Origin of the sequence: Amnibacterium soli, from assembly GCF_039544415.1 — a bacterium.
Lineage (GTDB): Bacteria > Actinomycetota > Actinomycetes > Actinomycetales > Microbacteriaceae > Amnibacterium > Amnibacterium soli.
Window position 1 is genome coordinate 54,151 of the sequence record NZ_BAABLP010000005.1, and the last position, 55,104, is coordinate 109,254.

General features: G+C 73.3%; 54 protein-coding genes and 1 pseudogene (2 of these 55 cut by a window edge). 17 read left to right on the forward strand and 38 right to left on the reverse strand.

The window, feature by feature from the left end:
* Positions 1–397: the final stretch of a nucleoside hydrolase gene (locus ABEA53_RS12505; RefSeq protein WP_345481552.1), read on the forward strand. 551 nt of this gene lie to the left of the window's left edge; 397 of the gene's 948 nt are visible here — the last part of the coding sequence; its start codon lies beyond the left edge, outside the window; the stop codon is at positions 395–397.
* Positions 398–422: 25 nt separating this feature from the next.
* Here ABEA53_RS12505 and ABEA53_RS12510 read toward each other — a convergent pair whose 3' ends face one another.
* On the reverse strand, positions 423–1,445 hold the full coding sequence (locus ABEA53_RS12510; RefSeq protein WP_345481553.1) for a hypothetical protein: 1,023 nt from the start codon (positions 1,443–1,445) through the stop codon (positions 423–425).
* A 161-nt stretch (positions 1,446–1,606) separates the two neighbouring features.
* Positions 1,607–2,479 (reverse strand): LLM class flavin-dependent oxidoreductase, encoded by an 873-nt coding sequence (locus ABEA53_RS12515; RefSeq protein WP_345481554.1) that lies wholly within the window; start codon positions 2,477–2,479, stop codon positions 1,607–1,609.
* Between the two features lie 53 nt (positions 2,480–2,532).
* Between ABEA53_RS12515 and ABEA53_RS12520 the strand changes: the two genes are divergently transcribed.
* Positions 2,533–2,760: a hypothetical protein gene (locus ABEA53_RS12520; protein ID WP_345481555.1), complete on the forward strand. Its 228-nt coding sequence runs from the start codon at positions 2,533–2,535 to the stop codon at positions 2,758–2,760.
* 7 nt (positions 2,761–2,767) lie between these two features.
* Here ABEA53_RS12520 and ABEA53_RS12525 read toward each other — a convergent pair whose 3' ends face one another.
* Positions 2,768–3,598: a helix-turn-helix domain-containing protein gene (locus ABEA53_RS12525; protein WP_345481556.1), complete on the reverse strand. Its 831-nt coding sequence runs from the start codon at positions 3,596–3,598 to the stop codon at positions 2,768–2,770.
* An 86-nt stretch (positions 3,599–3,684) separates the two neighbouring features.
* On the opposite strand from ABEA53_RS12525, the gene ABEA53_RS12530 reads away from it, so the two are divergent.
* Positions 3,685–4,365, forward strand: a complete 681-nt coding sequence (locus tag ABEA53_RS12530) for an SDR family NAD(P)-dependent oxidoreductase (protein WP_345481557.1) — start codon at positions 3,685–3,687, stop codon at positions 4,363–4,365.
* A 126-nt stretch (positions 4,366–4,491) separates the two neighbouring features.
* On the opposite strand, the gene ABEA53_RS12535 is transcribed toward ABEA53_RS12530, so the two are convergent.
* Positions 4,492–4,896 (reverse strand): arsenate reductase ArsC, encoded by a 405-nt coding sequence (locus tag ABEA53_RS12535; RefSeq protein WP_345481558.1) that lies wholly within the window; start codon positions 4,894–4,896, stop codon positions 4,492–4,494.
* A 71-nt stretch (positions 4,897–4,967) separates the two neighbouring features.
* Here ABEA53_RS12535 and ABEA53_RS12540 point away from each other — a divergent pair, with 71 nt between their 5' ends.
* The 3 genes from ABEA53_RS12540 (at position 4,968) to ABEA53_RS12550 (ending at position 6,119) form a co-directional block, all read left to right on the forward strand.
* A complete protein-coding gene (locus ABEA53_RS12540) occupies positions 4,968–5,333 on the forward strand; it encodes an ArsR/SmtB family transcription factor (protein ID WP_425550631.1) in 366 nt (121 codons plus the stop codon).
* Positions 5,330–5,782, forward strand: a complete 453-nt coding sequence (locus ABEA53_RS12545; RefSeq protein ID WP_345481559.1) for a GNAT family N-acetyltransferase — start codon at positions 5,330–5,332, stop codon at positions 5,780–5,782. Before ABEA53_RS12540 ends, ABEA53_RS12545 begins: the two co-directional genes overlap by 4 nt.
* Positions 5,783–5,891: 109 nt before the next feature.
* The gene (locus tag ABEA53_RS12550; protein ID WP_345481560.1) at positions 5,892–6,119 is read left to right on the forward strand and encodes a hypothetical protein; all 228 of its coding nucleotides are present in this window, start codon (positions 5,892–5,894) and stop codon (positions 6,117–6,119) included.
* Positions 6,120–6,125: 6 nt separating this feature from the next.
* On the opposite strand, the gene ABEA53_RS12555 is transcribed toward ABEA53_RS12550, so the two are convergent.
* The 6 genes from ABEA53_RS12555 to ABEA53_RS12580 all read right to left on the reverse strand — a co-directional run bounded on the left by ABEA53_RS12555 (position 6,126) and on the right by ABEA53_RS12580 (position 10,899).
* Positions 6,126–7,253: a GAF domain-containing protein gene (locus ABEA53_RS12555; RefSeq protein ID WP_345481561.1), complete on the reverse strand. Its 1,128-nt coding sequence runs from the start codon at positions 7,251–7,253 to the stop codon at positions 6,126–6,128.
* A gap of 198 nt (positions 7,254–7,451) precedes the next feature.
* A complete protein-coding gene (locus ABEA53_RS12560) occupies positions 7,452–7,664 on the reverse strand; it encodes a hypothetical protein (RefSeq protein ID WP_345481562.1) in 213 nt (70 codons plus the stop codon).
* 90 nt (positions 7,665–7,754) lie between these two features.
* Positions 7,755–8,927: a zinc-dependent alcohol dehydrogenase gene (locus ABEA53_RS12565; protein WP_345481563.1), complete on the reverse strand. Its 1,173-nt coding sequence runs from the start codon at positions 8,925–8,927 to the stop codon at positions 7,755–7,757.
* 41 nt (positions 8,928–8,968) lie between these two features.
* A complete protein-coding gene (locus tag ABEA53_RS12570; RefSeq protein WP_345481564.1) occupies positions 8,969–9,328 on the reverse strand; it encodes a hypothetical protein in 360 nt (119 codons plus the stop codon).
* Between the two features lie 3 nt (positions 9,329–9,331).
* The gene (locus tag ABEA53_RS12575; protein WP_345481565.1) at positions 9,332–9,733 is read right to left on the reverse strand and encodes a hypothetical protein; all 402 of its coding nucleotides are present in this window, start codon (positions 9,731–9,733) and stop codon (positions 9,332–9,334) included.
* 155 nt (positions 9,734–9,888) lie between these two features.
* Positions 9,889–10,899 carry a helix-turn-helix transcriptional regulator gene (locus ABEA53_RS12580; RefSeq protein ID WP_345481566.1) on the reverse strand — a complete coding sequence of 337 codons (1,011 nt, stop codon included), beginning with the start codon at positions 10,897–10,899 and terminating at the stop codon, positions 9,889–9,891.
* A 247-nt stretch (positions 10,900–11,146) separates the two neighbouring features.
* On the opposite strand from ABEA53_RS12580, the gene ABEA53_RS12585 reads away from it, so the two are divergent.
* The 5 genes from ABEA53_RS12585 (at position 11,147) to ABEA53_RS12605 (ending at position 15,615) form a co-directional block, all read left to right on the forward strand.
* A complete protein-coding gene (locus ABEA53_RS12585; RefSeq protein ID WP_345481567.1) occupies positions 11,147–12,298 on the forward strand; it encodes a glutathione-independent formaldehyde dehydrogenase in 1,152 nt (383 codons plus the stop codon).
* A gap of 52 nt (positions 12,299–12,350) precedes the next feature.
* The gene (locus ABEA53_RS12590) at positions 12,351–13,637 is read left to right on the forward strand and encodes a DUF2254 family protein (protein ID WP_345481569.1); all 1,287 of its coding nucleotides are present in this window, start codon (positions 12,351–12,353) and stop codon (positions 13,635–13,637) included.
* 147 nt (positions 13,638–13,784) lie between these two features.
* Entirely contained in the window at positions 13,785–13,946 is a 162-nt protein-coding gene (locus tag ABEA53_RS12595) for a hypothetical protein (RefSeq protein WP_345481570.1), read from the forward strand.
* Positions 13,943–14,425, forward strand: a complete 483-nt coding sequence (locus tag ABEA53_RS12600) for a hypothetical protein (protein WP_345481571.1) — start codon at positions 13,943–13,945, stop codon at positions 14,423–14,425. The genes ABEA53_RS12595 and ABEA53_RS12600 overlap by 4 nt, the downstream gene beginning before the upstream one ends.
* A gap of 20 nt (positions 14,426–14,445) precedes the next feature.
* Positions 14,446–15,615 (forward strand): zinc-dependent alcohol dehydrogenase, encoded by a 1,170-nt coding sequence (locus ABEA53_RS12605; protein WP_345481572.1) that lies wholly within the window; start codon positions 14,446–14,448, stop codon positions 15,613–15,615.
* Between the two features lie 204 nt (positions 15,616–15,819).
* Here the strand turns inward: ABEA53_RS12605 and ABEA53_RS12610 are convergent, their stop codons facing one another.
* The 3 genes from ABEA53_RS12610 to ABEA53_RS12620 form a co-directional block, all read right to left on the reverse strand.
* A complete protein-coding gene (locus ABEA53_RS12610; RefSeq protein ID WP_345481573.1) occupies positions 15,820–18,417 on the reverse strand; it encodes an MMPL family transporter in 2,598 nt (865 codons plus the stop codon).
* An 88-nt stretch (positions 18,418–18,505) separates the two neighbouring features.
* On the reverse strand, positions 18,506–19,144 hold the full coding sequence (locus tag ABEA53_RS12615; protein ID WP_345481574.1) for a TetR/AcrR family transcriptional regulator: 639 nt from the start codon (positions 19,142–19,144) through the stop codon (positions 18,506–18,508).
* 55 nt (positions 19,145–19,199) lie between these two features.
* Positions 19,200–19,511 (reverse strand): hypothetical protein, encoded by a 312-nt coding sequence (locus ABEA53_RS12620; RefSeq protein WP_345481575.1) that lies wholly within the window; start codon positions 19,509–19,511, stop codon positions 19,200–19,202.
* On the opposite strand from ABEA53_RS12620, the gene ABEA53_RS12625 reads away from it, so the two are divergent.
* Positions 19,510–20,202 (forward strand): M23 family metallopeptidase, encoded by a 693-nt coding sequence (locus ABEA53_RS12625; protein ID WP_345481576.1) that lies wholly within the window; start codon positions 19,510–19,512, stop codon positions 20,200–20,202. The two genes, ABEA53_RS12620 and ABEA53_RS12625, sit on opposite strands and share 2 nt — an antisense overlap.
* 203 nt (positions 20,203–20,405) lie before the next feature.
* Here ABEA53_RS12625 and ABEA53_RS12630 read toward each other — a convergent pair whose 3' ends face one another.
* The 12 genes from ABEA53_RS12630 to ABEA53_RS12685 form a co-directional block, all read right to left on the reverse strand.
* Positions 20,406–21,083, reverse strand: coding sequence for an ABC transporter ATP-binding protein (locus ABEA53_RS12630; protein WP_345481577.1), 678 nt, complete (start codon positions 21,081–21,083; stop codon positions 20,406–20,408).
* Complete coding sequence (locus ABEA53_RS12635; protein ID WP_345481578.1) at positions 21,080–21,958, reverse strand: ABC transporter ATP-binding protein; 879 nt, start codon at positions 21,956–21,958, stop codon at positions 21,080–21,082. Before ABEA53_RS12635 ends, ABEA53_RS12630 begins: the two co-directional genes overlap by 4 nt.
* Positions 21,955–24,624: an FtsX-like permease family protein gene (locus ABEA53_RS12640; RefSeq protein WP_345481579.1), complete on the reverse strand. Its 2,670-nt coding sequence runs from the start codon at positions 24,622–24,624 to the stop codon at positions 21,955–21,957. The genes ABEA53_RS12635 and ABEA53_RS12640 overlap by 4 nt, the downstream gene beginning before the upstream one ends.
* Positions 24,621–27,776 carry an FtsX-like permease family protein gene (locus ABEA53_RS12645; protein WP_345481580.1) on the reverse strand — a complete coding sequence of 1,052 codons (3,156 nt, stop codon included), beginning with the start codon at positions 27,774–27,776 and terminating at the stop codon, positions 24,621–24,623. Before ABEA53_RS12645 ends, ABEA53_RS12640 begins: the two co-directional genes overlap by 4 nt.
* A gap of 370 nt (positions 27,777–28,146) precedes the next feature.
* Positions 28,147–28,326, reverse strand: coding sequence for a hypothetical protein (locus tag ABEA53_RS12650; protein WP_345481581.1), 180 nt, complete (start codon positions 28,324–28,326; stop codon positions 28,147–28,149).
* A gap of 195 nt (positions 28,327–28,521) precedes the next feature.
* A complete protein-coding gene (locus ABEA53_RS12655) occupies positions 28,522–30,126 on the reverse strand; it encodes a phospholipase D family protein (protein ID WP_345481582.1) in 1,605 nt (534 codons plus the stop codon).
* A 309-nt stretch (positions 30,127–30,435) separates the two neighbouring features.
* Positions 30,436–31,341, reverse strand: a complete 906-nt coding sequence (locus ABEA53_RS12660; RefSeq protein ID WP_345481583.1) for a glycoside hydrolase family 43 protein — start codon at positions 31,339–31,341, stop codon at positions 30,436–30,438.
* Positions 31,331–32,632 carry a glycoside hydrolase family protein gene (locus tag ABEA53_RS12665; RefSeq protein ID WP_345481584.1) on the reverse strand — a complete coding sequence of 434 codons (1,302 nt, stop codon included), beginning with the start codon at positions 32,630–32,632 and terminating at the stop codon, positions 31,331–31,333. The genes ABEA53_RS12660 and ABEA53_RS12665 overlap by 11 nt, the downstream gene beginning before the upstream one ends.
* A 30-nt stretch (positions 32,633–32,662) precedes the next feature.
* On the reverse strand, positions 32,663–33,520 hold the full coding sequence (locus ABEA53_RS12670) for a carbohydrate ABC transporter permease (RefSeq protein WP_345481585.1): 858 nt from the start codon (positions 33,518–33,520) through the stop codon (positions 32,663–32,665).
* A complete protein-coding gene (locus tag ABEA53_RS12675; protein ID WP_345481586.1) occupies positions 33,510–34,460 on the reverse strand; it encodes a carbohydrate ABC transporter permease in 951 nt (316 codons plus the stop codon). Before ABEA53_RS12675 ends, ABEA53_RS12670 begins: the two co-directional genes overlap by 11 nt.
* A complete protein-coding gene (locus tag ABEA53_RS12680) occupies positions 34,460–35,725 on the reverse strand; it encodes an ABC transporter substrate-binding protein (RefSeq protein ID WP_345481588.1) in 1,266 nt (421 codons plus the stop codon). The genes ABEA53_RS12675 and ABEA53_RS12680 overlap by 1 nt, the downstream gene beginning before the upstream one ends.
* A gap of 50 nt (positions 35,726–35,775) precedes the next feature.
* Entirely contained in the window at positions 35,776–36,837 is a 1,062-nt protein-coding gene (locus tag ABEA53_RS12685) for a LacI family DNA-binding transcriptional regulator (RefSeq protein ID WP_345481589.1), read from the reverse strand.
* 62 nt (positions 36,838–36,899) lie between these two features.
* On the opposite strand from ABEA53_RS12685, the gene ABEA53_RS12690 reads away from it, so the two are divergent.
* Entirely contained in the window at positions 36,900–37,301 is a 402-nt protein-coding gene (locus ABEA53_RS12690) for a hypothetical protein (protein ID WP_345481590.1), read from the forward strand.
* 398 nt (positions 37,302–37,699) lie between these two features.
* Here the strand turns inward: ABEA53_RS12690 and ABEA53_RS12695 are convergent, their stop codons facing one another.
* The 6 genes from ABEA53_RS12695 to ABEA53_RS12720 form a co-directional block, all read right to left on the reverse strand.
* A complete protein-coding gene (locus ABEA53_RS12695) occupies positions 37,700–39,103 on the reverse strand; it encodes an ABC transporter permease (RefSeq protein ID WP_345481591.1) in 1,404 nt (467 codons plus the stop codon).
* A gap of 11 nt (positions 39,104–39,114) precedes the next feature.
* Positions 39,115–39,861 (reverse strand): ABC transporter ATP-binding protein, encoded by a 747-nt coding sequence (locus ABEA53_RS12700; RefSeq protein WP_345481593.1) that lies wholly within the window; start codon positions 39,859–39,861, stop codon positions 39,115–39,117.
* A gap of 148 nt (positions 39,862–40,009) precedes the next feature.
* A complete protein-coding gene (locus ABEA53_RS12705; protein ID WP_345481594.1) occupies positions 40,010–41,503 on the reverse strand; it encodes a hypothetical protein in 1,494 nt (497 codons plus the stop codon).
* Entirely contained in the window at positions 41,490–42,314 is an 825-nt protein-coding gene (locus ABEA53_RS12710; protein ID WP_345481595.1) for a polyprenol monophosphomannose synthase, read from the reverse strand. Before ABEA53_RS12710 ends, ABEA53_RS12705 begins: the two co-directional genes overlap by 14 nt.
* Positions 42,311–42,829: a GtrA family protein gene (locus ABEA53_RS12715; RefSeq protein WP_345481596.1), complete on the reverse strand. Its 519-nt coding sequence runs from the start codon at positions 42,827–42,829 to the stop codon at positions 42,311–42,313. The genes ABEA53_RS12710 and ABEA53_RS12715 overlap by 4 nt, the downstream gene beginning before the upstream one ends.
* A 95-nt stretch (positions 42,830–42,924) precedes the next feature.
* Positions 42,925–44,577 (reverse strand): endonuclease/exonuclease/phosphatase family protein, encoded by a 1,653-nt coding sequence (locus ABEA53_RS12720; RefSeq protein WP_345481597.1) that lies wholly within the window; start codon positions 44,575–44,577, stop codon positions 42,925–42,927.
* Between the two features lie 171 nt (positions 44,578–44,748).
* Here ABEA53_RS12720 and ABEA53_RS12725 point away from each other — a divergent pair, with 171 nt between their 5' ends.
* Both ABEA53_RS12725 and ABEA53_RS12730 read left to right on the forward strand, forming a co-directional pair.
* Positions 44,749–45,306: a DUF2127 domain-containing protein gene (locus ABEA53_RS12725; protein ID WP_345481598.1), complete on the forward strand. Its 558-nt coding sequence runs from the start codon at positions 44,749–44,751 to the stop codon at positions 45,304–45,306.
* Positions 45,303–46,292 carry a sensor histidine kinase gene (locus tag ABEA53_RS12730; protein ID WP_345481599.1) on the forward strand — a complete coding sequence of 330 codons (990 nt, stop codon included), beginning with the start codon at positions 45,303–45,305 and terminating at the stop codon, positions 46,290–46,292. Before ABEA53_RS12725 ends, ABEA53_RS12730 begins: the two co-directional genes overlap by 4 nt.
* Positions 46,293–46,350: 58 nt before the next feature.
* On the opposite strand, the gene ABEA53_RS12735 is transcribed toward ABEA53_RS12730, so the two are convergent.
* The 4 genes from ABEA53_RS12735 to ABEA53_RS12750 are packed head-to-tail and all read right to left on the reverse strand — an operon-like array spanning position 46,351 to position 50,069.
* Entirely contained in the window at positions 46,351–47,169 is an 819-nt protein-coding gene (locus tag ABEA53_RS12735; RefSeq protein WP_345481600.1) for a COG4705 family protein, read from the reverse strand.
* Positions 47,170–47,221: 52 nt separating this feature from the next.
* Positions 47,222–48,580: a sensor histidine kinase gene (locus ABEA53_RS12740; RefSeq protein ID WP_345481601.1), complete on the reverse strand. Its 1,359-nt coding sequence runs from the start codon at positions 48,578–48,580 to the stop codon at positions 47,222–47,224.
* A complete protein-coding gene (locus ABEA53_RS12745) occupies positions 48,577–49,266 on the reverse strand; it encodes a response regulator transcription factor (RefSeq protein ID WP_345481602.1) in 690 nt (229 codons plus the stop codon). Before ABEA53_RS12745 ends, ABEA53_RS12740 begins: the two co-directional genes overlap by 4 nt.
* Positions 49,266–50,069 (reverse strand): COG4705 family protein, encoded by an 804-nt coding sequence (locus ABEA53_RS12750; protein WP_345481603.1) that lies wholly within the window; start codon positions 50,067–50,069, stop codon positions 49,266–49,268. Before ABEA53_RS12750 ends, ABEA53_RS12745 begins: the two co-directional genes overlap by 1 nt.
* A 97-nt stretch (positions 50,070–50,166) precedes the next feature.
* On the opposite strand from ABEA53_RS12750, the gene ABEA53_RS12755 reads away from it, so the two are divergent.
* Positions 50,167–50,787 carry a DedA family protein gene (locus tag ABEA53_RS12755; RefSeq protein WP_345481604.1) on the forward strand — a complete coding sequence of 207 codons (621 nt, stop codon included), beginning with the start codon at positions 50,167–50,169 and terminating at the stop codon, positions 50,785–50,787.
* Positions 50,788–50,815: 28 nt separating this feature from the next.
* Here the strand turns inward: ABEA53_RS12755 and ABEA53_RS12760 are convergent, their stop codons facing one another.
* From ABEA53_RS12760 to ABEA53_RS12770, 3 genes are all read right to left on the reverse strand, one after another.
* The gene (locus tag ABEA53_RS12760; RefSeq protein ID WP_345481606.1) at positions 50,816–51,040 is read right to left on the reverse strand and encodes a hypothetical protein; all 225 of its coding nucleotides are present in this window, start codon (positions 51,038–51,040) and stop codon (positions 50,816–50,818) included.
* A gap of 465 nt (positions 51,041–51,505) precedes the next feature.
* Complete coding sequence (locus ABEA53_RS12765; RefSeq protein WP_345481607.1) at positions 51,506–52,147, reverse strand: phosphatase PAP2 family protein; 642 nt, start codon at positions 52,145–52,147, stop codon at positions 51,506–51,508.
* Positions 52,148–53,133: 986 nt separating this feature from the next.
* Positions 53,134–53,742 (reverse strand): hypothetical protein, encoded by a 609-nt coding sequence (locus ABEA53_RS12770; RefSeq protein ID WP_345481608.1) that lies wholly within the window; start codon positions 53,740–53,742, stop codon positions 53,134–53,136.
* Between the two features lie 770 nt (positions 53,743–54,512).
* Here ABEA53_RS12770 and ABEA53_RS12775 point away from each other — a divergent pair.
* Positions 54,513–55,104 (forward strand): annotated as a pseudogene (locus tag ABEA53_RS12775) (site-specific integrase); its annotated part runs 477 nt beyond the window's last position; the annotation flags it as partial.

Genomic DNA, 55,104 nt, shown 5'->3' on the forward strand with positions numbered 1-55,104 from the left:
GGTCACGATGGTCGGCCTCGACGTGACGATGGAGGCGCGGTTCGAGGAGGCGCACCGGCAGCGGCTCGAGGCCGGCGGCGAGTCCGCGAAGGCGCTCGCCGCGATGCTCGGCGTCTACTTCGACTTCTACACCGCGATCCTCGGCCGGCCGTCGTGCGCGCTGCACGACCCGCTGGCCGCGGCGATCGCGCTCGGCACCCTCGAGCCGACGCTCGCGCCGCTGGTCCCGATCGAGGTGGACACCACCGACGGACCCGGCCGCGGGCAGACGATCGTCGACCGGCGGGACCGCTACATCGGCTACCCCGCCCGGCCCGGCCTGCGGCACCGCGCGGTGCTCGAGATCCCCGAGGGGTTCGGGGACGCGCTGCTGGCGTCCCTGCTGCGCCTGCCCTGAGGTCCGACGCGGCCTCGGCGCCGGCTCAGGCCGGCGTCGAGGTCCGCTGCAGGTCCCAGAGGCTCTGCTGCAGCGCCACCGCGAGGTCGCGGAGCCGCACCAGGTCCGCCTCGTCCACCGCACGCGGCTCGGCGTCGAAGACGCAGAGCGTGCCGAGGGGCGCGCCCTCCTCCGACTCGATGCGGTGACCGGCCCAGAACCGCAAGTCGCCGCTGCGGACGTCCGGGAAGCCCTGGAAGCGCAGGTCCTCCTGCGCGTCGCCGACGATGAGGCCGCCGTAGGTGCGCAGCGCGCGGTTGCAGAGCGTGTGGCCGCGCCGGATGACCGGGTCGTCGAGCCCGATGCGCACCGAGTAGCGGGCGTGGTCGGCGTCGACGATGCTGAGCGCCGCGGAGGCGGTGCCGTACGCGGCCTGCGCGTCCGCCACGATCTGCTCGAACCGGGCCACCCACGCGTCGTCCCGCGGCGGGAGGCGGTCGACGGCGTCGAGCCGCAGCTCCTCGTCGTAGTGGTCGTCGGCGAGGAACCGGACCATCGGGTCGATCAGGCAGGAGGCGGTGGCCGCACCGATCGCGGTGGCCCAGGCGCGGGGCCGGTCGCCGGCCGCGAGGTCCTCGAGCCGCACGACCGGGGTCAGCGCGTCGGCCGCGGCGCCGGCCTCCTCGGCGAGGCGCTCGAGCGCAGCACCGGTGCCGGCGGGGACGACCAGGACGACGGCCGCACCGACCGTGAGGCGGCGCAGCAGCCCCTGCAGCAGCGGTGCGACCCCTGCGGGGCCCTCCGCTCCGGCCGCGGGCGGGTCGAGCACCACGACGACCGCGTCGATGCGCGACAGGTCGCGCTCGAGGGGGAGCCCGCCGGTGGCGGCGTGCGCGAGGGCATGGATGGGGACGGCCTCGACGTCGACGCCGTGCCCGGTGCGCGTCGCCAGCTCGTCCGCGAAGGCCTGGGCGAGCTCGGCGCGGTCCGGCAGGTCCGCGCCGCCCAGCAGCAGGGTGCGGTAGGGCACCGGGCCGGACGCGGACGCCCTCGTCGGGTGGATCGGCATGGGTCCTCCGAGCTTCGTCGTCGTGGGGGCCGGGAGGGCGGAGCGGCTCGGCGGTCCTCCCGGAAGCGACCCCACCACGCTCAAGGATCGCTGAGCGGCGCGCCACCCGCCACTCCTGGGGGGGTCGCCCCGCACCCGCTGCGTAGGTGGACGCGGACGCGTCAGCCCCGCAGGCGCTGCTGGATCCGCGCGACCCCGTCCGTGTAGGCGTCGAGATCGGCCTCCGCCGAGAGCGACTGCAGCAGCACCGTGGTCGCGCCCGCGTCGACCAGGTCGCGCACGACGGCCTCGATCGCCTCGTCCTCACCCGTCGCGGCGAAGCGGCTGCCGCCCGAGAACCCCCACCGGTCGAACTCCTCCTCCATCTGCGCGGCGCCGTCCGGTCCGAACGCGGTCATGAGGAAGACGACGACCTCGTGCTCGCCCGCACGGCCGGCCTCGGCGCGCCCCTCCCGGATCCGCTCGACCGCGCCGCGCACGGCGCTCGGCGACCAGCCGGCGGGGAGGACGGTGCCGTCGGCGACCGCACCCGTCAGCGCGAGCGTCTTCGGGCCCTCGCCCGCCGCGAGCACGGGCAGGCGCTGCTGCGGCGGCCAGTCGAGACGCACGCGGTCGAGGTGCACGTAGCGGCCGTCGAGCGTCACCTCCTCGCCGTCGAGCAGGCGGCGCAGCGCCGGCACGTACTCGCGCATGAGGGCCAGCGGCGACGCGACGCGGCGGCCGACCTGCTCCATCCAGTCGAGCACGCCGTGGCCGACGCCGAAGCGGGCGCGGCCCGGGAAGAGCCGCTCGATCGTGGCGAGCTCCATCGCCGTGAGGGCGACGTCGCGCAGCGGCATCGGCAGGATCCCGACGCCCACCCGGAGGCGCTCGGTCGACGCGAGGGCCGCGGTCATGGCGGCGATGCCGCTCTCCTTGAAGCAGTCCTCCCAGAGCCACAGCTCCTCGACACCGGCCTGCTCGGCCCGCTCCGCCGCGGGCAGCAGCCGCTCGGGCGCGAAGCTCGGCTGGAAGATCATCCCCATCGATGCCATGGGCTCATTCTCGCCGCGCTCCGCCGCCGTCGCACGCGCGTACCCTCGCGCCCATGCGCGGCGCACCCTGGGAGGGACTCTTCTACGGCTTCGTCCTGGAGGTCGTCGTCGCGATCGGCTCCGGCGTCTACGCGCTGCAGACGCCGGACTTCCTGAGCCGCGCGCTCGCCTGGGGGCTCTTCGCGATCGTGCTCGTGCTCGCCGTGCGCACGATCCGCCGCGCGGCCGCACGGCCCGCCGACACCGACCGGCCCACCGGCCGCTGGTGGTTCGGCGGCTGATCCGGGCTCAGCCGACCGGCTGCAGGCCGGCGACGCGGAGCAGCTCGAGCTTGGAGGCGTCCTCCGAGCCCGGCACCGCCGTGTAGACGACGATCCGCAGGTCGCCGCCGGGCGCGGTGAGCACGTCGCAGTCGATCGTGATCGGCCCCACCGCGGTGGCCGTCGCGGTCTTGCGGCTCGAGCGGTGCCGGGCGACGTGCGCCTCGCTCCAGCGGGCCGCGAACTCCGGGGAGGCGGCGCGCAGCCGGGACACGAGCGCGGCGAGCGACGGGTCCGCCGGGTAGCGGCCGACGGCGTCGCGCAGGTCCGCGGCGAGATCGCTCGAGAACTCCTCCGCGTGCTGCGCGTCGAAGTCGATGACGCCGGGGCCGGACGTGAAGTGCCGCCAGGCGACGTTGCGGTCGAGCCCCTGCAGGCGTCCCGGGTCGCCGGTGAGCGCGGACCACAGCGGGTTCCACTGCAGCAGGTCCCACGACGCGGACATCACCGCCATCGGCACGTCGCCGAGCCGGTCCATCATCCGCTGCACGCCCGCGGCGACGTGCCGCGGCACCAGCCCGCCGTCCGGCACCGCCGCGCCGCCCGCGCGGTACAGGTGGTGGCGCTCCTCCTCCGTGAGGCGCAGCGCCCGGGCGAGCGCACCGAGCAGCTGCGGGGAGGGGTGCAGGGCGCGGCCCTGCTCGAGCCGCACGATGTACTCCACGCTCACGCCCGCCAGCGCGGCGAGCTCCTCCCGCCGCAGCCCGGGGGCGCGGCGCCCGGGACCCGCGGGCAGGCCCGCCTCCTCGGGGCGCATCCGGTCGCGCCACGCGCGCAGCACCTCGGCGAACTCGTCCATGCCCCCATGCTCCTCCCGCCGCGTCGCATCGGGGTGGTACCGGCAGTGCCTACGGTCGGCCGGCGGTCCGGGGCGAGGGTGGAGCCATGACCACGACACTGATCACCGGGGCGAACAAGAGCCTCGGCCTCGAGACCGCCCGCCGCCTGCTGGACGCGGGCCACACCGTCGTCGCAGCGATGCGCGACCCGGCGAAGGGCGACGCCGTGCGCGCCCTCGGCGCCCGCGTCGTGCAGCTCGACGTCACCGACCAGGCGTCGGTGGACGCCGCGTTCGCCGACCTGCCCGAGCTGGACGTGCTGGTGAACAACGCCGGCGTGATCGGCGACGTCCACGGCGTCGACGGGCTGACCGCCGAGGCCGCCGCGGCCGTGCTCGACACGAACGTGCTCGGCATCGTGCGGGTGACGCAGGCGGCGCTGCCGCTGCTGCGCCGCTCCGCGAACCCGGTCGTCGTCAACGTCGCGTCCGGCGTCGGCTGGCCCCGGTTCCTGACCGACCCGGCCCACGACGAGTTCCCCGTGCCGAGCGTCCCCTACGCGCTGTCGAAGGCCGCCGTGATCGCGTTGACGGTGCAGTACGCGAAGAACCTGCCCGGGATGCGGATCAACGCGTCCGACCCCGGCTACACGGCGACCGACTTCAACGGGCACAGCGGGCACCAGACCGTCACGGAGGGCACCGACGCGACCGTCGCGCTCGCGCTGCTCGACCAGGACGGGCCGACGGGCGAATTCCACAGCCGCGCGGGGCGCATCGACTACTGACGGGCAGGGCGGTCCGGCGTCGTCGGCGCCGGACCGCCCTGCGTTCCTCGCTCAACAGCAGGAGCCGCTGCAGCAGCCGGTGTCGTCCGCCATGGTCCACCTCCCTCCGATCTAATCGGAACGGGGTCAGTGCTCGAGGCTGCTGAGCAGGGCACGGACCCGCGACTCGATCTCGTCGCGGATCGGGCGCACCTGCTCGAGCGGCAGCCCTGCCGGATCGGTCAGCTCCCAGTCCTCGTAGCGCTTGCCGGGGAAGACGGGGCACGCGTCGCCGCAGCCCATGGTGATGACGACGTCGGAGGCGCGGACGTCGTCCACCTGCATCGCGCGCGGCTGCCGTCCGGCGATGTCGATGCCGACCTCCGCCATCGCGGCGACGGCCGTCGGGTTGATCGCGCTGCCCGGCTCGCTGCCGCCCGACAGCACGCGCACGCGGCCGCCGCCGAGCGCTTCGGTGAACCCGGCAGCCATCTGCGAGCGGCCGGCGTTGTGCACGCACACGAACAGCACCGAGGGCGTCTCGTCGGACATCTGGACCTCCTGGATCGACGGGTGTCGATGGAAACATAGACGAACATCGATGCAGGTGGGAGACTCGGAGCGTGACGACCGTCGAGCTGCCGATCCGCTCCACCAGCGCGGCCTGCTGCGTCGGGGAGGCGTGCTCGCCGATCACGCGCGAGCCCCTCGGCTCCGGCGGCGCGACGGCGCTCGCGACGGTGCTCAAGGCGCTCGCGGACCCCGCGCGGCTCCGGCTGCTCTCGATGGTGGCGGCGCACGACGGCGGCGAGGCCTGCGTGTGCGACCTGACCGAGCCGCTCGGCCTGTCGCAGCCGACCGTCTCGCACCACCTCAAGGTGCTCGTCGACGCGGGGTTCCTCACGCGCAGCAGGCGCGGCACCTGGGCCTACTACGCGCTCGTCCCCGGGGCGCTCGACGCCGTCGCGGGAACGCTGGCGACGGTGTGACGGCGGTCCGGCGTGCGACGCCCGACGACGCCGCCGCGATCGAGCGGCTCGTCGAGGAGGCGGGGCTGCCGCTCGCGGGGCTCCGCGGCGTCGCCCTGCGGTTCGTCGCGGAGGACGATCACGGTCCCGCCGGCGTGGCGGCCCTCGAGGAGCACGGTTCCGGCTCGGAGCGGGCCCTCCTCCTGCGCTCGGTCGTGACCCGGCCGGACGCGCGCGGCACCGGCGTCGGTGCCGCGCTCGTGCGGGCCGCGCTGCTCCACGGCGACGAGGTGCAGGCCCCGATCGCCCTGCTCACCGAGACGGCGGAATGCTGGTTCCCCCGCTTCGGCTTCCGCGTCGTCCCGCGCGGCGACCTGCCGCCGACGCTCGCCGCATCGGAGGAGCTCCGCGGCGCCTGCGCGCTGACGGCCCGCGCGATGCTGCGCCCGCACGGCCGAACGGCGGGGTGAGCGTGGCCGCGTCGAGACGCAGGACCGCGACGCGGAGCCCCGCCTGCGATTCCCGGGAGCCGCGCGTGCTGACGAGCGCTTCCCCGGCTCGCGGAGCGAGGATCACCGCATGTGCCTCGACGAGCCGCCGGGCTTCACGCTGGCGGCGGTGATGATCGCGCTGGACGAGGACGCCGCACGCGACTGGCTCGACCGCTGGCGAGCGGCGCCGCCGCAGCTGCGCACCCTCATGGAGTCGGACGTCGCTGTGGCCGCTGCGGTCCGCACCAGGAACGACCTCGGGCGCCGGAACGAGCGGCGGCGCTTCCAGGAGATCGTGGAGCGCGGCGACCTCTGACCCGGATCAGCCCCTGTCGCCGGCCGCCGCGTGCCCCGGGGCGGTGATCGCCGCCTCCGCGAGCAGCGCGAAGTCGCGGAGCAGCTCGAGGTCCACCTCCTCCGCCTCCCGGGGAACGGTGTCGTAGATGCAGAAGGCGCCGACGCGGTGCCCCTCCAGGGACTCGAGCGGGTAGGCGGCGAAGAACCGCACGGGCGGGTCGCCGCGGACGAGCTCGTTCCCGGCGAGCCCGGGGTCCGCCCACGTGTCGAGGATCACGACCGCGTCGCGCGAGGTCAGCGCGGCGTCGCAGAGGGCGAGGGCGAGGGCGCGGGGCAGCCGGGTGGTGCGCACCGCGCCCGACGCCGCGACGTTCAGCACGCGATCGCGCTCCACGACGTTCACGGCGGCGAGGTGCACGTCGAACGCGGCGCGGGCGGACCGCACGAGCCGGTCGAGCTCGGGCGGTGCGACCCCCTCCCGCAGCCCCAGCTCGTCGAGCGCGCGGAGCCGTCGCGGCTCCTCGTCCTCCTCGTCCCGCGGGAGCCCGCCGAGAGCGCCGAGCGCCGGGTCGACGAGCTCCTGCGCGATGCGGTCCGCGCCGGCGGAGGCGCCCTTCGGCAGGACGAGCGCGCGGACGGCCCGGCGCTCCGCGTCCTGATCGCCCGGCGCACGCTCCACGAGCCGCTCGACCCCGAGCGAGCGCTGCAGCGCCGCCGGCTCGAGTGCGACGAGCAGGACGGCGCTGGACCGGGCGAGCCGCTCGACGGCGCTGCGCACGGGGGAGGAGAGCCCGAGCAGGCGGCCGGCGCCGCGCAGCCCCGCGGGTGCGGTCAGCACGAGCACCACGGCGTCGTAGCGCCAGAGCCGCCACGGCACGACCGAGCGGCGCAGCGCGGCCAGCACGGGACGCAGCTCCCACAGCACGTCGAGGTCGACGCCGCGGCGCAGCTGCAGCCAGGCGCGGTCGGCGAGGTGCTCCGCGAACCACCGGTCGTCGGGGGACGGGCTGCCCGAGCCGACGACGCTCCGGCTGCCCACGAGGAGCAGGCGGTAGGGGCGGGGGCCGCTGCGGTGCAGCCGGCTGATCGTGATGCGACCGCGGCGGACGGCGCGCAGCTCGCCGACCGGTCCGGTCGAGGCCGCCTCGCTCACGTCCGTGATCCTGCCCGTCCGCGCTGCGCGAGCGCTGCGCCGCGCACGCCCCTCCCGTGCGGAGGCCGTCGTCGGAGGTCCAGAAGGGCCCGCGGGCTCGTACCGGTTCGCCACCGCTCCGGCCGTCGGCTCCGAGGGCACCGGTGCGCGGAATCGCCCCGCCGCCCGGCGTGAGCGGCTGCGGCTGCGGTCAGCCGTTCAGCACCGCGAACGCGATCCCGCCGACTCCGAGATCAGGGCCACGAGCCCGGTGACGAGCACCGCGAGTCCGGCGTCGCCGCTGCGCGTCGGGCCGAGCGGAGCGGGGCCGCGACGAGCGCCCTGCATGCCGATCGCCAGGCCGACCGGCGCCGTCAGCGCTCCGACGACCACCGCGAGCAGCGGGGCGCCGATGGCGTCCTCGAGGAGCATGCCCGCGACGGTGATGCGGCGGCACGCCCCCGGCACCACCACTGAGGGTGGATCGGACTGCGGGTGAGCAGCGGCACGTCGCCTCGCCCCTCACGCGGAGAGCACGACCTTCGTGCACTCGTCCTGCTTCTCCTTGAAGATCTCGTAGCCACGCGGTGCCTCCTCGAGCGGCAGCCGGTGCGAGATCACGAAGCTCGGGTCGATCTCACCCCGCTCGATGCGCTCGAGCAGCGGCCGCGTGTAGCGCTGCACGTGGCACTGCCCCGTCCGCAGGGTGATGCTCCGGTTCATCCACGAGCCGACGGGGAACTTGTCCATGAGGCCGCCGTAGACGCCGATCACCGAGACCGTCCCGCCGTTCCGGCAGGACGTGATCGCCTGCCGGAGCGCGGGGCCGCGGTCGGTCTCGGCGCGGACCGCCTGCTTCGCGCGGTCGTACAGCTGCAGCGGCGCCACCTCGGTGTGCGCCTCCATCCCGACGGCGTCGATGCAGGAGTCGGGCCCGCGGCCCGCGGTGAGGTCCTTCAGCACCTCCTGCACGTCGGTCTTCCCGTAGTCGATGGTCTCCGCGCCGACCTGCTCGGCCGCCTTGCGCAACCGGTAGTCGAACCGGTCGACGGCGATGACGCGCTCCGCGCCGAGGAGGCGGGCGCTCGCCATCGCGAGCAGGCCGACGGGCCCGGCGCCCCAGACCGCGACGACGTCGCCGCCGCGGATGTCGGCCATCTCCGCCCCCATGTACCCGGTCGGGAAGATGTCGGAGAGGAACAGCACCTTCTCGTCGGGCAGATCGTTCTCGATCTTGATCGGCCCCACGTCGGCGAACGGCACGCGTGCGTACTGCGCCTGCCCGCCGGCGAACCCGCCGGTGAGGTGGGAGTACCCGAAGATGCCGGCTCCGGCGTAGCCCCACAGCTGCTCGGCCATGCCGGCGTTCGGGTTCGAGTTCTCGCACACCGAGTAGTACCCGGCCGCGCAGGCGTTGCACGCACCGCACGCGATGGGGAACGGCACGACCACCCGGTCGCCCACCCGGAGGTTCCCGACGCCTCCGCCCACCTCGACGACCTCGCCCATGAACTCGTGGCCGAGCACGTCGCCCTTCTCCATCGTCGGGATGAACCCGTCGTACAGGTGCAGATCCGACCCGCAGATCGCGGTCGAGGTGATCCGCACGATCGCGTCGCGGTCGTTCAGGATCGCGGGGTCCGGCACGTCGCGCACCTCGACGCTCGTCCGGCCCATCCAGCAGTTCGCTCGCATGTCCTTCTCCTCCTGCTCCTCGGTGGCCCGGCGGACCGGGGCTAGTGCTCGGTGCCGAGCGGTTCGGCGGGGTGCTGCGTGCGCATGCGCGGCGCGTCCGCGCCCTCCGGGCTGCCCTCGGACCGCACCACCTCGCCGGTCTCGAGCAGCTGCTTGAACCGGCGCATCGCGTCGCTCAGCCGCCGCTCCGGGTCGGTGCCCGTCACGGCCCCGACGACCGCGCCGAGGGGCCCGCCCGAACCCGCCTCGAGCACCGCCCGGACCTCGGTCCCGCGTGCGCCGGGCGCCGGTGCGAAGGTCACCACCACGTCGTCGCCGGACAGCGGAGGGTCCGCCTCCGGCAGCCGGGAGCGGATCTCGGCCTCGTCCCGCCTGATCGTCGCTGCTGCTCTGCACTCCATCGGTCATCTCCTCCGTGTCGATCCGGTCCGTGCGGGGCCGCGGCTCGCGCGGACCGCCGCGAGCACGTCCACCACGGTCACCGCGACCAGGAACGCGGTGACGCGCGCCGTGCGCGTCCGGTCCTCGCCCTGCTTCGCCGCCGTGGTCAGGCAGGCGAGCGGCACGTCCATCGCGTCCTGGCCCACGCGCGCCCACAGCCATGCGGGGTGCCGGGTGCCGAGCAGCCCGGTGGCGACGGCCAGCTCGCGCACGCCGATCGCGCGGAGCAGGCCGAGCACCCCGGTGCGGGTGCTCAGCCCCGCGGCCCGGGCCACGGCACGCGGTGCGAGGAGCGGCGCCGCGCCGAGCGCGAGGCTGAGCACCCCGAGCCCGGCGTGCAGCGCATCCCGTCCGGTGGTGGCCACGGCGGTCCTCCCTCCCGATGCCCTGGTCGTTCGAGCGGTCCCATCACAGGGCCGCGCGGGACCGGCGCGCATCGGCAGGACTGCCGAGCCGGCGGAGGCCTCGGCCGTCGCTCAGCCGTGCGTCGGTGCCGGGGCGACCGGTCGGATCGCCGCGGTCAGCAGCCCCGGCGCACGGGCGGCACGTAGAGGCCCATGCGCTCGGCCCGCACCGCTGCGAGGGTGCGCGACGGCGCGTCGAGCTTGACGAGGATGTGCTCGAGGTGCGCGGCGACCGTGCGGGGAGCCACGACGAGCTCGTCCGCGATCGCCTGGTTCGAGCACCCGTCGACGACCAGGCCGAGCACCTCCAGCTCCCGCGCGGTCAGACCGTGCAGTGACCCGGCCGGAGCGAGCAGCACGACGCCGGAGAACCCGGTGCCGATCTCGTCGGGCGCCGTCAGCGCGGTGACGCGCACGTACCCGTGGTGGTCGCGTCCTCCGCCGTCGTCGGGCCACAGGAAGGCGGCGTGCAGCCGACCTCCGCTCAGCGCCCCGAGTGCGGCGTCGAGCAGGGCGGAGCCGGGTGCGAGCAGCGGATCCGCGACGAACCCGGGCAGCGCGGCGACCCGACCGCCGACGGCGAGCAGCGCCCCGGCCTCGGCGTGCTGCACGAGCCCGGCCAGCACCAGCACCGAGCGCATGGGATCGACGCCTTGGGCGAGGACCGACGTGAGCCCGTCCAGCCGGCGCCGCACGGCGTCGCTCGGCGGCGTCGCGTCGCCGGACAACAGCGCGAGGAAGCCGATGTGCCGGTGCCCCGGTCCGAACAACGACACCCCGAGCCCCTCGTGGTACCCGGCGGGGAGGAGGCACTCCGCCCAGGTCGGCAGGTCCTCCGCGGGGTAGGCCAGGTCCGACGGACTCAGCGGCGGCCGGACCCGGTCGGCGCCCGTCACCTCGATGTCGTGCGCCATCGACGGGCCGCCGAGGTAGCGCACCGTGCGCTCGTCGAGCCCGATGCCGGCGAGCGACGAGTAGCCGGCGCCGAGGGGATCCGCCAGGGCGATCCACGCGCTGTCGAAGGGGATCGACCGTCCGAGCTCGACGAGCAGGGCCTCCGCGCGCACGGGCAGGGACTCGGTGGACGCCGCGACGTCCGCGAGCCGGAGCGCGATCTCCTCGGTCATGCCGTCGCCCCCTCCTGCCACCCACCGGGTGAGCGGTCCGCGCCGCTCAGGACCCCCGTTCCCGGCGACCCGTTCCAGGAGTACTCCGTGAGGCCGGATCGCGCAGGAGGTTGACATCGGACCCGCGGCCTCTCATCGAGATGGGCAGGTCTGCCGATGCGGCCGCCCGCCGGCTCGCGGTCCGATGGACCCGGTCCCGACGCGGGTACCGAGCACACCACGATCACGAGGGAACGAGGACTCCGCCATGAAGGCTGTCGTGTACGAGGGGCCGAATCGCGTACAGGTCAAGGAGGTGCCGGACGCCCGGATCGAGCGCCCGACCGACGTGCTGGTCCGGATCACCACCACCAACATCTGCGGCTCGGACCTGCACATGTACGAGGGGCGCACCGACTTCGAGACCGGCCGCTGGTTCGGTCACGAGAACATGGGCGAGGTCGTCGAGGTCGGGGACGGCGTCGACAAGGTGCGGGTCGGGGATCGCGTCGTCCTGCCGTTCAACGTCGCGTGCGGGCACTGCAAGAACTGCGAGCGCGGGCTCACCAACTACTGCCTCACCGCGCAACCGGTCGCCGAGTGGGCGGGAGCCGCGTACGGCTTCGCCGACATGGGACCGTGGGCGGGCGGTCAGGCGGAGCTGCTGCGGGTGCCGTGGGGCGACTTCAACTGCCTGCGGCTCGGCGAGGACGCGGACGAGCGCGCCAACGACTACGTGATGCTCGCCGACATCTGGCCGACCGGCTACCACGCGACGGAGCTGGCGGGCGTCTCCCCGGGCGACTCGACGGTCATCTACGGATCCGGGCCCGTCGGCCTGATGGCCGCCCTGTCGGCCACGATCCGCGGCGCGAGCAGGGTGATGGTGGTCGACCGGCACCCGGACCGGCTGCGCCTCGCGGAGTCGATCGGCGCCATCGCGATCGACGACTCGAAGGTCGACCCGGTCGAGGCGGTGCTCGAGCAGACGATGGGGCTCGGCGCGGACAACGGGTGCGAGTGCGTCGGCTACCAGGCGCACGATCCGGAGGGGAACGAGCACCCGAACGACACGCTCAACAAGCTGGTGAGGTCGGTGCGCTTCACGGGGCGGATCGGCTCGATCGGCGTCTTCGTCCCGCAGGACCCGGGCGGGGTCGACGAGCTCGCGAAGCAGGGGCAGGTCGCGTTCGACTACGGGATGTACTGGTTCAAGGGCCAGCACATCGGCAGCGGGCAGGCTCCGGTCAAGAAGTACAACCGGCAGCTGCGCGACCTGATCGCCGCCGGGAAGGCGGAGCCCTCGTTCATCGTCAGCCACGAGCTGCCGCTCGAGGCCGCGCCGGAGGCGTACGAGCACTTCGACCGGCGCGACGACGGGTGGACGAAGGTCGTGCTCAAGCCCGCCATGGCCGGCTGATGGCGGCGGGACACCTCGGCCCGGCGTCCCCGGGCCGGGCCGGGGTGCGCCCGTGAGCACGCGGCGCTCCGTCGCCGCGCACCGCTGGCGCACCAACAGCCTGTGGGCCGTGCCCCTGCTGTGCATCGCCGCCGGAGTGGTCGCCGTCGTGCTGGCCCTCGCGATCGACGGCGCACTCGGGTACGACCTGGTCCCGGGCGACGGGCTCGGCAGCCCGACGGCCGTGCAGACGATCCTGAGCACCGCCGCGTCGTCGATGCTGACCCTGACGACGATCGTGCTCACGGTGCTGACGCTCGGCGTGCAGCTCGCGATGCAGCAGTTCTCGCCGCGCATCGTCCGCGCCCTGCTCTCCGACCGGCGGAGCCAGCTCGCGCAGGGGCTCTTCGCCGCCACGTTCCTCTACTGCATGGTCGCGGTCGCCCGGGTCGACGACCAGGCGGAGCCCGGCGGTCGGGTGCCGAGCGTCACGGTGGCCCTGGGGTACCTGCTGCTGCTCGGCAGCCTGGTCGTGCTGGTGGCGTACGTGCACCACGCGGGCCAGTCGCTGCGGGTCGCGGGGCTGATCGACGTGGTCGGCGACAACCTCCAGGCCGAGATCGACCGGTCGTTCCCGGAGCGCGACCGGCCGAGACGCGACCCGGGAGTCGTCACCGCCGCGCAGGCGGGCGTCGTCGTCGTGCTGGACGTGGACGGCCTGGTCGAGCACGCCCGGAAGGCGGAGGACGGCCTCGAGATGCTCGTCGCGGTGGGCGACTTCGTCCCGCGCGACGCGCCGCTGCTGGTCTCGAGCACGGGGACGCCGGTCGACGCCGCGGCGGTCCGCCGGATGATCCTGCTCGACAACGAGCGCAGCCACGTCGGCGACGCCGCGTACGGGTTCCGCAAGCTCGTCGACATCGCGGAGCGCAGCATCGCCTCCAGCCCCTTCGACGACCCGGCCACGGCGGTGCAGGCCGTCGACCGGATCCACGACGCCGCGCGTCAGCTCTGCTTCCGCGACCTGCCGTCCGGACGTCACCGGGACCAGGACGGGACGGTGCGGCTGGTGACGCGCGAGCTCGACTGGCACGGCTGGGTCGCGGTGGCCTTCGAGGAGATCGTGGGGCTCGGCGCCTCCTCGCCGCTCGTCGCCCGTCGTCTGCTCGCCGCGCTCGACGACCTCCTCGCCGCCGCCCCGGTGGCGAGGCGGAGCGCGCTCGAGGCGCAGCGGGAGCGCCTGCTGGCGAAGGCGGGCGATGCCGGCATCACGGTGCTGCCCGACGTCCAGGGGCTCGGTTCGGGCGCCGACGTCACCGTGCCGGACGGAGCCGCCGGACGCGCCGCGGCGGGCGCCTGACCGATGCTCCACGACCCGCGTCCCGCTCCCGCATCGGTCGAACTGCCGATGCGGGACCGGGCGGCTCCGAGGTGTGCTGGACCCGAAGGGCGGCTCCGCCCGACGGCGGTCGTCGGAGCACCGAGTCGCCGTGACGGAGGAGGAGGCATGATCGCAGGCGGACTGCACGGCGGGCGTGCGGCGGTCCTCGCCGCCGACCGCGTGGTGCGGGTGGGGCTCGAGCAGCCCCGTCGACCGCTGGGCGGAGCGGGAGCGCGCCGCGAGCTGTTCTCGTTCGACGACGACGCGACCGGGGGCGGTGCCCGGTGAGCGCGCGCACGCGAGGCGTCGCGGTGCTGGCGGTGGCCGGCGGTGGCGTCCTCGCCGTCCGGCGGCTGCGTCGTCGGACGGCCGGCGGGCCGGGCGAGCCGCGATCGCGGTGGCGAGCGGTCACGATCGACCGCGACCCGGAGGCGGTGATGCCGCAGGGACGCGTCCCGACGCCGCTCGACGAGCTCGGCGACGTCGTGGAGGTCTCGGTGCGCGTCGCCGCGGGAGGGAAGGGGACCGAGCTCCGGGCCCGCCTCCGAGCGCCCGAGCCGGCGGGTGCGGCGTCCGCCGCGGCCCGGCTGTCCGGCGACGACCCGCGACAGCGGGTCCGCGCGGCGCTGCGGGAGGCCAAGCAGCTGATCGAGGTGGGAGAGGTCCTGCGCGTCGACCCGACGCCGCACGGCCGGAGGAGGACGACTCCGACCGGGGCCGCCGTGGAGGCGGCGGCGGAGCGCGCCGCGGGGGAGGGAGTGCTGTGAAGGCGCTGTGCTGGACCGGAGTGAACGAGACCGCCGTCGAGACGGTCGACGACCCGCGCATCCTCAACGATCGCGACATCATCCTGAAGGTGCGGCTGAGCACGACGTGCGGCTCCGACCTGCACCTGCTCGGCGGCTACATCCCCTCGATGCGCGCCGGGGACGTGCTCGGGCACGAGTTCATGGGGGAGGTCGTCGAGGTCGGCGCGGCCGTGCGGAACCACCGGGTGGGCGACCGGGTCACGGTGTGCTCGTTCATCGCCTGCGGTCGGTGCTGGTACTGCGCGAGAGGGCTGTTCTCGCTCTGCGACAACGGCAACCCGAACCCGGGTCTGACCGACCTCATGTGGGGATCGGCGATCGGCGGCTGCTTCGCGTACAGCCACGCCCTCGGCGGGTTCGCTGGCAGTCACGCCGAGTACGTCCGCGTCCCGTACGCGGATCAGGGAGCGTTCACCGTGCCGGACGGGGTCTCCGACACGGCGGCCCTGTTCGCCTCCGACGCGGCGCCGACCGGCTGGACCGGGGCGGACGGCGCGGGCATCACCCCGGGCGACACCGTCGCGGTCTGGGGCGCGGGCGGCGTCGGCCAGATGGCCGCCCGAGGGGCGATGCTGATGGGCGCCGAGCAGGTGATCGTGATCGACCGGCTGCCCGAGCGGCTGCAGCAGGTGCAGCGGTACATCGGCGCCGAGACCCTCGACCACACGAAGGACGACGTCGTGGCCGAGCTCAAGGAGCGCACCGGCGGCCGAGGTCCCGACGTCTGCATCGAGGCGGTCGGGATGGAGGCCCGCAGCACCGGGCCCGCGTACCTCTACGACCGGATCAAGCAGCAGCTCCGGCTGCAGACCGACCGGCCGACGGCGCTCCGGGAGGCGGTCTACGCCTGCCGGAAGGGCGGCAGCCTCTTCGTGCTCGGCGTCTTCGGCGGCGCGATCGACAAGTTCCCGATGGGTGCGCTCATGAACAAGGCGCTCACCGTCCGGGGCGCCCAGCAGCACGGGCAGCGCTACATCCCGCGGATACTGCAGCACATCGCGGACGGCGAGCTCTCGACCGAGCACCTGGCCACGCACGTCATGTCCCTCGACGACGGACCGCGCGGGTACCGGATGTTCAAGGAGAAGCAGGACGGCTGCGTCCGCGCGGTCTTCCGGCCGGACGGGGCCGCCACCCCGGCCCGCTGATCTGCGCTCGTCGACCGAGCGGGCGGAGGATCCGGGCGCTCGCGACCGTCGGCCGCGGCGGAGCCGCTCCACCGTCTCGACCGCCCGCGACCGGAGGTCGTGCGGGCGGCCCGGCAGTCGTCGACGCCGCCTCGATCGACGTCGCCGCCGCGCTCCAGCCGGGCGCGCGTCTGCTCGGCGGTCTCGCGGCTGACGCCCGCCGCGTCATGCGCGGTGGGCGGCGCGGTCCCGGTGCGGATCGTCGCTCGGCGCGTCGACGGCACCCGCCGCCGCATGCGCGGCGGCGCCGTCGTGGCCCCGCGGGGGATGGGCGCGCTCGAGCTTCGCGCCCTCCACGTCGACGTCCGGCAGCAGCCGGTCGAGCCACTTCGGGAACCACCACGCGGCGTCGCCGAGCAGGCGCATCACGGCGGGGATGAGCAGCATCCGCACGATGAACGCGTCGACCAGCACGCCGAAGGCGAGCCCGAAGCCGATCGGCCGGATGGTGGACGAGTCGGAGAACACGAAGCCCGAGAAGACCGACGTCATGATGATCGCCGCCGCGGTCACGACGGCGCGGCCCGCGTGCACGCCGTGCTGCACGGCGAGCTTCGCCGGCACGCCGTGCGCGTAGGCCTCGCGCATGCCCGAGACGAGGAAGAGCTGGTAGTCCATCGCCAGCCCGAAGAGGATCCCGACCTCGATGATCGGCAGGAAGCTCAGGATCGGCGCCGGGTCGTGCACGCCGAACACCTGGTGCAGCCAGCCGAACTGGTAGATCGCGGTCAGCCCGCCGAAGGTCGCGAGCAGCGACAGCACGAAGCCGATCGTCGCCGTGATCGGCACCAGGAAGGACCGGAACACCAGGATCAGGATGAGGATCGAGAGGCCGACGACGACGCCGACGTAGAGCGGCAGGACCGCGCCGAGCTTCTCCGAGATGTCGATGTTCGCGCTCGCGTTGCCCGCGACCCCGAGCCCGACGCTCCCGCGGTCGGTCTGCACCGGCGAGAGGTCGCGCAGGTCGTGCACGAGCTGCTCGGTCGACTCGCTCGACGGGCCGCCGGTCGGGACGACCTGGAAGGCCAGCACGCGGTCGTCCTTCGAGCTGCCGATCGGCGCGACGGCCGCGACGTGGTCCTGCGCGGCGATCCGCTCGCCGATGGCGACCTCCTGCTGCAGCAGCGCGGTGCCGGTCGCCCGCTCGGGCAGGTCCGCGACGACCAGGAGGGGGCCGTTCTGCCCCTCCCCGAACCGCTCGCCGGTCACCGTGTACGCCTTGTACTGCGTGGAGTCCTCCGCCTCCGACGAGCCGACCGGCAGGCCGAGGCGCATGTGCATCGCGGGGAGCGCGATGACCGCCAGCACCGCGACGCCGGCCACGAGGGTGACCACCGCGCGCCACGCGGGCATCGGCCTGGTGGGCTCCCGCACGGCGCCCGGGGCGCCGAGCGCGCCGAGCGCGGCGCGCTCGGCGCGCCGCAGGACCCGCATCCCGACGAAGGACAGCAGGGCGGGGATCAGCGTGATCGCGACGAGGATCGCGACGGCGACCGCGACGCCGCCGACGGTGCCCATCAGCCCGAGGAACGGGATGCCCGTGATGTTCAGCGCGAGCAGCGCGACGATGACGGTGGTGCCGGCGAACACGACCGCGTTGCCGGAGGTGCCGTCGGCGAGCCCGATGGACTCGTGGAGCCCGACCCCCTGCTTCAGCTGCCGCCGGTGCCGGTTGATGATGAAGAGCGAGTAGTCGATGCCGACCGCGAGCCCGAGCATGACGGCGAGCACGGGCGTGACGGACACGAACTCGACGACGCCGGAGAAGGACAGGGCGCCGAGGATCGCGACGCCGACCCCGAGCAGCGCGCTCACCAGCGGGAGCACCGCGCCGATGACCGTGCCGAGCACCAGGACCAGCACGACCGCCGCGACGAGCAGGCCGACGACCTCGCCCGGGCCGACGACGGAGGGGATGCCCTGCGCGATCTCGTTCGAGATCAGCACGCGCACGCCGGGGATGTCGGCGCGCTCCGCGTCCGCGGCGATCCGGGTCTTCAGCGTCTGCGCCACCTCGGTGGTCGGCTTCGTGAAGGCCACGGTCGCGAGCGCGGTGCTGCCGTCGGTGCTGACGAAGCGGATGTCCTTCGACAGGGTGAGCAGCCGCTGACCCAGCTCGAGCTCCGTCCGGTTCGTGTCGAGGGTCTTCCGGCCGTCGGTGATCTTCCGCTGCTGCGCGTCGATCGTCTTCTGCTGCGCGTCCAGCTGCGCCTGCGCCGCGTCGAGCTGCGGCTGCGCGGCGGCCAGCTGCCCGGCGGCCTTCGCCTGCGCCTCCTGCTGGTCGAGCTGCTTCTGGCCCGCGTCGAGCTGCTTCTGCCCCGCGTCCAGCTGCTGCTGGCCGTCGTCCAGCTTCTTCGCGCCGTCGGCGAGCTGCTGCCGTCCGTCCGAGAGCGTGCTCCGCTGGTCGTCGATCCGCTGCTGCGACGTGAACGGGTCCACCGCGCGACGCACGCCGTCGAGGTCGCCGACGCGCCGCAGGAACGATGCGATCTCCGCCTTCTGGTCGCCGTCGAAGGCGCCGGCGCCGGTCCGCTGGAACACGATCGAGCCGGACCCGCCGCTCGCGGAGGGGAACTCCCGGGCGAGCTCGTCCGTCACGCGCGTCGTGGCCGTGCCGGGGATCGAGATCGCGGTCGAGATCGCGCCGCCGAACAGCGCGTAGCCGCCGCCGCCCAGGGCGAGGACGAGCACCCAGGCGATGACGACGAGCCAGCGCCGGCGCGCGGCGAAGCGGCCGAGGCGGTAGAGGAGTCCGGCCATGCCGTTGCGTCCCTTCCTTCAGGTCTCCGCGGGGCGGAGGCTCGGTTCGGGATGCGGCGGCGGATCCCTGACGTGGTTCGAGTGACGCTCAGGTGAGCAGGTAGCCGGAGCGCAGGCTGTGCACGAGGTGCGACAGGAGGCGCTCCCACTCCGCTCGGGAGGCGTCGTCGACGCGCCCCGCGGTGCGGGCGATCCAGTGCTTGGCGATGACGGACGTGCCGTGCATGAGCGAGCCGACCAGCAGCTCGACGTCGAGCGGGTCCGCTGCGGGGTGGCGGCGCCCGACCTCGAGCAGCAGGCGGGCCTCGACGCGGGAGAACGCGGCGGCCGCGAGGTCGGCGGCGTGCGCGTCGGCCGCGGCCGGGCCGCCCGTGACCTGCACCATCGTCGCGATCGCCGTCGGCAGGTCGGAGGCGTGCATCACCGCGGCGAGCTCGTCGAACATGGACGCCCGGCTGCCGTCGCTCTCGCGCATGCGCGAGACCGAGTCGAGGAAGTCGTCGACCACCACCGCCAGGGTCTCGGCGCAGACCGCGAGCAGCACGTCGTCGACCGACGCGAAGTGGTTGAACACCGTCCGCCGCGCCACGTCCGCGCGCTCCGCGAGCTCGTCCACGCTGAACCGGGGACCGCTGCGCTCCGCGATGAGCGCCCGCGCGCTGTCGAGGATCGACGCCCGGGTCCGAGCGCGCAGCTCGGATCGGCGATCGCGGGTGGCCAGGGACACGCTCGATACTCTAAGTGCAACGATGCACGGAGTGCAGCGAGCGCGCCCGTGCTCATCATCCGCTCAGGCGGTCGTCCACCTCGAGGACCCAGGGGCTCACGGCATCGAGCCGATCGAGCCGATCGAGCCGATTGAGCACGCTGCGCTGATCGTCGTTCGGCAGGGCGGCCGCGAGTACGAGGAGGCGGATCGCCGTGCCCCGGCCGGCTGTCCGGCACCGTGCGGCGCGGTCCCGGTCAGCGGAAGGCACGGGCCGAGCGCGCATACCCCCGTGGGGTGTCTTGCTAGGTTCGCCGGCGGTCGTCGCACCCCCGTCGACCTGGACCACCACCCCTCGGTCCCACTCGAGCACCTCGAATGCGCCCATGACGATCCGTTCTGCCCACCGACCGCCCCGTCCCGTCGACCCGTCGCGCACGCGACGGCGCCGCGCGCTCCTCGCCGCAGCACTGCTCGCCGTGGCGCCGAGCGCGATCTCCCACAGCGAGCCGGCGCTCGCACACGTCGCTCTGGACCTCGAGGTCCCCGCCGACGCCGGATCCGCGGGAAGCGACGCGGGGGAGCAGTCGTACACCGTGCCCGCGACCGCGGAGCCGCCGAAGGTCGATCGCACCGCGGAGGTGACGATCGTCCAGCCGTCGGCGCCGGCGTGGGTCCTGCCCGCGGCCGGTGCGCTGCGTGACGGCTTCGGACCCCGCCCGGACGCTCCGGTCGCCGGAGTGGGCGCGTACCACCACGGGCAGGACATCGGCGCCAGGTGCGGGGCGGAGGTGCGGGCCGCCGCCGGCGGACGAGTGGTCCAGGCGGGCTGGGACGGCACGTACGGCAACTGGATCCTGCTGCAGCACGCCGACGGGGTGCAGACCGGCTACGCGCACGCGGAACGGCTCCTGGTGCACGTCGGGCAGCGGGTGAAGGCGGGCGCGGTGATCGCCGCCGCCGGCTCCACCGGAGCGTCCTCCGGGTGCCATCTGCACTTCGAGGTCCGCGTGCACGACACCGCGGTGGATCCCGTCGCGTTCATGCGCACCCGGGGCGTCCGACTCGGCTCCCGCTGACGCCGTCGCGTCGGTCGAGCACCGCCCCGCACCCGCGAGCGTGCAGGGCGTCGGTGTCCTCGCGGCCTCCTGCACCGGCGGGCTCCGGGGCGATGGGAGGCGTGCGGGCCCCCGGGGACGAGCGGCCCGCAGCCGTGCACCGAGGCAGGAACGGGCCCAACGGTCGGGCGCCGGGTCGGCCGGCGGGGCAGCGCCGGCCCGCCTCAGCCCTCGGGCAGCAGCCGTCCGTCCTGCAGCGTCAGCACGCGGTCGGCGCGGTCGCGGACGCCCGGGTCGTGCGTGGAGACGAGCATCGTCATCCCCGTCGACCGGGACAGGTCGTGCAGCAGCGACAGGATCTGGGTGCCCGTGTCGGAGTCGAGCTGCCCGGTCGGCTCGTCGGCGATGAGCACGGACGGGGCGGCGGCCAGCGCGCGGGCGATGGCGACGCGCTGCTGCTGCCCGCCCGACAGCTCGCCCGGTCGCTGACGCGCGTGACCGCCGAGCTGCACGAGCTCGAGCAGCTCGGCCACCCGCCGGTCGCGCTCGGCGGGCGGCGTGCGGCGCATGCGGAGGGGGAGGCCGACGTTCTCCGCCGCGGAGAGGACCGGCACCAGCCCGAACGTCTGGAACACGAACGCGATCGTGTCGCGGCGCAGGTCGGTCCGGCCGTCGTCGTCGAGAGCCGTGACCTCCCGGCCGTCGACGACGATCCGGCCCGCCGTCGGCCGGTCCAGCCCGCCGAGGCAGTTCAGCAGCGTCGTCTTCCCCGACCCGGACCGGCCGATCAGGGCCACGAACTCTCCGGCCTCGACGCGGAACCCGACGTCCTCGAGCGCGTGCACCTCGCCGGCCGCCGAGGGGAACGTGCGGGTCAGGCCCGCCACCTCGATCGCGCTCATCGCTCGTCCTCCCCGTCGTCGGACCAGACGCCGAGGTGGTCGCTCTCCAGCTCGAGCCGCACCCGGTCGCGCAGGCCGAGCGCCCGTCGGTAGGCCGCGGGCACCTGCATCCGCCCGACCCGGTCGATCAGCGCGTACTCCCGCGCGGGACCTCCGGCATCGCGTCGCAGGACCTCGGAGGAGGTGCGGCCGTCGCGGATCGCGACCGTGCGGCGCACCTGCGAGGACACCTCCGCGTCGTGCGTGACGATCACGACGGTCGTGCCGAGGGACGTGTTCACCTCGCGCAGGGCCGCGAACACCTCGTCGCCGGTCGACCGGTCGAGCTCGCCCGTCGGCTCGTCCGCGAACAGCACCTTCGGGCGGTTGCCGAGCGCGGTCGCGATCGCCACCCGCTGCTGCTCGCCTCCCGACAGCTCCGCCGGGCGCCGGTGCGCCTTCTCGGCGAGCCCGAGCGCGTCGAGCAGCTCCATCGCGCGGGCGGTGCGCTCCGCTCGCCGGACCCCGACGACGGCCATGGGCAGCTCGACGTTCTCGGCGGCGCTGAGGAACGGCAGGAGGTTGCGCGCGGTCTGCTGCCAGATGAAGCCGACGGTGTCGCGCCGGTAGCGCAGGCGCTGCCGCGACGTCATGGCGAGCAGGTCCCGGCCCGCCACCCGCGCCCGGCCGGCGGTGGGGGCGTCGAGACCGGAGAGCACGCCGAGCAGCGTGGACTTGCCGGAGCCGGACGCCCCGACGATCGCGACGAGCTCGCCCTCGTCGACGAGCAGGTCGAGCCCCTGCAGCGCCTGCACCTCGACGTCGTCCGTCTGGTAGATCCGCACGAGGCTGTCGCACACGATCAGCGCGTCGGCGCCGTAGTCGTCGTCGGTCATCCCTGTCCTCCCACTCGCAGCACCTCCGAGAAGCGGTCCCGCCGCCACGTGACCGCCTCGACCGCGACCGTCGCCGCGAGCACGACCACGGCGCCGCCGAGCACGGCGCCGAGCACCGGACCGGAGATCACGACCGGCGGATCGAAGCGCCCACCGGTGAGTGCGGCCAGCACCAGCGCCGGATCGAACACCTCCGCGGCGACGACGCCGATCGCCGCGCCGCCGGCGAGCCCGCCGACCACGAGGGGCGCGAGGTCCGCGACGAGCAGCCACCAGCCGATCCGCCGCCGCATGCCGAGGGTGCGCAGCAGACCGAGCGTGCGTCGGCGGTCCGGAGCCCCCGCGAGGACGCCCGCCGACAGCGCGGCCAGCGCGAAGAGGCCGAGCAGCCCGGCGGCGAGCAGCGTCGCGGACCGGGTGCCGACGACGAGCGGGCCGGCGCGCTGGGCCGCGAGCCAACCGGTTCGCGTGAGCACGCGATCGGCGGGCACGCCGGCTGCGCTGAGCGCGCTCCCGGCACCGGGACCCATGACGAGCGCCGTCGTCGGCCGCAGCCCGGGGGCGCGCGCCTCGAGGGCCTCCAGGTCGACGAAGACGAAGGGACCCTGCCGGTACCCGCTCGGGCCGTCGGGGACGACGCCGACCGCTCGGGCCGGGACGACGCCGGAGTCGAGCTGCAGCTGCAGGGTGCTGCCGACCATGCTGCGGGCGGTCTCGGCGTCCACGACGACGGGTACCCGCGGACCCGCGCCGCGCAGTCGTCGGAGCACGGCGGCGGTGCCGGGGGAGGACGCGGGGAGCGCTGCGACGACGGCGGGGTACCCGCGGTCGACGGCGAGCAGCGTGGCGGTCGTGCTCGTCGTCCGCAGGTCGACGCTGGTGCCGGGGAGCGCGACGAGGGAGGCCGCGCCGGTCACGCCGGGAGCGGCCCGGAGCCGGGCGGCGTCGACGGCGCTCGCGGCGCGGGCGTCCGCGCCGACGCGGTCCCACGACGCGTCCTCCTGACCGGCGTCGACCGCGGCGACGAGCATGCCGTCGTTCAGCGCGAGGCCGGACGCGATGCAGACCGCGAGCAGCGCGAGGGCGGAGCGGGTGCGCCGCGCCCGAGCCGCGACGAGCACGCCTGCGACCCCGCGGGAGCGCCGGAGGAGCAGCGCCGCGCCGCTCACGACGGGCGGGAGCAGGCGCAGCACGACGACGGTCGCGGCGGCCGCGAGGAGCAGCGGTGCGATCACCAGCAGCGGGTTCGGCCGCGACCCGCTCAGGCCGCCGCCGGCGCCGAGCACGAGGACCGCGACGACCGCGACCAGCACCAGTCCCGCCTCCGCGGCGATGCGCCGTGCCGTCCGCACGCGGCGGAGCCGCAGCCGGTCGGAGCGGTTCGCGGGCGCGCGCCGCACCGCGCTGCCCACGGCGGTACGAGCGAGCTGCACCGGCGTCGCCAGCAGCGCCACGACGGCGATCAGCACCGCGCCGAGCGGGACGGGCGCGCGGAGCAGCGCGGCCGCGACGGCTCCGGCGACGAGCACGACCGCGGCGGACTCGACGAGCGCCGGGGCGGCCACGGCCGGCACGGCGGCGCCCCGGGCCCGCTGCAGCAGGGTCTCGTCCCGTCGCCGAGCGGCGATCAGCCCGCCGAGCAGCACGATCGCGACCGCCGCGGTGCCGAGCACCCCCGCGCTCAGCAGCGCGAACTGCGCGGTGGCGCTGCGCGCCTGGCGCTCCGCGCGCGCGACGGCTTCCGGCAGCTCCGAGCGCAGGGTCAGCCGATCGCCGCTGCCGCCCTGCAGCGGATCGGGGTTCGCGCGCAGCATCGAGACCGACCTCGCGACGGCCGGCGCGGACGCCGAGGACAGCCGCGACGCCGCGACGTGCATCCGGAAGACGGCGGTGAAGGGGCCCTGCGCCTCCGCTGCGGCGGCGACGCCCGCGGCGTCCGCGAGGGCGACCACCTGCAGCGGCGGCGAGGTGCCGTTCCGGTTCTCCTGCGCGCGCCACACCGGGCCGGCGTCGGTCCACGGCGACGGACCGTCGACCGGCACCCGGTCCACGATGCCGGTCACCCGCAGCCGGAGGGAGGTGCCGCGTCGGAGTCCCTGCTCGCGGGGCACGTCCAGCACGCTGCCGACCCGCAGCGACGTGGCGGTCGCGACCGCCTGCGACACCACGACGTCCGCGACCCCGCTGCGGACGGGGGAGGCCGGCAGCGCACCCGAGCGCAGTCGGACCGCGTCGGGTCGGGTCAGGAGCGCGACCCGCACGCCGATCGGACCGTTCTGCAGCTGCGGGCGCGTGTCCGCGAAGGTGAGGCGCACCTCCGGTCCGAAGGCCGCGACGGACGCGGGATCCGTGACCGCCCGCACGGCCGGCGGCAGCTGCGCGCGCAGGGCCCGGCTCCGCGCGCCCACCTGGGACGGGTCGACGAGGATCGGCCCGGTGCCGAGGGAGGTGATCCCGACCTGCGACCGCACGACGACGTCGCCGTCTGCCCCCTCGGCGGCCACCGCCTGCCGCACCGCCCGGTCGAGCGTCGTGGCGAGCAGGCGGGGCGCGCCGATCGCGCTGACCAGCGCCAGCGTCGTGAGGAGGGCGAGCACCACCAGCAGCGGCAGGTCGCGCGCCGAGAGGCGCCGCTGCACGAGCAGCGCGAACCGCAGCGCCTTCACGCGTCCCCCTCGCGGAGGATCGAGGCCGGATCGAGTCCGCGGAACGTCCGGATGATCAGCAGGGCGGCGAGCAGCGCCGCCAGCACCGCGCCGCCGATCAGCAGGAGCAGCTGTGCGACGGGCAGCACCACCAGCGGCACCGGCACCGGGCGGGCGCCGTCGGGGCCGACGACGAGGTGCGACGCGGCGACCTCCCCGAGCAGCACGCCGAGCCCGAGCCCGAGCAGGGCCCCGACCGCGACCCGCATCGTCGCCTCGGCGGTGAGCATGCGCTCGAGGACCCCGCGACGCAGGCCGATCGCGCGCAGCTGCGCCACCTCGCGCCGCCGGGCGTCGAGCGACGCGACCACGTCGACCCCGAAGCCGATGAGGCCCAGCGCGACCGCGGCCGCGAGCAGCAGGTGCAGCGTCTGCGTGGTCGCGAGGCGCAGCGGGCCGGAGGTGAGCCGCTCCGCGAGCGCGACCGCCCCGTCGGCTCCGGGGGCGGCGCGGCGGTGCGCGGCGAGGTAGGCGTCCACCCGGTCCGGGGCGACGTCCACCCACCACTGGTCCGCCTGCGGCAGCGCGTCGCCGGACTGGATCAGGAACAGGGAGAGCGAGCGCTGGTCGACGACCGCGACGTCCGGCGCCGGCGCCTCCGAGGGCGCGCCGCCGCTGCCGGGCACCCGGGTGACGACTCCGGCGACGTCGCACGGCACGAGCACGCTCCCGAAGTCGAGCGCGAAGGAGGCGCCCGGGTAGGCCTGCACGGACTGGAGGAGGTGCCGCGTCCAGACGCTGCGCACCCCGGCGACCGGCTTCCAGCCCACGACGGCGGCGGTCAGCGGGTTCGACCGCAGGTCGCTCTCGACCGGCAGCGCGAGCCCGCCGCGCAGATCCCCGGTCGCGCCGACCGTCGTCCAGCCCGCGGGGATCCGCAGCGGCGTCCCGCCGGCGTCGAGCGTCACGAGCTCCAGCGGCGGGTCCACCGCGACGTTCCCCCGGTAGGCGACCGGATCGGCGACGAGCACCTGCAGCTGCAGCCCGACGAGGCGCATGCCCGACGCGGGGATGCGGCCGCCGAGGACGTGCCGCTCGGCGTCGACGGCGGCGAGGCCGAGCTCGACGGTGGAGAGCAGCCCGTCCGAGCCCTCCAGGACCGCCCGCACCTCCGCCGCGGCGCCGGGGATCGTGGTCTCCGCGCCGCCGACGCGGACCACGGCGCGCAGCCGGCTCGCTCCGCCGGGCAGCTCGACGCCGGTCACGGCGGGCGCGCTCGTGCGCAGGCGGCCGATCGCCGCGCCGCCCTCCTCGCGGTTGCGCCCCCGGTCGAGCATGGCCCGCGCCGCGCCCGTGAGACCCAGCACGGTCGCGCTGCCGAGCGCCGCCGTCGGCTGGTCGGGTGCGTCCGCGCCGGGCGTGCGCACGTCCGCCTCCCTGCGGAGCGCCGGCTGCGGTGCACCGAGCGCGCCGTCGGCGAGTTCGGCCGACTGCGACGCGAGCCCGTCCACGTCGGCCGGGACGCGGACCGGGGCGCCGACGGCCAGCGCGGACTGGTCGAGCTGCGACCGCCGCCAGGTCGCCTCGGTGATCGCGCCGAAGGCGCCCGTGCCGATCGCGATCGTCACGAGCAGGACGGTGGCGGTGGCACGGGCGGAGCGCCGGCTCAGCTCCCAGCCCACCAGCGCGCTCACCGCGCCCCTCGCCCGGCGCGAGACGACCTCGCCGGCACGACCGACGAGCGGCACGAGGCGGAGGGCGACGAGCGCGCCCGCCAGGACCAGTGCGGCCGGAGCGGCGACGAGGACCGGGTCGATGCCGGAGGACGGGTCCACGCGACGGGTGACGAGCTGCTGGCCGAGCACGACCGCCAGCACGAGGAGCACGAGGTCGGCGCCGCTGCGCATGATCCCGGTGCCTCGCGACGGCCGCGCGGCGATCCGTTCGGCAGGACGCAGCCGGGGGAGCAGGCGCACGGCCAGGACCGCGACGACCACGCCGGCCCCGGTGAGCCACGACCCGCTCGACGGCGGCGTCGGCGCACCGCGGACGGCGGAGGCGATCCCCGCGCCCGCCGGCACGCCCAGCACGAGCGCGACGGCCGCGGCCGCCAGCGCCTCCCACGTCGCGAGCAGCGCGAGCTGCGCGCGGCCGGCCCCGCGCGCGGCGAGCAGCGCGCGCTCGTCCGCCCGTGCCGCGTCGAGCAGCAGCGCGGCCTGCACCAGCACCACCATCGCCAGCACGACGAGGAGCAGACCCGCGACCGCCGCGGTGGTCCGCGTGATCTGCAGCGGACCGAGCACCCCCGCCACCACGGTGTCGAGCGACGTCTGCGCGTTGACGCTCTCGGCCGCCTCGCCCGCGCGGACCGCCACGGTCTGGTCGATGGAGGACAGCCGCTCGGCGAGCGCGCGGAGCGCCGTGACCGACGTCCGGGAGAAGTCGGGGTCCGCGGTGATGACGACGCGGCTCGGGCCGACGCCGGCCGCGTCGAGCGCGCCCGGGGCGACGATCAGCGGGCCGACCACGTCGACCGGGTCGCCGTACGGGTCGTCCGGGTCGACGTGGATCGGGTCGTTCCCGATGCCGCTGAGGGGGTCGATCGACCAGACGGGCCCGTCGAGGTCGACCGGGCGGTACAGCGCCGCCACCCGGGCGCGCAGGTCGACGCCGTCGATCCGGAGGGGCAGCGTCGACCCGACCGCGACGCCCAGCACGGCCGCCCCCGCCGCCGGGACCGCCACCGGGACGGCGCCGCCGGTCGTCGCCGCGGCGGGCCACCGGCCCGCCGTGACCGTGAAGGCGCGGGCCGGGAACTCGGCGAGGTAGGGTCGGGCCGCGCCTCCCGGGCCGGCGCCCTCGCCCGTGACCGACACGGCGACGACGCTCGAGGAGCTGCGCGCGGCGTCGCCGAGGACCCGTGCCGAGGCGGACTCCGCCGCGCGGACGGTGCGCGCGACCGAGCCGAGCGGGCGATCGGCCACGATCGTCAGAGCGGTGTCGGACGCGGTCGTCATCGCCTGCCGGACGCCGTTCTGCTCGGCGGCGGCGAGCAGGGCCGGGAACGCGGCGGCCAGCGCCACGGCCACGAGCTGCACGACCAGGACCAGGACGACGAGTCGCCGATGACGATCCGCGCCGCGTCGCGCAGTGAGCGTCGTCCACGATCGCATGCAGCCCCGATGCTACGGGGCCGCGCACCATTCGCGCCGGTCGGCGTCCTCCTCCTCTTCTCATCGCGGTGCGGGCGCTCGTGCTGCTCGAGCACGGAGCGCTGGGGACCGCCGGCGGATCCACCTCGGCGACGGCCGAGCAGCGGTTCGGGTGCGCGTCGCGGGCCCGCAGGGACGGCGGTTGGCGCGGAGTGGATCACGAGCTCCACCAGGTCCTGCGCGAGCCGCCGTCGGGTCCGTCAGGGCCGGGAGCGCCGACTCCCCGGCGCCGAGGATCACCGCGACGAGCCCGACGAGCCGGGGGTCCGATGTGCATCCCGCATCGACGAACACCACCCCCAGGGGTGTCCCCGGTCCGGTTCAGCGGTGCCTACGGTGTGCCGACACCTACGGAAGCGAGGACCACATGGCCGCAGATGACGACTCCATCGTCGATCGAGCCCACCGCGTGCATCACAGCCTGGAGGGAGCCGGCGACTCCGCGCGAGTGCAGGCGGCGGTCGGTGGACCGTGCCCGGACTGCGGCGAACGCGTCGAGCTGGTCCTGCACGCCGACTCCTCGTCGTTCTCCTGCGGCTCCTGCGGCGCGAGGTTCACGATCCCGAGCTGAACGGCCGATGGCTGCCGGTCGCGGTAGGGCCGGCCGGTCGCTGCAGCATCGGGGCGGCACCGCCGGGGGAGCCGGGGTGCATCGGAGCCGGCGGCGCTGCCGCGGATGCCGAGCCGCGCGGGTCGTCGACCCGCCTCAGAACCGCCGCTGCTCGCGGAGTCGATGCGGCCGGTGATCGGGGTCGATCCCGATCCCGTAGGCGGGAGCGGCCCAGATCCGCTGCAGTCGGGTGATGCGCTCGGTCCGGTGGCGGCGGATCCGGCCCGCGGGCCGGGTGGCCCCGCCTGCCTCGGCGCGCCAGGTCTCGAGGGCGTCCGCCGTCGCCGCCCACAGCGCCGGCGCACCGGCGAGGTCGTCCAGCCGCGCGTCGCCGGCATCGAGCCCGAGGTGCTCGGACCACAGCTCGCGGCGGAGCTCGCGGGCGAGGAGCCGCGGTGAGTCGTCGGCCTCGGCCTCGCCCCCTGAGGCGGATGTGGTGTCCAGGACCGCGCACGTCAGCTCGCTGTCGGTGGTCCACGACCTCCGGTTGAAGTTGTCGGATCCGACCGTGAACCACACGTCGTCGACGATGCAGATCTTCGCGTGCACGTAGACGGGCGTGCCCGCGCCGTTCTCCAGGTCGAACACGTGCACCCGGCCGGGTGCTGCGCGACGGAGCCGGTTGATCGCGCGGATCTGCCCGATCCGGCTCGGCGGGCCCGTGAGCGGGCCGTCGGAGCTGGGGTACCGGGGGACGACGGCGATCAGCTGCAGCCGGGGGTTCTTCACCATCGCCTCGGCGATGCCGTCGGCGACCTCCAGCGACCACAGGTACTGGTCCTCGACGTAGATCAGGTGCTGCGCCCGCGCGAACGCCTTCGTGTAGGCCCGAGCGATGGTGCGCTCGCCCTGCGGAGCGAACGGGAAGGGCGGCCGCTTCGCCGTGTAGGTGCGGAGCAGCTGCACGGCGTGCGGCCCGGCGGGGTCCGGAGCGGGTGCCGCCTCCGGCAGCGGCTTCGGGTGGCGGGGCATGTGCGCGAGGCGCTGCGCGAGCATCCGGAGCGGCGTGCGGCGATCGAGCGGGTGCGGGTCGTTCCACCGCTCCGCGAACACGTCCAGCAGGTCGGTCACGACCGGCCCGCGGAGCTCGAGCGCGGCATCGTGCCACGGCGGCCGGGCGCCGTAGCGGCCGTCCATCTTCAGCGCCTGCGGGTCGCCCGCGTGCTCGGCGTCGTCGCGACGGCTGTGGGAGAGGTCGAGGCCGCCGACGAACGCGACGTCGCGGTCGGCGTGATGCCGCCGGCGGATGACGAAGATCTTCTGGTGGTGCGAGCCGAACAGCGGCACCCGCTGGTCGAGCAGCACCTCGCCTCCGGCTTCGTTGACCTCCCGGCCCAGCAGCGCGTTCGAGCGGCCGCTGATCGGGCCGGAGATCTTCTCGCCGTGCGAGCGCCACACGAGCCCCCGCACCTCCACGCCCCGGCGGGCGAGGTCGGCGAGCAGTGCGCCCACGGTCGGGCCGCCCGGCAGGAGCGCCTCGTCGGGATCACCGCGCCAGTCCGTGAACCAGACCCGGTCACCGGCCTCCAGGTCGGTCAGCTCCGCGTGCAGCCGGGCGAAGTAGGGCGCGCCGTGGATCAGCGGACGGACGAGGTTGCCCTCCGACCACGTCGCGATGCCGACGTCCTCGACCGACCGGCTGGTCGCGACGCCCCGCTCCTCGCGCGTGAGGAACCACGACTCCAACCGGCCTGCGCTCATCGGTGCACTCTCGCGCACGGGTGCCGCCCGCCCACTGGGAGGACTCCGGGCCCGCGGAGACCGGAGACACGACAGGGGACGAGGACGGGTGCCCCTGGAGGGATTCGAGACCGAAATCCGCCCGCTCGAGCATGCGGAGACAGGGCGAGGACCCGGGAACACGCGGATCACGAGTCACTGGTGAGGGCCTCGATCACCCCGTTTCCGGGCAGCTGCAGTCAGCGTGCAGTCACGCTGCGATGCGGCGACCTCGACGCGAGCGCCGCGGCGCCGAGTCCGACGCGGACTCCTGCCTCCGCTCGGCGTGGGTCAGGCCATGACCGACGGCGTCGAGGCGTGCCAGTTCAGCGGCGCGATGTGCAGCTGACGCCGTGCGCCCGCTTCATCCCACGCGTGGTAGGCGATCACTGCTGTGCCGTCCTCCAGCACGAGGACCGAGTTGTGACCTGGTCCGCGCTGGCCGGTCAGCGCTCGACTCAGTACGAGGGGCAGGTCGGCGGACGCGTGCGTCCACGGACCGAGCGCCGAGGCGGCGGACGCGAAGGAGACGCCGTAGTCCGGACCTTCCCATGAGCCCCCGGAGTAGAAGAGCACGTACGAGTCGTCGCGGCGGACGACGGTGGGTCCCTCGAGCGTGTACCAGTCACCTCGGCGGCCGTACATCTCGCGGTCCGCCTCGTATCGCTGCCACAGCGCGTTGGGCGTGAGCACTGACACCGTCTCGGGCGCGAGCTCGGTCATGGACACCATCCGCCGCACTGCAAGGTGCGTACCCGGTCGCTCCGCGTCGAGCACGTCTCGAGCGAAGTACAGGTAGCGGGTGCCGTCGGCGTCGAGGAACGGTGAGGCATCGATCGCGAACGTCTCCTCCGGCGTGAGGTTCACGCCTTGGTCGACGAACGGACCGAGCGGGGAATCCGCCCGCGCGACGCGCACGTGGTGGCCCGCGATGCCGAAGCCCGCGGAGTAGTACATCCACCAGCCGCCATCCGCCTCCACCACCTCCGGCGCCCAGCAGTCGGACCCGACTGCTGGGTCGCCGATGAAGACGGTGCCGATCGAGTTCCAGCTGCGCAGGTCGGTGGAGACGAGCGCTTCGAAGGAGGCGCTGTCCCCGCGGAAGGGCTCGGGCGAGCCGTACGCGACGTAGCCGTCGGAGGTCCGAAGCAGGAAGGGGTCGGCGAAGTAGCCGTCGTACGCCGGGTCAGCCGACATGGTCGGCCTCCGCGACTCGCGCAGCGAGATCCCGGAAGACCGGAGCGGCGGCGGTCTGTACTCGGACGAGCCTGCCGTCCGGCTGCTCCTCGAGTGCCAGTAGGCCCATGCGGCGCAGGAAGGCGGTCTTCCCAGCGCTGACGTCGGCGAACACCTCGGCCTTCGCGGTCCGCTCCCCACCGGTCGGGTCGAGCAGGAACTCCTCGACGTTGCGGCCGCCGGAGGCATAGGACCAGTCGACGAAGTCGAGCAGCGGCCACCAGGTGTAGCCGCGGATGTCGAGGCCGCTGTTCCGCAGATCGAGTACTGCTCTCGCCGAGTCGGCCAGCCAGTCTGCGCGCACCGCCTCCGTGCCCTCGATGCTGGTCTCGGTCACGAGCATCGGCACCGCGTAGCGCTCCGCGAACCAGGCGAGCCGGTCACGGAGGCCGGCCGCCCAGTGGTTCACCGCGATCTGCTCGACCGAGCCGGCAACGGGGACGAGGTCCCGTGGCGTGAGGTCGGGGTAGTAGTTCACGCCCAGCAAGTCGATCGCGGGTACCTCGCGCAGGAAGCCGGCGAGCGCGACGGCGTCCGCCCCTTGCTCGAGCAGCCAGCCGTGCATCGGGTGGTCGGAGTCCACACGGCCGAGCAGCAGTTCGGTCGGCAGCGCTCCGATGGCCCGGAGCAGCTCGGCGTGCGCTTCGAGGTCGGGTTCGGTCGCGGTGTAGATCGCGGACGCCTCCACGTGCACGATCACGACGTCCGGATTCGCGACGCGAGCGGCCGCGATGCTGCGCCGGATGCCCTCGACGATGCTGAGCGCGACCGTCGTCCAGCCGGTCCAGCCGGACAACGCGGGCGGCCAGACCCCGCGCAGACCGCAGAAGGACGCGGTCGTGACCGGCTCGTTCAGCGGCGTCAGGTGCTCGACGAGGCCGCGATACCGTCCCGCGAAGGCGGCGGCGAACTCTGCGATCGCGGCGGGGTAGCCGGGATCCGCGAAAGAGCCCTCGAGCCAGGTCGGGGTGCCGTAGTGCACGAGGTCGGCGATGACCGTGAGCCCGAGGTCGCCCGCCGCATATCGGAGGCGCTCGTCGAGGACCGACCATTCGAACGTGCCTGGCGCGGTGTGCACGAGTGGCCAGTTCACGCCGTATCGGAGCGCGCTCGCGCCGAGTCCTCGAACGGAGTCGAGGTCCTCGCGCCACCGCAGGTTGTGCTCGGTGAGCTCGTGCTCGTCGAGCGGGGCCATGTCGAACCGCGCGGGCGGGTAGACGCAGGTGTCCTCGATGCCGAGGAGCCAGGTCATCGAGCCCGGAGGGAAGGCTTCGTTCATCGGCTACTTCAATCCGGTCGTCGCGACGCCCGCCACGAAGAATCGCTGCGCGAGGAAGAACGCGATCGCGAGGGGAAGGAGGGAGATCGTGGCGCCTGCGAGCAGCACCGCATGATCGGTCACGTGGGCACCGCCGAACAGGGTGAGGCCCGCCGGAAGCGTCCGCATCTCGGGCGTGCTCGTGACGATGAGCGGCCAGAGCAGGTCGTTCCAGAGCGCCATGAAGTTCAGCAGCGCGACGGTGGCGAGCGCGGGCTTCGACAGCGGCAGGATCACCTGGCGGTAGATCCGGAAGTGGCCGGCGCCGTCGATCCGCGCCGCCTCATCGAGCTCGATGGGGATGGACATGAACGACTGCCGCAGCAGGAAGATCCCGAACGCGCTCGTCGCCCGAGGGATGATCAGCCCTTGGTACGTGTTCAGCCAGCCGAGGTGGTACAGCTCGATGAAGACGGGGATCAGGGTGACCTGGAACGGCACCATCAGCGTCGCGATGACGATGATGAAGGCGATGTTGCGTCCACGGAATCGCATCCGGGCGAGCGCGTAGGCGCAGAGCGAGTCGAGCACCAGTGTCAGCAGCGTCGTGACGCCCGCGAAGATCACGGTGTTGAGCACGAGCCGGAGGAACGGCAGCTGCTCCCACACGCCGAGGTAGCCGTGCAGGCTCCAGGTCTGCGGGATCAGGCTCGCAGGGTTCTGGAACAGATCCCGCTCGGTGCGGAACGAGACCGACAGCATCCAGAGGAACGGCACGACGGCGACGAGCACGCCGACGCCGATGACGACCCATTTGACGGTGGCGCCCGCTCGGGCGGGGGCGGTGCTGCGCCGCGGCAGCCGGGAGGCGTCAATCGACATCGTCGTACCTGAATATCCGGAGCTGAATGAGGGAGATGAGCATGATCAGCGCGAACAGCACCCACGAGATCGCCGAGGCGTAGCCCGTCCGGTAGTTGACGAAGCCCTCGCGGAACACCTCGGTGACGAGGGTGTCGGTAGCGAACAGCGGGCCGCCTCCGGTCATGACGTAGACGAGGTCGAACAGCTGCAAGGACTGGATCGTGAGGATCAACGTCGCGAAGAGCAGCGTCGGGCGGATGCTCGGCAGCGTGATGTACCGAACGAGCTGCCAGTCGCCGGCGCCGTCGAGCCGGCCGGCCTCGAACCGCTCGGCCGGGACGCCCTTGAGACCACCGAGCAGGATGATCATGACGAACCCGAGGTTCTTCCAGATGTCGACGAAGATCACGGCGGGCAGCGCGAGCGACGTCGACTGCAGCCAGTCCACGGCGGGCGACCCGAGCGCTTGCGAGACACCGGCGACGAGGCCGAGCTGCGGGTCGAGCAAGAAGCGCCAGACGAGGCCGATGGAGGTGAGGGACACGATCGTCGGGAAGAAGAACGCCGAGCGGACGACCTTGGTCACCACGGAGTCGCGGAGCAGGCCGATCGCGAGCGCCAGTCCGAGCACGATCAGGACGCCGACCGAGACGACGGTCAGCTCGAGGGTGTTCACCAGCGCGTTCCAGAACTGCGGGTCCTTCGTCAGCGCCACGTAGTTGCCGAGGCCGACGAAGGGCTGCACGGCGGCGCCGATGGTCCAGTCGTGGAGGCTGTACCAGAACGACACGATGATCGGGTAGATCACGAAGACGCCGAGGATCGCGAGGCTCGGCGCCATGAACAGCCAGGCCGGCTGCCAGCGGATGCGGCGGCGCGGGCGCGGCCTCGCGGGGGCGGCCCGGGTGGCGGACGGCGCAGCGCCGCCCTCCACCCGGACCGGGGTTCCGACCGTCATCAGGACGAGCAGCCCGTGAGCGCGTCGATGGTCCTGCCTGCGGCGGACGTCTGCGCCGCGACGTCCTGCCCGCGAGTGATCTTCCCGATCAGTGGCACGTAGCCGTTCGCGTCCACCTGGGTCGCCTGCGGCACCTGGGGCAGGTAGAGACGAGCATCCGGCACCTGCTCCGTGAAGGTGGAGATGATCTCGTTCGCCTTCAGATCGGGGTCATCCGCGAGGTCCGTGCGGAGGGTCGGGAAGCCGGTCTGCAGGGAGAACTGCTTCTGAGCCGTCTTGCTGGTCCAGTACGCGAGGAACTCCTGCGCCTGCTGCGGGTACTTGGTCTTCGAGGAGATCGCGAGCGGCGCGGTCGAGCCGAGCGTCACGCTCTTTCCGTCGGTACCGGTCGGGACCGGGGCGAGACCGAGGTCGATGCCTGCCGACTTGTACCCGGGCGCGGCCCAGGGGCCGTTCAACTCCATCGCCGCCTTGCCGGCGGAGAACAGCGAATCGGCCTCCGCGCCGGTGAGGCCGACGGGGGAGATCTTGTCCTTCGCGACGAGATCGGCCCACGGCTTCAGGCTCGCCTGGCCCTGCGAGGTCTGCAGCACGCTGCAGCTCTTGGAATCGACGATGTCGCCACCCTGCAGCCACTGCAGGATCGGCCACATCTGAATCGTCTGGTTGTCCGCCAGCACGAGGCCGTACTGCTTCTTCGCCGGATCCGTCAGCTTCTTCGCGTCGGCCTGGAAGTCCGCGACCGTCTTCGGCGGGGAGGAGATGCCGGCGGCCGCGAAGAGCTTCTTGTTGTAGTAGAGGCTCAGCGTGGCGTAGTTCGCGGGAACCGCGTAGAGCTTGCCGCCGTAGGTGTACTCCTTGATCAGCGCGGGCGCGATCTTGTCGACGTTGATCCTGCTGTCGCCGCTCCCGGTCGCCGTGATCGGCAGGACCGAGTTCGTCTTCACGTACTGAGCGATCGCGTTCGGGTCGGAGCTCGGCGCGGCGATGTCCGGGCCGCTCCCGGTGAGCCAGGCGGAGGGCAGCTTCTGCGTGATCGTGTCCCAGGGCTGCACGGACATCGACACCTGGATGTTCTTGTGCGAGGCGTTGAAGTCCTTCACGATCTTGGCGTACCCGGGGCGGTCCCCGCCGGTGAAGCCGGTCCAGACCGTGAGCTCGACCGGGCCGCTGCTCGACGGCGAGCCGGACCCGCCCGAGCAGCCGGTGAGGGCGAGGAGCAGCGCGGCGGAACCGGCCGCCACGGCCGCGAGTGATTTCTTCATCAGGACTCTCCTTCGAGTGCTTGCTGTGGTGATGCGGTGGGGGAGGGAAGTCAGTCGCGCAGCAGGACCACGTCCTGCCGAGGGCACCCGCATGACTCGCGGCGCACGAGCGAGACCTCGAGGTCGTCCCGGGTGGGCGACCCTTGCGGGTGCTCGATGAGCGCGAACAGCCGCTCTGCGGCGATGCGCGCCAGTTCCTCCGCAGGCACGTGCACCGTCGTGATGCCCGGGTCGGTGGTGCGGGAGAGGCCGAAGTCGTCGAAGCCCACGATGGCCACGTCCTCCGGCGAGCGGAGGCCCTTCCTCCTCAAGGCCTGCAGCCCGCCGAACGCCATGTCATCGTTCGCGAAGACGATGCCGTCGTACCCGGCGTCGCCGAAGCTCGTGCCGTCGAGCGCAGCGGCGCCGGAGTCCTCGCTGAAGTCGCCCTCGACCACGGCGGCATCGATCTCCTGTCCGTGCGCACGGACGGCCTGGAGGAAGCCTTCGCGGCGGTCGACGGACGTCTGATGGTCGAGCGGACCGGTCACGTGCAGCAGCCGGCGCTTGCCGTGATCGACGATGAGGTGCTCCGTCACCATGCGGGACGCGCTGAGGTCGTCCCAGCCGACGCTGCTCGCGTCTGGCAGGTCTGGATAGTTGCCGAGCAGCACGACAGGCAGGCCGCTCGCGGCCAGACGCTCGATGTTGCGGTCGCCGATCGCGGCGCTCGTGACGAGAGCGCCGTCCGCGGTCCGGGATCGCATGACGCGCTCGTAGGCGGTGAGCCCGCTCGCTTCGCTCGCGCTGGTCGACACGAGCACCTGCGCATCCCGCTCGTTCGCTGCCGACGAGACGCCTGTCAGCACGTGCATGAAGTAGCTGTGGCCGAAGACGTGCTGTGTCGAATTGGGGACGATCAGCGCGATGGCGCCGGATCTCTGGCTGCGCAGGGCCTTCGCGGCGGAACTGGGCACGTACCCCAATTCCGCTGCCGCGGCCTTGACCCGCTCCGCCGTGGAGGCGCTGATGCGGGGACTTCCGGAGAGCGCCATCGACACGGCGGCAGGAGTGACACCGACCCGTTCGGCGACGTCTCGCAGCGTGACGTTGCGCGTCGCGCGACCGGCCATCGCTGCAGCTCCCTTGCTTTATCGTTTAAGCATTTAAACGATGAAGCAGACGGTAGCAGCAGGTGAGCAGCTCGGCAAGCGAGAGCGACCAGCCGGTCGCTGGCCACATCATCCTTGGAACGCCGAAGTCGCATGTCCCGCGCAGCGTCGCGTTCCCGCACTTCCTGGCCGAGAGCCTTCGAGTGGAATGCGCCACCACGCGTCCCGAGGACCTCGTCTTCGGCTCAGGGGTGGACCGTCCGGCGACGCCGACCCACACGGACGGCTGGTCCGCCGGAGCGCGGAAGCGGTGCGTGCACGCCGAGCGGACGTTCCCGGCGCGGCTGGCGCTGCACGACCTCCGGCACACCGCCGCGATGACCCTCGACACGTCCGCGGACCTGTTCGAGGACGATCCGCACGCCGTTGCAGACGCCCTGGATCACGCCGGAACGGCTGCAGTTGCAGTCAGAACGCAGACATGAGTCGCCACTGCGCCATCGGATGGGCCTCGCGTGCAGCCGAGAAGCCCGGCATCACGCGGATCTTCAGGCACGTCGCCGGAGTGCCCCTGGAGGGATTCGAAACCGAAGACCACCCGCGTGAGTGCGCGGCGAGAAGCGAAAATCCCCGGAAACATGCGGATCTGGGTTCACCGGTCGGCGCCTCGATCACGGGGTTCTCCGCCAGTTGCAGTCAAAATGCAGTCACGAGGCCCCACGGAGACTCAGATCAGTGGCCTCGCGGGGAGCGCGACCTCGACCACCGCGAAGCGCTGGCGCGGCCCCGCTGCTCGCTCCTCATCCAGCTTCGGCACCGGATGGATCGGGCGCGTGATCCGGCGGAGCCCTGGGCGGGCTGGGTCCGGCACGGAGGCCCGTGATCACTCGACGGCGAGTGCCACCACCGGCGAGACGGCGTTCGCACGCCGGGTTGGGGCGAGCGACGCGAGGACCGCGAGCGCTGCGCTGAGTCCGACGACCGACAGCACGAGGGGGAGCGGGATGGTCGGCAGGAAGTACCCGCCGATGTGGCGGTCGGACGACAGGGCGGTCAGCGCCGCCGCCCAGCCGTAGAGCACACCGAGCACGATGCCGCAGACACTGCCCGCGAGGGTGAGCTGCAGGCTCTCGAACAGCACCATCAGCCGCACCTGCCGGCGGTTCATCCCGACGGCCCGCAGCAGGCCGATCTCGCGCCGTCGCTGCAGCACGCTGAGGGACAGGCTGTTCACGAGGCCGACAGCCGCGATCGCGAGGGAGAAGCCGATCAGCACGCCGAGCACGCCGAGGACCAGGGTCACGAACGCCGCATCGCTCGCGGCTTCCTGCGGGCCCGCCGTGGCGGCGACCGCACCCGCTTGCGTGCCGAAGCACGCAGCGGCGACGGCGAACATCACCACCAGCGTGACCCCGATCACCAGGCTGATCGCGGAGCGGGCGCTGCGCTCGGGGTGCCGAATCGCGTTGCCGCGCGACAGCGCCGCCGGGACCGAGCGGCCGAACGACCGACCGACCAGGTGCAGCACTGGCGGCAGGAACGTGCCGGAGCCCAGCACGAAACCGAGGAAGCTCAACGCGCCGCCGGGCGCGGCGACGAACAGCCCGAACGGGCTGCGAGCACCGATCACGACGCCGGCGACGAGCAGGACCGCACCGACGGCCAGGCACCCGGAGACCAGCCACGGGCGGCGTCGGCGGCGCACCTCCTCCAGCGACGCCTCCTGCCCCACCCCGACCGCGTCCAGCGGAGTGACGGCGGACACCCGGCGGGAGCCGAACCAGGCGGCGCCCGCCGTGGACAGGACCGCGATGACCGTCGGCGCGACGAGCAGCGGGGTGGCGAGCGGAGAGGGCGCGGGCGCGAAGGTGTGCTGCGCCGTGAGCACGGCGACCAGCGCCGCGACGACCGCGAGACCGATCGAGGTGCCGAGGACGCCACCGGCGGCGCCCACGATCGCCCCTTCCAGGGTGACCCCGCGGCGCAGCGCACGGCCCTCCGCGCCGAGCAGCCGCAGCAGGGCGATCCTGCGGGACCGGGCGGCCATCACGATCCCGAAGGTGTTCGCGATCACGATGCAGGAGACGAAGATCGCGACGAACAGGAACACCGACCCCAGCACGTCGAGCAGCAGGCGCACGAAGCCGTGCGCGAGGAACCCGCCCGCTGCCGACTGACTGCCGAGGACGCGGTCGGCCTCGATCACGATGGTCGCGAAGATCGCACCGATCGTCGTCACGATCAGGGTCGCGACGTGCTGCGCCGGTGCGACGCGCAGCTCACGCACGGTGAGGCGGATCATCGGGCGCCCGCGAGTTCGAGCACCATGTCGGACAGCGTCGCGGCGTCGGTGCGGCCCACGTCATGGACCACGATGCCGTCGGAGATGAAGAGCACCCGGTCGGCGTGCGCGGCGGCGGCCGGGTCGTGCGTGACGAGGACGACCGCCTGGTCGTGCTCCCGGGTCGCGGACTCGAGCATCATCAGCACCTCCAGGCCCGTGCGGGAATCGAGGTTGCCGGTCGGCTCGTCGGCGAAGATCAGCCGCGGCCGGATCGCGAGCGCGCGGGCGATCGCCACCCGCTGCTGCTGCCCGCCCGACAGCTGGTGCGGGCGACGGCCGAGCAGCGGGGTGAGGCCCAGGTCACCTGCTCGTTCCAGGATCCACTCGCGGTGCTCACCGCTCGGCTTCGTACCGCCGAGCTCGAACGGCAGCAGCACGTTCTCCAGCACGGTCAGGGTCGGGACGAGGTTGAAGGCCTGGAAGACGAAGCCGATCTCGGTGCGCCGCAGGGCCGTGAGCCGACGGTCGTCCAACGCGGTGATGTCGACGTCGTCGTAGAGCACTGCGCCCGCGGACGGCCGGTCGAGCCCGGCCAGCAGGTGCATCAACGTCGACTTCCCGGAACCGCTCGGGCCCATGATCGCCGTGAGCCGCCGGCCCTCGATGTCGACCGACACGTCCCGCAGGGCGTGGACCTCCGAGTCGCCGCCTCCGAACACCTTGCTCAGTCCTCGTGCACGGACCACCGGCACTTCGAGCATCGCCCACCCCTTCGCGTTCGTCGCGCGGGCAGTCACGCGGTGCGTACTGGCCCGACGTCTCGACGGTCCCGTCGGACGGCGGAGAAAGCGGCAAGAAACCTCCGCGGACCTGACTCGGGGGTGGACGACCTCCGCGACCACGCTCGGTTCAGGACGCGGTCGCCGCGTGCACGACGAACCGCCCGCGCTTGAACAGCACGGCACCCGCGTCGATCCGGCGCTTGGACTGCGCGCTCAATCCCGTCGCGTGCCGGATCCGGATGGTGGCGTCGCCGGATTCCAGGAACCGCACGACGCCCGCCTGCCACGTGCCGTTCGACGCCCTCGACACCAGCACGCCGGCGCGGTCCCGCTCGAGGTAGGCGCGTGTATAGGTCCATCCCGTGACATCGGGCCACACCTGGCAGTGCGGGTCCCGCAGGTCGCGGCTGAGCACGTTCATCTCGACCAGGGCCCCGGGATCGTCCGCGGTGATGCAACCGGGGACGACCTTCGCGGCCTGGGTCAGTCCCGGGGGAGTCCGGTGCCCGTAGCGGCTGCGGTCGTTCGCCTCGTTCGCGAAGAGGACCCCGAGCAGGACGACGGCGACGAGCGCCACCTTCGCCGGCCTGGCCGCCAGGACACCGGCTAGGCGCCCGGCGGCGAGTCCGACGCACAACGCCAGGGGCGGCGCGGTGAGCGCGGTGTAGTGGGTGAACCAGGACGGTGCCGCGAGCAGCACCGCGACCGTCGCGACCGCGAGCACGCCGAACACCCGCGCGCCCGAGGTGACGAGAGCGGTCACGACAGCCGCGATCGCGAGCACGCCGACCACCGGCGCGATGACATCGACCGGCACTCCCACGGTCGCCCGCGCGCCGAGGAGGTCCTGCAGTCGCTGCACGGAGCCGGCGGTCCCCGGGGCGCCCCCTCGGCCGAGCTGGTCGAGGACCACCTGCTGCACCATCTGCTGCGGTGCCGCAGCGAGGAACGGCAGATAGATCGCACAGCCGCCGACCGCGAGGCCCACGAGGTAGCGCGACCAGAGGCGCCGCGCTGACACCAGCAGCACCACGGCTGGGACGACGTACCAGATCTTCGCTCCAGCGCCGAGGCCTGCGAGGAGGCCCGCAAGGACGGCGAGCCGAGGATGGGCGGGCGCGAGCTGCAGCAGCAGCAGCGCCGTCAGGACGGCGAAGGTGCCGAGCGGCTCCAGCAGCACGGAGCGCTCGGCGTAGACGGCGGGGTGGAACAGTGCGTACCCGACCCCGCCGACCGCGACCGCGGTCCAGCCGAAGCGGCGCAGGACCGCGCCGCACAGCACCGCGTTCACGCCGCCGAGCGCGATGTACGCCATCCGGCCGACCTCGAAGCCGAAGGCGTCGGACGTTGCGGCACCGAGCGCGGCGAACGGGGCCGTCACGACCGCGATGAGGGGCGGCTGGATGAAGAGGAAGTCGCGGTACGGGAGCCGCCCGTGCACGAGCGCGTCGGAGGCGGCGTAGTAGACGCCGTCGTCGTACGCGCCGAGCCCGCTGAGCCCGCCGCCGCGCACCATGATGGCCGCACGGACCGCGACGGCGATCAACCAGATCGCGGCGAGGACCGCTGCGAGTGCGACGTGCTGACGGTTCGGCCGGGCCACCTCATCACCGCCCTGCATCGGACGGCGAACCATCGTCGAGACGGGCGGCCAGGTCCGCGACCGGCAGCCCCACGTGGGCGGCGAGGACGCGTCCGGGACGGCCGACCAGTCGAGCGACCCCCCAGACGGTGACCATCCACATGGCCTCGAGCACGATGGAACGGCTCATCTTGGACACGCCGAGCTGCCGCTCCCGGAACTCGATCGGCACCTCAGCGATCCGGCCGCCGGCGGCGAGCACCCGGACCGTGAGGTCGACCTGGAAGCAGTACCCCCGGGAGACGACGGAGTCGAGCGCGAGGCGGCGGAGAGTGGAAGCGCGGTAGAGGCGGAACCCCGCGGTCACGTCGTGGACGTGCAGGCCGAGCGCGAGGCGCGCGTACGCGTTGCCGCCGCGACTCAGCAGCTCCCGCGACCTCGGCCAGTCGATCACGCGCCCGCCGCGGATCCATCGCGACCCGATGACGAGCGCGATGCTCGCATCCCGGGTGAGCGCGTCCTGCATCGCGGGCAGTGCGGAGGCCGGGTGGGATCCGTCGGCGTCGAACTCGCCGACGACGTCGTAGTCGCGCTCGAGGGCCCAGGCGAAACCGGCGAGGTACGCGCCGCCGAGCCCGTTCTTGGTCTGCCGGTGCAGCACGTGCACCCGAGGGTCGGCCGCGCTGATCTCCTCGGCGATGGCGCCGGTGCCGTCCGGGCTCGCGTCGTCGACGACCAGCAGGTGGGCGTCGGGCAGTGCGGTGAGGACGTTCCGGACGGCCGTGCGGATGTTCTCCCGCTCGTCGTACGTGGGGACGACGATCACCGTGCGAAGGCCGGCGCCGGTCATCGGAGGTGCTCCTCGGCCGTCGCACCCTGCGGCATCGCTTGACGAGCGGGGTGCCAGATCCACCAGCGGGAGAGGGTGAAGCGCACAGCGGTGCCGAGACCCAACCCGACGACGTTCTTTGCGGCGTTGTCCGCCGCGATCGAGTGCAGCCCGAGGACGTAGTGGCTGACGGCGAGGCACAGCAGGCTGATCCCCAGCCCGAGCAGCGCCACGGCGCCGTACTCGGCCATCTCCCGCAGCACGTCGGTTCGGCGTCGCTCCCCGAAGGTCCAGTACCTCGCGCCGACCCAGTTGAAGACGATCGCGACGCACGCGCTGATCGCTCCCGCGGTCAGCGGCTTGTCGCTGAGGGCTCCGAGCCGCAGCGCGTTGAACACGCCGATGTCGATCACCATGCCGCCGAGCCCGACGATCCCGAAGGACAGCGCCGTCCTCAGCAGGCCGCTGCACTGCAGCGACCGTCGCAGCCGTGCGCCGGGATGCGCGGCGCGCGCGAGCGTGCTCGAAGAGGACATGGACGGAGACCGTAGGAACGGGCGTTCAAGGAATCGCGAAGAAATCGGCCCGATGCGCTCCGATCCGCGCAGCAGCGCTGCAGGAGCAGCGGCGATCAGCGCACCGGGTCGCCGATCCCGACGACCGCGAGCTGCATGTTGTGGTCCGAGCCCTGATACCGGCTGTCGAACATCGTTCCCGATCTCGGTACGAGGTTGCGGTACGACCTCGGGTACGGCGAGTTCTTCAGCATCACGTAGTCGATCCGGCTCGTCGGGTACGGGTGCGGAGTGAGGACCGCCGGGTAGTCGGCGTCGATCCCGCCGCGCCCGTTCGTCTGGTTCGCGGTGCTGAAGTTCAGGTTCGTGCGGTCGGAGGTGGCGGCCGCGTCGATGTAGCCGTCGGCGAGCAGCCGGAGGCTGCCGGCGTCCGACTCACGGGCGCCGTTGCCGTTGAAGTCCCCGACGACGACGATCGGCAGCTTGGTGCCGTCCTTCTGCCGTGCCCGGGTGTCCATCGCTCGGGCGATCGCCGCCGCCTCGGCCGCCCGCAGGGCGCCGTGGTCGCCGGCGGGAAGGTGGATGGAGACGGCGTAGAAGCTGCGCGCCGATCCGGTGGAGGAGAGGGTCCGGAACCGCGCCCACATCCCGGCCTCGTTCGGTTGGCCGGAGGGCCAGGAACGACCGACCAGATCACGCGGCGAGACGAACCCCGACGCCTCCACCGCGAGCCTCGCGGGATTGTAGAACAGGTTCGAGTCGACGTAGGAGTCCGGGTGGGCGTACACCCACGCGTTGCCGTCGGTCCGGGCGTTGACGTACGGAACCTTCGCGGCCGCCAGCGCCGACTGCAGGGTCTGGTACTGCTCGACGCAGTCGAGCCGTCCGCGCGGGTTCAAGCAGGCCGGTTCGATCCGCGCCGTGGTGAGCTCCTGCAACCCGATCACGTCGGGGGTGTGCGCCTCGATGTTCGCAACGACCTTGGGCAGCCGGTTCGCCCAGCGGTTCTGCGGGGCGTCCTGCGCGCTGGCGGTCACGCTCTGCACGTTCCAGGTCGCGACGGACAGTCGGCTGCTGGCGCCGGGCGCACGGGCCATGCCCGCCAGCGACCAGGTGCCGGACGGCGTGAGCCGGTACCGGCCGGCGAGCGAGAAGTGGTAACCGTCCCTCCGGCTCGGATGCAACGAGTTGGTCATCGCGACCTTCACGAAGACGACGTTGCCGGTCCCGGCGCCCAGCACCTTCCGCAGGCGGGAAGGCACGGTGAGCACCGTCGAGCGCACCGCGGCGGGCAACCAGCCGGTGCTGAAGTGGTGGGCCTCGGTCATGCTGTCGGCGCCGGCGAGCACCTTCACGCTGCGCGCCTGACTGCCGCCCGTCCACGTCACGCGGATGCGATCCGGTCCTGCAGGCTTCGCGGACACCGAGGTGAGGGAGGTCGGCACGTACGGGACCGGTCTCGTCGCGCGACGCGCGCTCGCCGCAGGACGGCCGATCGCCGTGACCCGCACGGAGTAGGTGCGGCGGTTCGTCACCGTGGACAGGCGCACCGAGGTGCCGCGCGTGGCGACCGTGCGATTCGTCTTCGACCCGGCACCCCAGTGCACGGTGTACCCGGTCGCTCCCTGAACGGCGGTCCACGCGGCGCTGACCTGCCCGTCCCCGCCGACCACGGTGAGCGGGATGGAGGCCGAAGGTTGCGGTGCAGCGACGGCCGGTGTCCCGGACGCAGCCGCCGAGGCGGCGATCAGCAGGGCCCCCAGCAGCATCGTCGCAGGGCGACGGGCAGGATCGAGCCGGACCAGGCGCATGACGGTTCCCCCCAGAACGGACGCGTCTCGCCACAGTAGGTACCCGCCGTCCGCTCGGCACGACCCCAGTCCGCGCCGAAGCACCGCAAACTTGGCGGTTCCTGGGCGACATCGGCGCATCGTCGTGCGATGCCCACCCGTCGCACCCGGTTCGAGCGCGTCTACTCCCTGCTGATCCTCGCGAAGGGGGTCGACGGGCTCCTCGAGCTCGTCGGCGGGCTCGTGCTGCTGGTGGCACCCCGCATCACCGGCGCCCTGCTGGAGTCCGTGGCCGCCGAGCTCGCCGAGGGCACCTCCCCGCTCCGCGACGCCGCGGCACGCTCGATCGCGTCCGCGGGCGGCGGGGCGGTGACCGGTGCCGTGCCGCTCGCGGCGTTCCTGCTCGTGCACGCCGTGGTGAAGCTCGTCACCGTCGGGGCGCTGCTCCGGAGAGCGGTCCGGTGGTATCCCTGGGCGATCGCCGCGCTGACCGTCCTGCTGGGCGCGCAGGTCGTCGACCTCGTCGCCGCGCCCCGGATCGGCGGGGCGGTCCTCGGAATCCTCGACGTGGTCGTGATCCTCGTCGTCGGATGGGAGTACCGACGGCTGCGCGCAGAGACGAGCGCCGACGGGACCCCTGGAGCGCGACGCCCGACCGGCCGGGCCGGAGCGAGGATGCTCGATCTGCAGGGCGCGGAGCAGCGGTGACCGCACAGCGATCGAGCCGCCCCAGCGACCTCGCGCAGGTCGGGGCCGCTGCACTCAGGACCGCGTGGCAGGTCGCGGCCGTGTCCGCGGCGGTCATGATCGGCACCCTCGGCCTCGCCGCGCTCTTCGTCCTCGACCAGTCGAGGCCCACCGAGCTCCTCGAGCGCCCGGCGCCCGGCGAGACCAAGATCTACATCGGCGTGGACGAGGTGCTGCTCGCACTGGTCGTGCTCGGCCTGCTGTCGGTCGTGATCATCGGGGTGGCGAGCTGGGCGATCAGCCGTCGTGCGGTCGCCCCGCTGGGCACGGCGCTGCGCATGCAGCGCGATTTCGTCGCGAACGCCAGCCACGAGCTGCGCACGCCGCTGACGGTCCTCGACACGCGTCTGCAGCTGCTCGACCGCAGGTTGCAGCGCGACGAGCCGTACGCCGACGTGCTCGCCGCGGCCCATCGCGACACCCGCGTGATGACCGAGCTCGTCACGGACCTGCTGCTCGTCGCCGAGGCCGCCGCCAGCCAGGCGGCCGGCGTCGACGTCGGCACCGATCTGCGACCCACCGTGCTCGCGAGCGTGCAGGACCTCCAGCTCCCGGCCGCGGAGCGCAGCCTGCGGATCGCCGTGTCGATCGACATGGAGGCACGGGTCGGGCTGACGGAGATGAGCCTCCGTCGAGCGTTGGTGGTGCTGATCGACAACGCGGTGGCGCACTCCCCGGACGGCGGGGTCGTGGAGGTGACCGGCGGCGTGGAGCACGGCCGGGCGATCGTGCGGGTCGTCGATCACGGGCCGGGCATCCGCGGGATCGCGGTCGACCGGGTCTTCGACCGCTTCTCCCGCGGCCCCACCACCGTTCAGCGCCGAGGGTTCGGGATCCGGCTCTCCCTCGTCCGCGACCTCGCGACCCGGCACGGCGGTCGGGTGTCGATCGAGGCGACCTCCGACGCCGGCACCACCATGCGGCTGGAGCTGCCGGTCCTCCGCTGAGTCGGAGGGCAGCGGAGGTGGACCGCGCCACGGCGGCCCACCTCCGCTGTACCGGAGGTCAGGCGCCGACGAGCCCCTGCTCGGCGCGGTCCCGGCGGCCGGCGGAGCGCTGCTGCACCGTGAACACGAGCACGCCGCCGACGATGATCAGCAGGAACGCGTCGCTGACCGCGCCGGTGCCGAAGCCGAGGCCGCCGTCCGCCTTGCTCTGCGTGAACAGGTCGCCCAGTGACGCTCCGAGCGGGCGGGTGAGGACGTAGGCGATCCAGAAGGTGAGCACCTCGCTGGCCTTGAAGCCGAACCGTGCCACGGCGACCACGCCGATGGCACCGGCGAAGACCGCGGCGGACGGCAGGTAGCCGAGCCCCATGCCCTCCGCGAACCAGTCGCCGGCGGACGTGCCGAGCGCGAACGCGAACAGGATCGCGATCCAGTAGAACGCCTCCCGGCGCCGGGTGACGATCGTGTGGATCGACAGGGTGCGCTCGCTGCGGTACCAGGCGATGAACGCCGCCGCCAGGCCGACCGCGAAGATCAGCGTGGACACCGACAGCGGCACGCCCCAGCCGTCGACGAGGTTGTCGGAGAACAGCGTTCCCACGACGCTGATCACCACGACGTTGGTCCAGTAGATCGCAGGGATGTAGCGCCGGACCGCGAACTGCACGGCCAGGCCGACGGCCAGCGCGCCGGCCGCGACCAGGGTCGTTCCGGTCAGCCCGAATCCGAGCGTGTCGTTCAGGAAGTCGGCGCCCGTCTCGCCGACCGTGGTGGAGCAGATCTTCACGAGCCAGAACAGCAAGGTCACCTGCGGGACCTTGTTCAGCATCGTCGCGACCACCGGACGCGGGGAGGGAGCTTGGTTCGTCACAGTCATGCACCCACGCTGCAGCCCGGCGGCTTCACCGCGCAGCAACGCCGTCTTGTCGTCATCGCAACGCGCCGGCCGGACCGGCGCCGACCGGCTGATCCTGGTCCCGCGTGATCAGCCGGGGCAGCAGGAGCTCGAAGACAGCAGGTGCGCTGCTGGCGAGGCGGAGGTCGCCGCCGGCCTCCAGCACCAGGCGCCGGGCGAGGGCGAGGCCGAGCCCGGTGCCGCCCGCCCTCGTCGTGACGCCGGGGTCGAACAGGGAATCGATCACTGCGGGGTCGATTCCCGGACCGTCGTCCGCGATCCGGACGGCGACCTGCTCCCCGCTGGGCAGGACCTCCACGTCGACGCGCTCGGCGGCCGCGGCGAAGGCGTTCTGCAGCACCGGCGCGATCATGCGCTCGAGCTGCACGAATCGGACGGCGACGCGTTCCCGCGGACCTGAGACCCGGAAGGCGACCACGGGCTGCAGCGAGTCGACGACCGAGCTGATCGCCTCGAGCACGATCGTGTCCCGGAGGCCCTCGGACCCGGCAGCGGCGTCGTCGAGCAGTGCGGTGATCGCTCGTGCCATCGAGGTCGCCGCAGTGTGGATCCGCTCGTACCGGGCGACCTCGGACGGCGGGGTCGAGGACTTCATGAGGGCCAGTTCGGTCTCCCCGATCAGCAGGGTGAGCGGTGAGCGCAGCTCATGCGCGATCTCGGCCGTGAGCCGCCGTTCCGCCGCCAGGGCCTCCTCGACCCGGTCGAGGAGCTCGTCGAGCACGGCCGCGAGCCCCGTCAGCTCGTCCCGCGGCGGTCCGAGCGCGAACCGGGCACTGCTGCGGTGCCGGCTCCACTCCGCCGCCCGATCGGTCATCGCGATCATGGGGCCGAGGGCTCTGCTCAGCACCAGCGCGGCGAGGCCGGTCGCGCCCAGGACGGCGAGCACGCCGAGCAGCACGCCGTCGCGGGTGATCGCCGAGAGCGTCGCGAGGTACGGGGCCTCATCGACCCCCGTGACGGCGACGGCGGCGACCCGGCCGCCGCGATGGACGGGCACCGCGAGGAGATGCAGGGAGCCCACCTGCGCCTCGGTGCGCCGCATCGCCGCACCGAGCCGGCGCACCGCCGCACCCGCTCGACCGGTGAGGTGCGAGCCCTCGAGCTGGTGCCCGGAGCCGTCGAACACCCAGTTCGGTGAGTCCAGCAGGAGGTCGTCCGCCCCGGCGAGGTCCACGGACCGTCCCGACACCACCGTCGCGGCCACGAGGGCGGCCGCGCGGTCGTGCAGGCGCCCGCGGATCGTCGCCTGCACCTCCGTGTGCAGCACCGCGATGGACGCCGCGAGGGCCCCGGTGACGACGAGCGCGCTCAGCAGGAACGAGGCGATCATCAGCCGGACCCCGATGCGGCGACGGCGCCAGGTCCCGATCATCCGGCCTTGAGGATGTAGCCGACACCGCGGACGGTGTGGAGCGACGCCTCCGCACCGAGCTCGGTCAGGTGACGTCGGATGCGGTGCACGTAGGTGTCGAGCGTGTTCCCGTTCACCCGTGCTCCAGGCACCCACGCGGCGTTGACCAGATCGCTGCGCCGCACGAGCATGCCGGCGTGCCCGAGCAGCTCCGCGGCGAGCCGGAACTCCGTCGGCGTCAGCACCCGGACGTCGTCGCCCTTGCAGAGCGCGAACCGCTGCGGGTCCAGCCGGAGGCCCTCGATCTGTGCTGCCGGTTCCGAGCGGCGCGCCAGCGCCTCGATACGAGCCAGCAACTCGGCCACCGCGAAGGGCTTGACCATGTAGTCGAGCCCTCCCGCCGCGAACCCCTGCACGATGTCGTGGACCTGCCCGAGCGCGCTGAGGAACATCGCCGGCGCATCCTGACCGTTCGCGCGCAGCACCCGGCAGACGTCGCGGCCGTCCATGTCCGGCAGACCCACGTCGAGGACCAGCACGTCGATGCGGTCGTCCTCGGAGAACGTGCGGACGGCCTGCGCTCCCGATCGGGCGAACACGGCGGTGTGCCCCGCCTCCGCCAGGCACTCGTCGAGCAGCCGAGTGATCGCGGGGTCGTCCTCGCAGCACGCCACCACGAGCGAGCGGGTCGGTGCCGCGTCGTCCATCACGCGAGGCCCTCCGGCTCGCCCACGGCGAGCCGACGCCCACCCTCGCCCGACCGGAGCCTCGCCGACAGCACCGCCACGAGCACGATGAACCCGAGCAGCAGCACCGCGCTCACCGGCCCGGAGCCGACATCCATGCCTCCGCGGGCCTTGGACACCGCGAACCAGTCCGCGAACGACGCCCCGAGCGGGCGGGTGGTCACGTACGCGATCCAGAACGTCGCCACCGCTGCGCGGCGGGTGAGGGCGAAGAAGACACCGGGGACGGCGAACACGAGCAGGAACAGGAACCCCGACGCGAGGTATCCCAGCCCCAGCGAGGTCGCCGTCAGGTCACCGGCCGCCGTCCCCAACGCGAAGGTGGTCATGACCGCCGCCCAGTAGAACCCCTCCCGCCGGGCCGTCCGGATCTCGTGGACCGAGAGCGTGCGCTCGACGCGCCACCAGACGATGAAGACGATCGCCAGCGCGACGGCGAACCCGACGGTCGACACCGTGTACGGCACACCCAGCCCCACGTGGAGCACGTCCGCTGCCATGGTGCCGAACACGCTGACCATCAGCGCCGAGGTCCAGTACGTCGCGGGCCGGTAGCGGCGAGTCCGGAACTGCAGGACGAGCGCCGCGATGAGCACGAGCAGCGCGACCGGGACCACGAGCTCGGGCGCGAAGGCCTTGACGAAGAAGTCGGACGTCGTCTCACCCATCCCCGTGGTGAGGATCTTCAGCACCCAGAACCCGGCATCGGGCTCGGGCACCCGGTTGTCGGTCACGAGGGCGCCGGGGCGAGTCGGAGCGGTCACGGGACGATGCTCCGGAAGCGCTGATAAGAATCCGCCAAGACGTGCCCGGGTGCCGCATCTTGGACGTTCCTCCGCAGCGGCCCGCCCGCATGGCGACATGGACGTCCACTCCCTCCTCGCCGCCGTCGGACCTTGGGCGCTGGTCGTCATCGCCGGTTTCGTCTTCATCGAGTCCGGCCTGCTGTTCCCGTTCCTCCCGGGCGACTCCTTGCTCGTCACCGCCGGTCTCACGCACCAGAGCCTCGGCCTGTCGGTGCTCGTGATCGCCCTCGTCGCCTTCCTCGCCGCTGTCGCGGGCGATCAGGTCGGGTACCTCCTCGGTGACAGGTTCGGGTCCCGGCTGTTCAAGGAGGACGCCCGGATCCTGAAGACCTCGCGCCTCCGAGAGACCGAGGCGTTCTTCGCGAAGTACGGCGGGCGGGCGCTCGTGCTCGGCCGTTTCGTGCCGGTGATCCGCACGTACGTGCCGCTCGCCGCCGGCAGCGCCCGGTACCCCTATCGTCGCTTCCTGCCGTGGAACCTGCTCGGCGCCTTCCTCTGGGCGGTCGGGGTGACGGTCGTCGGCTCGCTCCTCGGCGGGGTGCCGTTCATCACGGACAACATCGACGTCCTGCTGACCGTGGTCGTGCTGGTCTCGGTGCTGCCGGTCATCATCGGCGCCCTGCGCCGACGTGCGCGGGCACGGCGCGAGGCGCGCGTCCCGAGCCCTCAGGGCTGACGGGCATCGGGCCTGAGCACGCGTCGAATCACTGACGGGAGCGGTTGAACGCCCGGCACTCCGGACAGCGGAACACTGCGCCCGAGATCTCGACCACGGTCTGCATGCCCTCGCAGATCGCGAACCCGCACCGCCAGCAGGTGAAGTCGATCTCGCCGTCTCCGATGAGGATCGGCACCGACTCATGCGCCGAGGTCAGCACCTCCGCGGTACGGCGGGGCCGGGCGATCAGCGGAAGCAGCGAGACGCGCATGCAGGCAGCATGCGGATCGGGTCGCAAGAGACGTCCAAGATTCCGGACCGACGCGGGCACGACAGGCCCTGCCTGATTGCAGCCGTCGCAGTCGCCCGCTCGTCGCCTCGATGCGGGGTAGCAGGCATCACGGAATCGGCGACGCCCGGAAGCAGGAAGAACGCCCCTGACCTCGGAGCAGGCTCCGAGCGCGGCTCGCGGAGCGCGGCCGCCACCTGCTACTGACGTGTCCCTCGGAACGCCGCGCCCAGCATCAGCGTGCCGGTGAGGATCAGCGTCACCGCTGTCGCCAGGGTGCCGAAGTCGGAGTCGATCACGCTGGAATCGTGTCGTCCCGCCGACCCGGGGTCCAACCCCAGAACGCGTCCGGCGAGCAGACCCTCACGACGACGCCGGCCCGTTCCTCCGCCTCCGTGCGCCGTGGCTCGGGCTGCCTCGCGCCGTGGCTGGCGGTGCCGCGACGTGTCAGGTCGCCTCGTGATCCACGACGCTGTCGACCATGGACCTCCTCCGGTCTCGTCCGGCGAGCCGTGCTCGACAGGCGGCCGACAGGAGTATCGCGGTGGCGGCGCCGGCGACGACCGCTGCGAGGACGTCGGTGAGCCAGTGCGCGTGCAGCGCGGTCCTGCTCCATGCCATCGCCACGATCCAGCCGACCGCGAGCACGCGTACGGCGATGCGTCGGATGAGGAGGAACACGACGGTGCCGAGCAGAGCGGCGTTGGCGGTGTGGCCTGACGGGAACGAGTTGAACAGCCCGAAGGCGGCATCCGGCCGCGCCCGCATGGCGAGGGTCTTCATCCCGGCCACGTCGAGAGCGCTGATGAGGCTGGCCGCGAGGACGAACGCACCCCACACCCACCCTCGGACGGCGCTGACCAGCACGCCCACCACGACGGCGAGCGCGGAGCCAGGCAGACCGGTCCCGACCACCGCCAGCGCCGCGGCCACGGCGTGGGTGGCGGGGCCGGCGGAGGAGGTCATCAACCCGTTCCACCACTGGTCGGCAGGCGCCGGCGACGGGTGGGCGATCCGGAAGATCGCTGCGGCGCCCCACACCGCCATCAGAGCGAGTGCAGCGACGAGCGCGCTCCGCCTGCTGGCCATCGGGAGCACTCCGCGGCTCGGCGTCCGCCATGCCCCAGGGATGCTGGTCGTCGGTCGAGCGCGGGTCACCGGTCCAATGTGATCGACCCGTACGGAGAAAGCGCTCAGCCAGGGATTCCGCTGAGCAGCTCATCCGGCATCTGTGCTGCGCACCCCTTCGCCCGAGCTGCCGACCACCGGCCGTCTCCTGAGCCCTGCTGCAGCCCGCGGCGGCCGGATGCCCACGGGACGCCGACGCGGAAGTCATCTGCGGACCCCGACCGGCTGCGGCGGCGACTGCGCGCCGATACGGCTGGAGGACGACGGCAGCCGGGCCGCAGCCCGATCCGAGACCTGCGGCGACGGCTTCACGCCTTCGACCTGCCTGAGCAGTACCGACCTCCTGGGACCGGTCGCACTGCTTCGCGACCCGCAGCGAGCAGAGCCGACGGCTCCCCGGGCCGCACGGCCGGCGTGCCATGGTCGATCCCGGGGCGAGCAACAGCACGACCCGCGCCTTCGGGCAGACACTCGAGGTGCCGCCGGTCGGGAGGAACTCCGTGCACTCGTGCGCTGGGCGGTTTCTTAGGCTCCCGGGAAGAACCTTCGGTCGTGGGTCCCTTTCAAGACATCCCGCCCACGAGTACCGGCCCGATCCGGCCAGGGCCGGGCCGGTACGACCGCACGCCGGTCAGAGCGGAGGTCCCGGGCGGTCATGACGTGCAGTGGCACCACGGCGACTCGACCCGCTTGTGAGAAGCGAGCCCCGCCCCTGACGAAGCGGCAGCGACCTGTTCGGAGTGGACAGGGTGCGGATGCGGCTCGCGAGCCTGACGCGCATCCCGCCGCCCTCGACGACGAATTCAGCGCTTCCGTGGGGGGACGGAGCCCGGGCTCGTCCTGCCATGGGCCAGCAGCTCCGGCGCGATGCTGCTGGCACGACGGTCATTGCTGCGTGGCCGTTCCTCGGGTCGCGGACGGAGTCGTTTCGAGGCCGAGGAGGTCCCTCAGGCGCGACGACCGAGTGCGGGGAGCGCGTCGGCGATACGACGGCCGAGCTCGGCGTGATAGCGCTGATCGAAGGGGTCGGAGCTGTCGATCGATTCGAACTCGGGCGGTTCCACGACGATGACGCGGGGATCGTCACGGGCGTTCAAGCGCATCGCCCTGTTGGTCTCCGACGCCGCCTCCGTCGCGCGGACGTTGAGCAGGGAATACCGAGTCGGCCGAGGGATCCCGACCATGACGACCGTCAGACGATCACTCCCGGTCTCCAGAAGGTGCCGCTGGATCTCGGCTCCATGCCGGGGCATCCCTGCTCCGGGCGCGAAGTTCGCCTCGAGGAAGCACGGCGCGAACACCGCCAGGTCGTACGTGTGCGACCCGTTCGGGCCGAGGAGCTCGACCGCATTCCGCGCGGCGAGCGTGGGCGCGACGCGGAGGTCGACTCGCACCCCACGCCCGGATTCTTTCCCGACCGCGGAGGCGAGCGCGCCCGCGAGCCCCTCGTCGTGCGTGCGCACGCTGTAACCCGCGGCGAGCCCGGCGCCGGCAAGCAGGATCCGCAACGGCGCAGCGCCTTCGACCTGGACGCTCGCCCCCTGCGAAGGCCGCACGCCTCGGAAGCGGAATCTGGCTGCTCGAGCTGCGAAGTAGAACCGGACCCACGCCCCTGCCGCCATGCACGGCAGCATGCGGCCTCTCCTGCGAGGTGCGCCGAGGCACGCCGGTCGCCACCTGCAACCGGGGAACGCCGTGACCGCGAGTCCCGACCGGGGCGGGATGTGCTAGCGCTGGAAGCGGTCTGCCAGCGTCGTCGGCATACAGCGCGGGCACGATTTCAGGCGCCTTGACGTGGCGGAACTCCTGTCCGTACTGCTCCCGGGCAGCACCTGTCAGGAGGTCACGGCTCCTGCCCGGATGCCGCGACGCAGTCTCACGCTGAAGGGCTGGGCGCGAGCTTGACAAGTCAGGAGACACGAGTCGTGGGCTCGGCAGCGCCCGCGGCGTCACCCGCCCCCTCGCTGCGTACCTCGTCGAGTGCGATGGGGGCAGCGAGGGGTTTCGGGCGTCTTGCCCTGTCCTGGCCTGCCACCTCCGCGGTCGCGGCTCCTGAACCACCCTCACTCAGCAGAAAAGCGTTGCTGACTGAGGGTGGTTCAGAAGTACAGGTGGCAGACCAGGACAGGGCAAGACAGGGAGGGCCGGTGCAGAAGCAGGACGGGAGGGAAGGGCATGGGGCAAGGGGTGAGAACGGAGCAAAGTTGTGAGCGGGCGACACGTGGGATGCGGAGCGGGCGGGCGACGGGGGAAGAGTGCGCGGGTGATGAATGCGCGATGTCGGCGGGAGGACTGACAGTGCGGCGGGACGAACTGGGAGGCATTGATGGGCAGTGTCGAGTCGTATGAGACGTCGGCGGGGCGTCGGTACAAGGTGCAGTACCGGAGGCCGGACCGGTCGACGACCACGAAGCGGGGATTCCGGACCAAGAAGGATGCACAGCTGTATCTCGCTCAGGCGGAGCTTCGGATCGCCGGTGGCACCTGGATCGACGAGCGCGCTGCCCGCGCGACGGTCGGCGAGCTCGGCCCGGCGTGGCTCGCGGCGAAGGCGCATCTGAAGCCGTCCTCGTACGCCGTGCTCGCGGCTGCTTGGCGCATCCACGTCGAGCCGGTCTGGGGCGCGAGGCAGATCGGCTCGATCGCGCCGAGCGAGGTGCAGGACTGGGTGGCAGGCCTCACCCGCCGTCGGAGCGCGACCGTCGTGATCCGGGCGCACGGCGTGCTGTCGGGAATCCTCGAGCGCGCGGTGAACGACCGGCAGCTCGGTCTCAACCCGACGCGGGGCGCCGCGCTTCCTCGAAAAGGGCGAAAGCACCGCAGCTACCTCACGCATACCCAGGTCGAGTTGCTCGCTCGGGAGGCGCGCGAACATCGTGCCCTCGTGCTCCTGCTGGCCTATACCGGCCTGAGGTGGG

What these genes read in the sequence shown, in the direction of transcription:
- ABEA53_RS12645 (WP_345481580.1), bottom strand. Translation starts at nt 27,776, where the DNA reads ATGCGATCGTGGACGACGCTCACTGCGCGACGCGGCGCGGATCGTCAT.
- ABEA53_RS12715 (WP_345481596.1), bottom strand. Translation starts at nt 42,829, where the DNA reads ATGTCCTCTTCGAGCACGCTCGCGCGCGCCGCGCATCCCGGCGCACGG.
- ABEA53_RS12620 (WP_345481575.1), bottom strand. Translation starts at nt 19,511, where the DNA reads ATGGGCGCATTCGAGGTGCTCGAGTGGGACCGAGGGGTGGTGGTCCAG.
- ABEA53_RS12630 (WP_345481577.1), bottom strand. Translation starts at nt 21,083, where the DNA reads ATGAGCGCGATCGAGGTGGCGGGCCTGACCCGCACGTTCCCCTCGGCG.
- ABEA53_RS12670 (WP_345481585.1), bottom strand. Translation starts at nt 33,520, where the DNA reads ATGTCGATTGACGCCTCCCGGCTGCCGCGGCGCAGCACCGCCCCCGCC.
- ABEA53_RS12665 (WP_345481584.1), bottom strand. Translation starts at nt 32,632, where the DNA reads ATGACCTGGCTCCTCGGCATCGAGGACACCTGCGTCTACCCGCCCGCG.
- ABEA53_RS12680 (WP_345481588.1), bottom strand. Translation starts at nt 35,725, where the DNA reads ATGAAGAAATCACTCGCGGCCGTGGCGGCCGGTTCCGCCGCGCTGCTC.
- ABEA53_RS12735 (WP_345481600.1), bottom strand. Translation starts at nt 47,169, where the DNA reads ATGACTGTGACGAACCAAGCTCCCTCCCCGCGTCCGGTGGTCGCGACG.
- ABEA53_RS12740 (WP_345481601.1), bottom strand. Translation starts at nt 48,580, where the DNA reads ATGATCGGGACCTGGCGCCGTCGCCGCATCGGGGTCCGGCTGATGATC.
- ABEA53_RS12595 (WP_345481570.1), top strand. Translation starts at nt 13,785, where the DNA reads ATGATCGCAGGCGGACTGCACGGCGGGCGTGCGGCGGTCCTCGCCGCC.
- ABEA53_RS12560 (WP_345481562.1), bottom strand. Translation starts at nt 7,664, where the DNA reads ATGCTCCTCGAGGACGCCATCGGCGCCCCGCTGCTCGCGGTGGTCGTC.
- ABEA53_RS12515 (WP_345481554.1), bottom strand. Translation starts at nt 2,479, where the DNA reads ATGGCATCGATGGGGATGATCTTCCAGCCGAGCTTCGCGCCCGAGCGG.
- ABEA53_RS12755 (WP_345481604.1), top strand. Translation starts at nt 50,167, where the DNA reads ATGGACGTCCACTCCCTCCTCGCCGCCGTCGGACCTTGGGCGCTGGTC.
- ABEA53_RS12510 (WP_345481553.1), bottom strand. Translation starts at nt 1,445, where the DNA reads ATGCCGATCCACCCGACGAGGGCGTCCGCGTCCGGCCCGGTGCCCTAC.
- ABEA53_RS12675 (WP_345481586.1), bottom strand. Translation starts at nt 34,460, where the DNA reads ATGACGGTCGGAACCCCGGTCCGGGTGGAGGGCGGCGCTGCGCCGTCC.
- ABEA53_RS12520 (WP_345481555.1), top strand. Translation starts at nt 2,533, where the DNA reads ATGCGCGGCGCACCCTGGGAGGGACTCTTCTACGGCTTCGTCCTGGAG.
- ABEA53_RS12525 (WP_345481556.1), bottom strand. Translation starts at nt 3,598, where the DNA reads ATGGACGAGTTCGCCGAGGTGCTGCGCGCGTGGCGCGACCGGATGCGC.
- ABEA53_RS12660 (WP_345481583.1), bottom strand. Translation starts at nt 31,341, where the DNA reads ATGTCGGCTGACCCGGCGTACGACGGCTACTTCGCCGACCCCTTCCTG.
- ABEA53_RS12635 (WP_345481578.1), bottom strand. Translation starts at nt 21,958, where the DNA reads ATGACCGACGACGACTACGGCGCCGACGCGCTGATCGTGTGCGACAGC.
- ABEA53_RS12570 (WP_345481564.1), bottom strand. Translation starts at nt 9,328, where the DNA reads ATGGAGTGCAGAGCAGCAGCGACGATCAGGCGGGACGAGGCCGAGATC.
- ABEA53_RS12580 (WP_345481566.1), bottom strand. Translation starts at nt 10,899, where the DNA reads ATGACCGAGGAGATCGCGCTCCGGCTCGCGGACGTCGCGGCGTCCACC.
- ABEA53_RS12725 (WP_345481598.1), top strand. Translation starts at nt 44,749, where the DNA reads ATGCCCACCCGTCGCACCCGGTTCGAGCGCGTCTACTCCCTGCTGATC.
- ABEA53_RS12745 (WP_345481602.1), bottom strand. Translation starts at nt 49,266, where the DNA reads ATGGACGACGCGGCACCGACCCGCTCGCTCGTGGTGGCGTGCTGCGAG.
- ABEA53_RS12550 (WP_345481560.1), top strand. Translation starts at nt 5,892, where the DNA reads ATGTGCCTCGACGAGCCGCCGGGCTTCACGCTGGCGGCGGTGATGATC.
- ABEA53_RS12625 (WP_345481576.1), top strand. Translation starts at nt 19,510, where the DNA reads ATGACGATCCGTTCTGCCCACCGACCGCCCCGTCCCGTCGACCCGTCG.
- ABEA53_RS12705 (WP_345481594.1), bottom strand. Translation starts at nt 41,503, where the DNA reads ATGCAGGGCGGTGATGAGGTGGCCCGGCCGAACCGTCAGCACGTCGCA.
- ABEA53_RS12585 (WP_345481567.1), top strand. Translation starts at nt 11,147, where the DNA reads ATGAAGGCTGTCGTGTACGAGGGGCCGAATCGCGTACAGGTCAAGGAG.
- ABEA53_RS12760 (WP_345481606.1), bottom strand. Translation starts at nt 51,040, where the DNA reads ATGCGCGTCTCGCTGCTTCCGCTGATCGCCCGGCCCCGCCGTACCGCG.
- ABEA53_RS12765 (WP_345481607.1), bottom strand. Translation starts at nt 52,147, where the DNA reads ATGGCCAGCAGGCGGAGCGCGCTCGTCGCTGCACTCGCTCTGATGGCG.
- ABEA53_RS12610 (WP_345481573.1), bottom strand. Translation starts at nt 18,417, where the DNA reads ATGGCCGGACTCCTCTACCGCCTCGGCCGCTTCGCCGCGCGCCGGCGC.
- ABEA53_RS12700 (WP_345481593.1), bottom strand. Translation starts at nt 39,861, where the DNA reads ATGCTCGAAGTGCCGGTGGTCCGTGCACGAGGACTGAGCAAGGTGTTC.
- ABEA53_RS12685 (WP_345481589.1), bottom strand. Translation starts at nt 36,837, where the DNA reads ATGGCCGGTCGCGCGACGCGCAACGTCACGCTGCGAGACGTCGCCGAA.
- ABEA53_RS12720 (WP_345481597.1), bottom strand. Translation starts at nt 44,577, where the DNA reads ATGCTGCTGGGGGCCCTGCTGATCGCCGCCTCGGCGGCTGCGTCCGGG.
- ABEA53_RS12530 (WP_345481557.1), top strand. Translation starts at nt 3,685, where the DNA reads ATGACCACGACACTGATCACCGGGGCGAACAAGAGCCTCGGCCTCGAG.
- ABEA53_RS12655 (WP_345481582.1), bottom strand. Translation starts at nt 30,126, where the DNA reads ATGAGCGCAGGCCGGTTGGAGTCGTGGTTCCTCACGCGCGAGGAGCGG.
- ABEA53_RS12565 (WP_345481563.1), bottom strand. Translation starts at nt 8,927, where the DNA reads ATGCGAGCGAACTGCTGGATGGGCCGGACGAGCGTCGAGGTGCGCGAC.
- ABEA53_RS12710 (WP_345481595.1), bottom strand. Translation starts at nt 42,314, where the DNA reads ATGACCGGCGCCGGCCTTCGCACGGTGATCGTCGTCCCCACGTACGAC.
- ABEA53_RS12535 (WP_345481558.1), bottom strand. Translation starts at nt 4,896, where the DNA reads ATGTCCGACGAGACGCCCTCGGTGCTGTTCGTGTGCGTGCACAACGCC.